53 protein-coding genes, 1 tRNA gene and 6 pseudogenes (1 of these 60 cut by a window edge) are annotated in these 55,967 nt (G+C 59.2%); 13 read left to right on the plus strand and 47 right to left on the minus strand.

What is annotated here, in order from left to right:
- Nucleotides 1-1,107: pseudogene (locus tag ACZZZP_RS04925) on the minus strand (S8/S53 family peptidase) (it extends 685 nt beyond the left edge of the window).
- Nucleotides 1,108-1,265: 158 nt separating this feature from the next.
- On the opposite strand from ACZZZP_RS04925, the gene ACZZZP_RS04930 reads away from it, so the two are divergent.
- The gene (locus tag ACZZZP_RS04930) at nt 1,266-1,970 is read left to right on the plus strand and encodes a substrate-binding periplasmic protein (RefSeq protein ID WP_463536309.1); all 705 of its coding nucleotides are present in this window, start codon (nt 1,266-1,268) and stop codon (nt 1,968-1,970) included.
- Between the two features lie 109 nt (nt 1,971-2,079).
- Nucleotides 2,080-3,216 carry a PQQ-dependent sugar dehydrogenase gene (locus tag ACZZZP_RS04935; RefSeq protein WP_463381989.1) on the plus strand — a complete coding sequence of 379 codons (1,137 nt, stop codon included), beginning with the start codon at nt 2,080-2,082 and terminating at the stop codon, nt 3,214-3,216.
- A 6-nt stretch (nt 3,217-3,222) separates the two neighbouring features.
- On the opposite strand, the gene ACZZZP_RS04940 is transcribed toward ACZZZP_RS04935, so the two are convergent.
- The 6 genes and pseudogenes from ACZZZP_RS04940 to ACZZZP_RS04965 all read right to left on the minus strand — a co-directional run bounded on the left by ACZZZP_RS04940 (nt 3,223) and on the right by ACZZZP_RS04965 (nt 6,543).
- Complete coding sequence (locus ACZZZP_RS04940) at nt 3,223-4,296, minus strand: sulfatase-like hydrolase/transferase (protein ID WP_463536310.1); 1,074 nt, start codon at nt 4,294-4,296, stop codon at nt 3,223-3,225.
- Nucleotides 4,296-4,994 (minus strand): sulfatase-like hydrolase/transferase, encoded by a 699-nt coding sequence (locus tag ACZZZP_RS04945; protein WP_463536311.1) that lies wholly within the window; start codon nt 4,992-4,994, stop codon nt 4,296-4,298. The genes ACZZZP_RS04940 and ACZZZP_RS04945 overlap by 1 nt, the downstream gene beginning before the upstream one ends.
- A complete protein-coding gene (locus ACZZZP_RS04950; protein WP_463536312.1) occupies nt 4,991-5,470 on the minus strand; it encodes a hypothetical protein in 480 nt (159 codons plus the stop codon). Before ACZZZP_RS04950 ends, ACZZZP_RS04945 begins: the two co-directional genes overlap by 4 nt.
- 291 nt (nt 5,471-5,761) lie before the next feature.
- Nucleotides 5,762-5,952 (minus strand): annotated as a pseudogene (locus ACZZZP_RS04955) (hypothetical protein).
- 132 nt (nt 5,953-6,084) lie between these two features.
- Nucleotides 6,085-6,356: pseudogene (locus ACZZZP_RS04960) on the minus strand (VF530 family protein).
- A 13-nt stretch (nt 6,357-6,369) separates the two neighbouring features.
- Nucleotides 6,370-6,543: a hypothetical protein gene (locus ACZZZP_RS04965; protein ID WP_463536993.1), complete on the minus strand. Its 174-nt coding sequence runs from the start codon at nt 6,541-6,543 to the stop codon at nt 6,370-6,372.
- Here ACZZZP_RS04965 and ACZZZP_RS04970 point away from each other — a divergent pair.
- Together ACZZZP_RS04970 and ACZZZP_RS04975 are read left to right on the plus strand one after the other, a co-directional pair.
- Nucleotides 6,497-7,338, plus strand: a pseudogene (locus ACZZZP_RS04970) (CvfB family protein). The gene ACZZZP_RS04965 and the pseudogene ACZZZP_RS04970 overlap by 47 nt on opposite strands.
- A gap of 47 nt (nt 7,339-7,385) precedes the next feature.
- Nucleotides 7,386-7,461 (plus strand) — tRNA-Thr (locus ACZZZP_RS04975).
- 190 nt (nt 7,462-7,651) lie between these two features.
- Here ACZZZP_RS04975 and ACZZZP_RS04980 read toward each other — a convergent pair.
- Both ACZZZP_RS04980 and ACZZZP_RS04985 read right to left on the minus strand, forming a co-directional pair.
- The gene (locus tag ACZZZP_RS04980; RefSeq protein WP_463381992.1) at nt 7,652-7,789 is read right to left on the minus strand and encodes a hypothetical protein; all 138 of its coding nucleotides are present in this window, start codon (nt 7,787-7,789) and stop codon (nt 7,652-7,654) included.
- Nucleotides 7,786-8,010, minus strand: coding sequence for a hypothetical protein (locus ACZZZP_RS04985; protein WP_463381993.1), 225 nt, complete (start codon nt 8,008-8,010; stop codon nt 7,786-7,788). The genes ACZZZP_RS04980 and ACZZZP_RS04985 overlap by 4 nt, the downstream gene beginning before the upstream one ends.
- 300 nt (nt 8,011-8,310) lie before the next feature.
- On the opposite strand from ACZZZP_RS04985, the gene ACZZZP_RS04990 reads away from it, so the two are divergent.
- The 4 genes from ACZZZP_RS04990 to ACZZZP_RS05005 all read left to right on the plus strand — a co-directional run bounded on the left by ACZZZP_RS04990 (nt 8,311) and on the right by ACZZZP_RS05005 (nt 10,283).
- Entirely contained in the window at nt 8,311-8,745 is a 435-nt protein-coding gene (locus tag ACZZZP_RS04990; protein ID WP_463536313.1) for a hypothetical protein, read from the plus strand.
- Nucleotides 8,746-8,903: 158 nt separating this feature from the next.
- Nucleotides 8,904-9,323 (plus strand): hypothetical protein, encoded by a 420-nt coding sequence (locus ACZZZP_RS04995; protein WP_463536314.1) that lies wholly within the window; start codon nt 8,904-8,906, stop codon nt 9,321-9,323.
- Between the two features lie 28 nt (nt 9,324-9,351).
- A complete protein-coding gene (locus ACZZZP_RS05000) occupies nt 9,352-9,756 on the plus strand; it encodes a hypothetical protein (protein ID WP_463536315.1) in 405 nt (134 codons plus the stop codon).
- 230 nt (nt 9,757-9,986) lie between these two features.
- Nucleotides 9,987-10,283 carry a hypothetical protein gene (locus ACZZZP_RS05005; protein WP_463536316.1) on the plus strand — a complete coding sequence of 99 codons (297 nt, stop codon included), beginning with the start codon at nt 9,987-9,989 and terminating at the stop codon, nt 10,281-10,283.
- Nucleotides 10,284-10,610: 327 nt separating this feature from the next.
- On the opposite strand, the gene ACZZZP_RS05010 is transcribed toward ACZZZP_RS05005, so the two are convergent.
- The 3 genes and pseudogenes from ACZZZP_RS05010 to ACZZZP_RS05020 all read right to left on the minus strand — a co-directional run bounded on the left by ACZZZP_RS05010 (nt 10,611) and on the right by ACZZZP_RS05020 (nt 13,417).
- Nucleotides 10,611-10,919, minus strand: a complete 309-nt coding sequence (locus ACZZZP_RS05010) for a hypothetical protein (protein WP_463536317.1) — start codon at nt 10,917-10,919, stop codon at nt 10,611-10,613.
- A 337-nt stretch (nt 10,920-11,256) separates the two neighbouring features.
- Nucleotides 11,257-11,825 (minus strand): annotated as a pseudogene (locus tag ACZZZP_RS05015) (tyrosine-type recombinase/integrase).
- A gap of 1,520 nt (nt 11,826-13,345) precedes the next feature.
- Complete coding sequence (locus ACZZZP_RS05020; protein ID WP_463384653.1) at nt 13,346-13,417, minus strand: hypothetical protein; 72 nt, start codon at nt 13,415-13,417, stop codon at nt 13,346-13,348.
- Nucleotides 13,418-14,216: 799 nt separating this feature from the next.
- On the opposite strand from ACZZZP_RS05020, the gene ACZZZP_RS05025 reads away from it, so the two are divergent.
- Nucleotides 14,217-15,050, plus strand: coding sequence for a DNA/RNA non-specific endonuclease (locus ACZZZP_RS05025; RefSeq protein ID WP_463536318.1), 834 nt, complete (start codon nt 14,217-14,219; stop codon nt 15,048-15,050).
- A gap of 9 nt (nt 15,051-15,059) precedes the next feature.
- Here ACZZZP_RS05025 and ACZZZP_RS05030 read toward each other — a convergent pair whose 3' ends face one another.
- From ACZZZP_RS05030 to ACZZZP_RS05085, 12 genes are all read right to left on the minus strand, one after another.
- The gene (locus tag ACZZZP_RS05030; RefSeq protein WP_463381999.1) at nt 15,060-15,305 is read right to left on the minus strand and encodes a DUF1654 domain-containing protein; all 246 of its coding nucleotides are present in this window, start codon (nt 15,303-15,305) and stop codon (nt 15,060-15,062) included.
- Between the two features lie 122 nt (nt 15,306-15,427).
- Entirely contained in the window at nt 15,428-15,691 is a 264-nt protein-coding gene (locus ACZZZP_RS05035) for a nitroreductase family protein (protein ID WP_463536319.1), read from the minus strand.
- On the minus strand, nt 15,600-16,073 hold the full coding sequence (locus ACZZZP_RS05040) for a nitroreductase family protein (protein ID WP_463536320.1): 474 nt from the start codon (nt 16,071-16,073) through the stop codon (nt 15,600-15,602). The genes ACZZZP_RS05035 and ACZZZP_RS05040 overlap by 92 nt, the downstream gene beginning before the upstream one ends.
- A 326-nt stretch (nt 16,074-16,399) precedes the next feature.
- A complete protein-coding gene (locus tag ACZZZP_RS05045; RefSeq protein WP_463536321.1) occupies nt 16,400-16,675 on the minus strand; it encodes a hypothetical protein in 276 nt (91 codons plus the stop codon).
- Nucleotides 16,620-16,814 (minus strand): hypothetical protein, encoded by a 195-nt coding sequence (locus tag ACZZZP_RS05050; protein WP_463536322.1) that lies wholly within the window; start codon nt 16,812-16,814, stop codon nt 16,620-16,622. Before ACZZZP_RS05050 ends, ACZZZP_RS05045 begins: the two co-directional genes overlap by 56 nt.
- 135 nt (nt 16,815-16,949) lie before the next feature.
- Nucleotides 16,950-18,539, minus strand: a complete 1,590-nt coding sequence (locus tag ACZZZP_RS05055; RefSeq protein ID WP_463536936.1) for a malate:quinone oxidoreductase — start codon at nt 18,537-18,539, stop codon at nt 16,950-16,952.
- 157 nt (nt 18,540-18,696) lie between these two features.
- Nucleotides 18,697-19,515, minus strand: a complete 819-nt coding sequence (locus ACZZZP_RS05060) for an MFS transporter (RefSeq protein WP_463536323.1) — start codon at nt 19,513-19,515, stop codon at nt 18,697-18,699.
- 56 nt (nt 19,516-19,571) lie between these two features.
- Nucleotides 19,572-20,144 (minus strand): MFS transporter, encoded by a 573-nt coding sequence (locus ACZZZP_RS05065; protein ID WP_463536324.1) that lies wholly within the window; start codon nt 20,142-20,144, stop codon nt 19,572-19,574.
- Nucleotides 20,145-20,563: 419 nt separating this feature from the next.
- Nucleotides 20,564-21,715 (minus strand): acyl-CoA dehydrogenase family protein, encoded by a 1,152-nt coding sequence (locus ACZZZP_RS05070; protein WP_463382003.1) that lies wholly within the window; start codon nt 21,713-21,715, stop codon nt 20,564-20,566.
- 30 nt (nt 21,716-21,745) lie between these two features.
- A complete protein-coding gene (gene mmsB, locus ACZZZP_RS05075) occupies nt 21,746-22,636 on the minus strand; it encodes a 3-hydroxyisobutyrate dehydrogenase (protein ID WP_463382004.1) in 891 nt (296 codons plus the stop codon).
- A 45-nt stretch (nt 22,637-22,681) separates the two neighbouring features.
- Nucleotides 22,682-24,196 carry a CoA-acylating methylmalonate-semialdehyde dehydrogenase gene (locus ACZZZP_RS05080; RefSeq protein WP_463536325.1) on the minus strand — a complete coding sequence of 505 codons (1,515 nt, stop codon included), beginning with the start codon at nt 24,194-24,196 and terminating at the stop codon, nt 22,682-22,684.
- A 348-nt stretch (nt 24,197-24,544) separates the two neighbouring features.
- On the minus strand, nt 24,545-25,441 hold the full coding sequence (locus ACZZZP_RS05085) for a LysR family transcriptional regulator (protein ID WP_122492610.1): 897 nt from the start codon (nt 25,439-25,441) through the stop codon (nt 24,545-24,547).
- A 148-nt stretch (nt 25,442-25,589) separates the two neighbouring features.
- Here ACZZZP_RS05085 and ACZZZP_RS05090 point away from each other — a divergent pair.
- The 3 genes and pseudogenes from ACZZZP_RS05090 to ACZZZP_RS05100 all read left to right on the plus strand — a co-directional run bounded on the left by ACZZZP_RS05090 (nt 25,590) and on the right by ACZZZP_RS05100 (nt 28,173).
- Nucleotides 25,590-26,289 (plus strand): annotated as a pseudogene (locus ACZZZP_RS05090) (CoA transferase subunit A).
- Between the two features lie 34 nt (nt 26,290-26,323).
- Nucleotides 26,324-26,980, plus strand: coding sequence for a CoA transferase subunit B (locus ACZZZP_RS05095; protein ID WP_463382007.1), 657 nt, complete (start codon nt 26,324-26,326; stop codon nt 26,978-26,980).
- 11 nt (nt 26,981-26,991) lie between these two features.
- Nucleotides 26,992-28,173: an acetyl-CoA C-acetyltransferase gene (locus ACZZZP_RS05100; RefSeq protein ID WP_463382008.1), complete on the plus strand. Its 1,182-nt coding sequence runs from the start codon at nt 26,992-26,994 to the stop codon at nt 28,171-28,173.
- 48 nt (nt 28,174-28,221) lie between these two features.
- On the opposite strand, the gene ACZZZP_RS05105 is transcribed toward ACZZZP_RS05100, so the two are convergent.
- The gene (locus tag ACZZZP_RS05105) at nt 28,222-28,866 is read right to left on the minus strand and encodes an HAD-IA family hydrolase (RefSeq protein WP_463382009.1); all 645 of its coding nucleotides are present in this window, start codon (nt 28,864-28,866) and stop codon (nt 28,222-28,224) included.
- A gap of 214 nt (nt 28,867-29,080) precedes the next feature.
- Between ACZZZP_RS05105 and ACZZZP_RS05110 the strand changes: the two genes are divergently transcribed.
- A complete protein-coding gene (locus ACZZZP_RS05110; protein WP_463382010.1) occupies nt 29,081-30,433 on the plus strand; it encodes an O-antigen ligase family protein in 1,353 nt (450 codons plus the stop codon).
- A 7-nt stretch (nt 30,434-30,440) separates the two neighbouring features.
- On the opposite strand, the gene ACZZZP_RS05115 is transcribed toward ACZZZP_RS05110, so the two are convergent.
- From ACZZZP_RS05115 to rfaH, 22 genes are all read right to left on the minus strand, one after another.
- Nucleotides 30,441-30,800, minus strand: coding sequence for a VanZ family protein (locus ACZZZP_RS05115; protein WP_122492603.1), 360 nt, complete (start codon nt 30,798-30,800; stop codon nt 30,441-30,443).
- 9 nt (nt 30,801-30,809) lie between these two features.
- A complete protein-coding gene (locus tag ACZZZP_RS05120; protein ID WP_463382011.1) occupies nt 30,810-32,057 on the minus strand; it encodes an acyltransferase family protein in 1,248 nt (415 codons plus the stop codon).
- Nucleotides 32,054-34,096: an acyltransferase family protein gene (locus ACZZZP_RS05125; protein WP_463382012.1), complete on the minus strand. Its 2,043-nt coding sequence runs from the start codon at nt 34,094-34,096 to the stop codon at nt 32,054-32,056. Before ACZZZP_RS05125 ends, ACZZZP_RS05120 begins: the two co-directional genes overlap by 4 nt.
- A gap of 101 nt (nt 34,097-34,197) precedes the next feature.
- The gene (gene galU / locus ACZZZP_RS05130; RefSeq protein ID WP_463382013.1) at nt 34,198-35,031 is read right to left on the minus strand and encodes a UTP--glucose-1-phosphate uridylyltransferase GalU; all 834 of its coding nucleotides are present in this window, start codon (nt 35,029-35,031) and stop codon (nt 34,198-34,200) included.
- A 110-nt stretch (nt 35,032-35,141) separates the two neighbouring features.
- On the minus strand, nt 35,142-36,164 hold the full coding sequence (gene galE, locus ACZZZP_RS05135) for a UDP-glucose 4-epimerase GalE (protein WP_463382014.1): 1,023 nt from the start codon (nt 36,162-36,164) through the stop codon (nt 35,142-35,144).
- An 18-nt stretch (nt 36,165-36,182) separates the two neighbouring features.
- Nucleotides 36,183-37,202, minus strand: a complete 1,020-nt coding sequence (locus ACZZZP_RS05140; protein WP_463382015.1) for an NAD-dependent epimerase/dehydratase family protein — start codon at nt 37,200-37,202, stop codon at nt 36,183-36,185.
- 96 nt (nt 37,203-37,298) lie between these two features.
- Complete coding sequence (locus tag ACZZZP_RS05145; protein ID WP_463536326.1) at nt 37,299-38,708, minus strand: mannose-1-phosphate guanylyltransferase/mannose-6-phosphate isomerase; 1,410 nt, start codon at nt 38,706-38,708, stop codon at nt 37,299-37,301.
- Between the two features lie 20 nt (nt 38,709-38,728).
- Nucleotides 38,729-39,883 (minus strand): glycosyltransferase, encoded by a 1,155-nt coding sequence (locus ACZZZP_RS05150; RefSeq protein WP_463382016.1) that lies wholly within the window; start codon nt 39,881-39,883, stop codon nt 38,729-38,731.
- Nucleotides 39,880-40,941, minus strand: a complete 1,062-nt coding sequence (locus ACZZZP_RS05155) for a glycosyltransferase family 4 protein (protein ID WP_463382017.1) — start codon at nt 40,939-40,941, stop codon at nt 39,880-39,882. The genes ACZZZP_RS05150 and ACZZZP_RS05155 overlap by 4 nt, the downstream gene beginning before the upstream one ends.
- Before the next feature lie 59 nt (nt 40,942-41,000).
- The gene (locus ACZZZP_RS05160; protein WP_463382018.1) at nt 41,001-42,020 is read right to left on the minus strand and encodes a polysaccharide pyruvyl transferase family protein; all 1,020 of its coding nucleotides are present in this window, start codon (nt 42,018-42,020) and stop codon (nt 41,001-41,003) included.
- 61 nt (nt 42,021-42,081) lie between these two features.
- Nucleotides 42,082-43,230, minus strand: a complete 1,149-nt coding sequence (locus ACZZZP_RS05165; protein ID WP_163016499.1) for a glycosyltransferase family 4 protein — start codon at nt 43,228-43,230, stop codon at nt 42,082-42,084.
- A 199-nt stretch (nt 43,231-43,429) separates the two neighbouring features.
- Nucleotides 43,430-44,353, minus strand: coding sequence for a glycosyltransferase family 2 protein (locus ACZZZP_RS05170; RefSeq protein ID WP_122492593.1), 924 nt, complete (start codon nt 44,351-44,353; stop codon nt 43,430-43,432).
- Between the two features lie 11 nt (nt 44,354-44,364).
- On the minus strand, nt 44,365-45,630 hold the full coding sequence (locus ACZZZP_RS05175) for an oligosaccharide flippase family protein (RefSeq protein WP_463382019.1): 1,266 nt from the start codon (nt 45,628-45,630) through the stop codon (nt 44,365-44,367).
- Entirely contained in the window at nt 45,624-47,087 is a 1,464-nt protein-coding gene (locus tag ACZZZP_RS05180; protein ID WP_463536327.1) for a hypothetical protein, read from the minus strand. Before ACZZZP_RS05180 ends, ACZZZP_RS05175 begins: the two co-directional genes overlap by 7 nt.
- Before the next feature lie 97 nt (nt 47,088-47,184).
- Nucleotides 47,185-48,579, minus strand: a complete 1,395-nt coding sequence (locus ACZZZP_RS05185) for an undecaprenyl-phosphate glucose phosphotransferase (protein WP_122492590.1) — start codon at nt 48,577-48,579, stop codon at nt 47,185-47,187.
- Nucleotides 48,580-49,359 carry a hypothetical protein gene (locus tag ACZZZP_RS05190; protein WP_463382021.1) on the minus strand — a complete coding sequence of 260 codons (780 nt, stop codon included), beginning with the start codon at nt 49,357-49,359 and terminating at the stop codon, nt 48,580-48,582.
- Nucleotides 49,356-50,102: a tyrosine-protein phosphatase gene (locus ACZZZP_RS05195; RefSeq protein ID WP_463382022.1), complete on the minus strand. Its 747-nt coding sequence runs from the start codon at nt 50,100-50,102 to the stop codon at nt 49,356-49,358. Before ACZZZP_RS05195 ends, ACZZZP_RS05190 begins: the two co-directional genes overlap by 4 nt.
- 153 nt (nt 50,103-50,255) lie before the next feature.
- Complete coding sequence (locus ACZZZP_RS05200) at nt 50,256-52,526, minus strand: GumC family protein (protein ID WP_463536328.1); 2,271 nt, start codon at nt 52,524-52,526, stop codon at nt 50,256-50,258.
- Entirely contained in the window at nt 52,526-52,957 is a 432-nt protein-coding gene (locus tag ACZZZP_RS05205; protein ID WP_463536329.1) for a polysaccharide biosynthesis/export family protein, read from the minus strand. Before ACZZZP_RS05205 ends, ACZZZP_RS05200 begins: the two co-directional genes overlap by 1 nt.
- 126 nt (nt 52,958-53,083) lie before the next feature.
- Complete coding sequence (locus ACZZZP_RS05210) at nt 53,084-54,244, minus strand: outer membrane beta-barrel protein (protein WP_463382024.1); 1,161 nt, start codon at nt 54,242-54,244, stop codon at nt 53,084-53,086.
- Nucleotides 54,245-54,357: 113 nt separating this feature from the next.
- Nucleotides 54,358-54,558 carry a hypothetical protein gene (locus ACZZZP_RS05215; RefSeq protein ID WP_463382025.1) on the minus strand — a complete coding sequence of 67 codons (201 nt, stop codon included), beginning with the start codon at nt 54,556-54,558 and terminating at the stop codon, nt 54,358-54,360.
- Nucleotides 54,559-54,694: 136 nt separating this feature from the next.
- Nucleotides 54,695-55,270, minus strand: coding sequence for a transcription/translation regulatory transformer protein RfaH (gene rfaH, locus ACZZZP_RS05220; RefSeq protein ID WP_463536330.1), 576 nt, complete (start codon nt 55,268-55,270; stop codon nt 54,695-54,697).
- Between the last annotated feature and the right edge of the window lie 697 nt (nt 55,271-55,967).

Consider the following 55,967-nt stretch of genomic DNA (forward strand, 5'->3'; position numbering starts at 1 on the left):
GCTCCAATTCAGCACGCGCACGCCGTCTTCCACCAGGTTCACCGAGGCGGCGATGTTGGCGGTAATGCCTGCGTCGGAGTTGCGCTCCACAATCACTTCAAAGCCCGGCCCGGCGCCGTCGAGCCCGCGCAGAAAGCCGGTGTTGCCGCCCTTGTCCCAGCGCGCAGCGAGAATGCCGGTCACGGTGGTGCCGTGGCCATCGGGCTTGCTGGCGTCGCGGGCGTACACGCGGGTGTGCGGCTTGCCGTCGTCACGAGTCGCCGCGCCGAGGTAATCCGCAAAGTCGGCAGTATCGAAGTCGACATTGCGTTCGATGATGCCGATGCGGACGGGTGCCACCGGCATCGGTTTGTTCTTGGATGGAATGCGCCGCTGGTAGTAATTCACCGCGTCTAGAAAACGGTTGGCGGCCCACTCATCACCGCTCGGTTTTTCTTCAGGCGCTTGTTTGCCGGCGGCGAGGTCGTCGGCCAGGTTTTCGTTTTCGCCTTCTTCGGCAGCGGACTCCTCGATCACCACCGCGTCGACGCTGACTTCCGTGCCGAGACGCAAAATCAAGGCATCGCGCTCCATCAGGTTTTTCGCCGGCAAACGGAGCTGGTAGGTATTGAGCGGTGGGATGGCGCCGACCACTTCTGCACCGTATTTTTTGGCCAATTCCCGGGCCATGCTCAGGCCGTCGGTGTCTTCCTCGATGATCAGGCTGACTAGGTTGATGTACGTGGTCAGGCCATCCATGTTCTTCGTCACTTCGTCTTTCTTGGCGGCGACCACGTGGCTTCGGTTCAGCGACAGCCACACCGGATTACTCGCTTGGCCCTGCTGCTCCAGCCACACCGGCGCGCTTTTGTAGCGTTCGCCGCTCAGTTGCACTTGCACGTGCTGCCCGTCGCGTTGCACCACGCTTTCGGGCAGCGCCTCGCCGCCGAACATGACGTGCACAGCGCCGGTTTGCAGCCCCTGGGCATTCAGGCAGAACTGCTGAGCATCGCTCAACACATCGCCACAGCGTTGCAGATGCACCAGGCGCAGCGGGTCGGCGGCGTTAGCGGGCAGGGCGGTGACGAGCAGCGACAGGGTCAAACCAGCGAGGGGAAGGGCGCGCATCGATAGGGTTCCATGGCAGATCGAAGTAGGGCTGTGAGTCGCCCTGGCGGCATTGGTTCAGGCCACGTTATGCCAGGCAACGCGGGCTGGGCGCGCTATGCTTGAGCAACACGCCGACAAACCCGGGAGGTCGCATGTTTTGCCGACTGTGGGCCTTGGTGTCGCTCGTGATTATGGCGGTGGCCGCGCACGCGGAGCCGCTGCGTGTTGGCTTTGGGTTGAACAAGCCGCCGTATGTGTTCGAGGTCGAACGCCGCGGCTTGGAGTACGAAGTGGTGGAAGCGGCGTTGCGCCGCGCCGGCTATGAAATGCAGCCTTACTTTGCGCCCATGGAACGCCTGCATTTGATGCTGGCCCACGGCGAGCTGGACTGCATAACCACCACCAATGAACTGAGCGGCGTGGCGGCGTACTACTCCGATACCTACATTTATTACCACAACACGGCGGTGGCGCTGAGTTCGCGCAAGGTGCAGTTGCACAGCATTAATGACCTGCGCGGTTATTCGGTCAGTGCCTTTCAGCGGGCGCGCTTTCTGCTCGGCCCCGAGTACGCCGCCGCCATGAAAGACCATCCCAATTACCGTGAGGAATCGCAGCAGGTCACGCGTAATCGGTTGCTCTATAGCGGCCGTATCGACGTAATTATTGGCGACCTCAAGGTGATTCGTTACTTCAACCGCGACGTGCTCGGCCAGGTGGACATCACCCAGCCGCTGACGTGGTACGAGCTATTCCCGCCCACCGCTTACAAGGCAGGTTTCCGTTTGCAGCGCCAACGCGATGCCTTCAATCACGGGTTGGCCACCATACGCCGCACGGGTGAATACGAGGAGATTGAGCGCAAATATGCGGACTATTGAGGTCTGCGGAGGCCCTCGGCTGTAGTTTCCGTTGCAATTGCAAACAGCTGCGCCGGCGTTTTTTTTGCCAGTCTTTTGCCCACTCGATTTCAAGCCTGGAGAACGGACGATGCTGTTCAAAGCGTTAGCAGTGGTGGGGTTGTCGGTGTTGGGCGGTGCAGCGCAAGCCGAAGAAGATTTTCAGCAGAGCAGCGAACGCGGCACCGTGCAGGTGCAATACCTACTCAACGATTTGCGCCATCCCTGGGGCATGGCGTTTTTGCCCGATGGCCAGTTGCTAATCACCGAGCGGTCTGGACAGTTGCGCTTGGTGGCAGCCGATTTCACCGGTTCATCGCAGGTTAGCGGTGTGCCCCAGGTTTATAGCCGTGGGCAGGGGGGATTGCTGGATGTTGCCCTGTCACCCAGCTTCGCGGATGACCGTTGGGTTTACCTGGCCTACGCCGAAGAGGGCGACGACAACCTGGGCGGCACCGCCGTGGGGCGGGGTAAATTGGCTGCCGACGGTAAAAGCCTGGAAGGCTTTGAGGTGATTTTTCGCCAAGCGCCGAAGCTGTCTACCGGTAACCACTACGGCGCGCGCTTGGTGTTCGATGGCGAAGGTCATTTGTTCGTAACCCTTGGCGAAAATTACCAGCGCACGGCGGCTCAGGACCTCGACAAGCTGCAAGGCAAAGTGGTGCGCCTGAACCTGGATGGCAGCATTCCGGCCGACAACCCGTTTGTAGGTAAGCCAGGCGCGCGTGGGGAAATTTGGTCCTACGGCCACCGCAACGCTCAGGGCGCGGCGCTCAATCCCTGGACTGACGCACTGTGGCTGCACGAGCACGGCCCGCGCGGCGGCGATGAAATCAATATTCCCCAGCCCGGCAAAAACTATGGCTGGCCCCTGGCAACCCATGGCATCGATTACACCCTGCTGCCGATTCGCGAGGCCAAGGGCAAAACCGCGCCGGGCACCGAGCCGCCCCAGCATGTCTGGGAAAAATCGCCGGCCGTGAGCGGCATGGCGTTTTACAACGCCGAGCGTTTTGCCGGCTGGCAGCACAATCTGTTTATTGGCGCGCTAGCCGACCAGTCACTGATTCGCCTGGAGCTGAAAGGCAATGACGTGGTGCACGAAGAGCGTTTGCTGAAAGACAAACTCGGCCGCATTCGCGACGTGCGCCAGGGGCCGGACGGCTTCTTGTATGTGCTGACCGATGCCGACACGGGCAGTCTGGTGCGCATCGGCTTGGTGGAGTAACCCGCGTTACAGGTCGACGGGCTCGTCGAGCGCCTCTTCAGGCGCGCTGCTGTCGGCCTGGGCGCTTTCCTCGGTTTTCTCCAAATCGAGCATGTCGGCGGCGAGCAACGGTTCGGTCACCACACTGAAGTCGGTAATTTCGATGGCGCCTTGGCCTTCGCCCAGCAGGTGAAAGGAGAAGGCCTTGCGGGTTTCGAGGTTGTCGAAGCCGAAGCTCAGGTTTAGCGTTTGCCCAGCCTTGAGCGCCGGCAGCTCGGGAATCAGCCCGGCCACATCGCGATCGAATTCCTTGGTTTTGAGCAGCAGCTTGGCGCCTTGCTTGGCCATGCGCACCGCGCGAATGGTGACGTTTACCCGCGTGCGGGTGCCTTGCGGCAGTTCCAGATATTGGGCGCCGATCAGGTTGTCGGCCCAGTCGTCCTTGGCCTCGGCCTTCAGGCGAATTCGTTCGTTATTGGCGAACTGGTATTGCTGGCCGATCTGGCCGTTGCTCAGCGACTGATCCAGCAGGCCCGCGCGCTCGCTGACCAGCCGCGCCTGTTTGCCGCCCACACGGCCCAGGTAGCGGGCCTGGTCAGCGATAAAGCCTTCACTGGCGTAGCGCCGACAAATTTGCTGAAAGTCGCATTCGGTAAACGTGCCTTTGCCGTCGTGCTGGCGCAGCAAGCCGTTGGTGTACGACAGAATCTCGCGCCCGGTGCTGTAGTCGCGAAACAGCGAACGGCCGGTGAGGTTTGGCGGCACCTGAAAGTCGAAGTAATCGAGCACCGAGGCGGTGAGGTCGACGTGCCCGTACACGCCCTGTTTCAGCCGTGGCAACTGGCTTTGTTCGAGGGCGAGAATAAGATTGAAGCCCCACGCCGAGGCAAGCCGGACGTCCTCGATGCCGTGAGACTCGTCTGAGGTAACGATCACCAGGGTGTCCTTGAGCACGCCCTGTTTTTCCAGCGCGGCGAGGAAGTCGGCGACGGCATCGTCCAGGTAACCGATGGCGGCTTGTTTGGCGCTGGGGTAGCGGTCCAGGTAATCCTGCGGCGCCGAGTAGGGCTGGTGAGTGCCAACGGTGAGCAGCGTGAGCATCAAGGTTTTTTCGACTGGCGAAGCTCGGCCACCTGTTTCAGCGCGCCTTCGAAATACGCCTTGTCGTCCATGCCCCAGGGGAATTCCAGGTACGGCTTGTTCTTGAACCAACTGCGGCCACGCGTTTGCTCGAAGCCCATGTGCGGCATGATTTTTGTCTTTGGCCATAAAGCGCAGGCCGGCGCCTTGCAGAAAGGTGGTGCGCATGCCTTGGTCGCGCAGCTGCGCAGCAGGCATTGCAGGTTACGGGTGCTGCTATTGAGCAGTTCCACGCCTTTGGGCGTGCCGCTGTCGAGCTTGCTGTAGTCGCCGCACAACATCGCGTACAGGCCGCGAATGGTCTGGTGGCTGTGTAGAACATAGTCGGGCGTGTTCATTGCGCGGTCGGCCCACTGGCTCAGACGCGGCATCAAATCCTCTTGATAACTGCTGTGCAACGCCTGGCGATTGGTGGCGAGGTACGCGCCGGGGATGCCTTCGAGCGTCACGATCAGCACGTTTTTCGCCTGGCCTTTGCCGGCGAACAGCTTGGTGCCCTTGAGATCGAGCTGGCTGAGGCCGGCGATGTCGGGCTTGGTTTCGGGGTCGTCGTTATCCAGCCAGGCTTCCAGGCGCATCTGGCCACTGTTGAACCCTTCGGCCAGCAGTTTGTGCGGCAGGTTGAATTGCTTCCACTGCACCGCCTCACTGGGCGTCACATATTGACCGCCGGCGTGCAGCGCCGCGAAAGCGAGGGGCAGGGCGTAGCTATAAAAGGGCAGACGGCGGGCGTTCTTTTGCCGACGGATAAGCAGATTCGCAAAAGGCCTAGCGCCAGACCAATGCCGAGCAAGGGATAGGTAAGGCCGCCGCCTTGGGTGGAGTGGCCGACGAACTGTGGGTCGGTGAGGTATTGCAGATCGCTGACCTCCGGCATGCGGCCGACGGCGCCCACCAGTTCAGCGGTGCTCAGGGTAAAGACGCTCCACACCAGCAATACCGGCAGCGCCAGCCACAATGGCCGGTTGTGCAGCAACACGATCAGCAGCGAACCAATGGCCAGGTCCGACAAATAGCCGAAACCGTTCGACCAGCCAAGGCAATAGCGCGCCAGCAGTGGCACAGCAAGCAGAAGGAAACCGCGAGCGAGAAATGTGTAAGCGGGGTGCTGCAGCCAGGGGCTGGAAATGCGCACAGGAGCTCCTGAGATAAGGCAGAGAGAATCCAAGCCAGTCGGCAAAGCAACTAAGAAACTAGAGCGAGAGCGGCGACCGCGTTGTCACGATTCTGAAACATCTCTATGCGTGAGGCCAGAAGCTTGTTCTGCAGCGGCGGGGCGAATGTGTGAGCAGTGGTGTAGCGGGGCGAAAAACGAGAAGGGGTCAGACGGACAGCGAGGGGAGCGGGGCGGGTACTACAGCTGTTCGAGCGCTTTCATTCAAGAATGACAAACAAAGCGCCAAGAACAGCAGCAATAGCGAAAGACTTATTTTTTACCGAGGGTGATATGGCGCGACGGGGCGAACACTGCCACCGCTAACACCTTTTGGAATTTCCTGAATCTGGCCACCAGCTTTCAGGAATGCCGTCACTGCATCGTCGATCGAGCTGTGAGTTTCCAACGGCAGGAGGGGCTTTTTTCTTCATTTCGGATGCTTTAACGCGCATGGCGGCCATTTAACCTGTCAACAGTAATTTGGCCAGGCATTGTACACAAAATGAGCGGCCCTGGCCCGGCTAAATAACGCTGAATTCTCGTTCGGGTGAATTTCCGGCGCGCCGTTGAATTAACTTAAGCCCTTTAAATCCTTAAAAACGGCCGGTATCGAGGGCGGCTCTGGCGAAGCACCGTCGGTCAGGTGCAGCCGCGTGCCGCACGTACAGCGCTTCTACTTTTTCGCGTGCCCACGGGGTTTTACGAAGAAATTTCAGACTCGACTTCACGCTGGGTTCGCTCTGAAAACAGCGAATGGCGATCCAGCTCGCCGAGCTTTTCCCCATCCGTAATGCGCCGCCAACGCCGTCACGATGGCTTCCAGGGTGACGCCGTGAAGCGCGTTGTGCTGTTTTTCGCTGGTCATGGGCCGCTCGTTATCAAAAGGGAAAATGCCGCCGGCCAGGGGCGAGCATCGGCGGCGGATTATCCGGCAATGGCGCCTGGCCGTCACTGTTGGCGGCGTGCTTCGGGTGAATGCCGGCCACGCAACGAGGGCAGTTGCACATGGCTTTGATCGGACGTTTCAACAGTTTGCAGGTGGTTAAACACACCAACTTCGGCCTCTACCTGGACGGCGGCGCCGACGGCGAGATTCTGCTGCCCAACCGCTACATTCCCAAAGACACGCCGACCGAAGTGGAAGACTGGCTGAACGTCTTCATCTATCTGGACAGCGACGACAAACTCATCGCCACCAACGAAAAGCCGAAAGTGCAGGTCGGCGAATTCGCCAGTTTGAAGGTGAAAAAGAGGTCAACAGTATTGGCATCTTCCTGGACTGGGGCTTATCCAAAGACCTGCTGCTGCCGTACTCCGAAGAAAAACGCACACTGCAAGCCGGCGACTATTGTGTGGTGCACGTCTACCTCGACAAACACACCCGCCGCATCACCGCCACCGCCCGCCTGGACCGTTACCTCGACAACACGCCCGCCGCCTACAAGGTTGGCCAGGCCGTTGATTTGTTGGTGGCTGAATCCACCGACATGGGCTTCAAAGCCATCATCAACAACCAGCACTGGGGCCTGATTCATAAGAACGAAGTGTTCAAGTTTTTGCGCGCTGGCAAGCAGGAACAGGGCTTTATCAAAGAAATTCGCCCCGACGGCAAAATCAGCCTGAGCCTGCAACCGGTCGGCAAAGAAGCCGCAGTTGGGCTGCATGAGCAGATCCTCAACAAACTGCGCGAAAGTGGCGGCGTGCTGGCAGTAAGCGACAAGAGCGCACCAGAAACCATCGCCGGGCTGTTTGGCGTCAGCAAAGGCAACTTCAAAAAAGCCATCGGCGCGTTGTACAAACAGGGCGAGTTGGTTATTCACGCCGACCGCATCGAACTGCCCAAATAACGCCTCGCCCCGATTCTCGGGGCTGTTCTAGAATTCCTCACGTGTACGCCGTTGTAGCTCAGTCGGTAGAGCATCTGATTCGTAATCAGGAGGTCGGGGGTTCGATTCCTCTCAACGGCACCAGTATTTCCGGGGCATCGTCACCCCGGAAAACCGGCAAAACGTACTAAAGCACGTACTAAAGTCACTCCGCTGATGGGTCCACCATCGGCTTGCTGTGGGTCATAAACGTCCATCATCGATTCGGACCTGTGGCCAGAGGCGTCCTGTTTTTCAGCTCTCGTACCAGGTGTGTCGGTGATGCCGCGACGTTTCAGATGGCGGGCTTTGGCCGGTACTCCGGTGGTGGTGCTTCTTGAATCGTTCCACCGCCAGCGAGGAACTGAGCTACGGCGTCCGCCAACTGCGCAGAAGCCTCGCCTTTAATCTGGATGGCTGCCTGGTCCATCATGCGCAGAGCTCCCCGCGCTCCGTCTGGTCAGCCAGGGTGAGTGCTTCGCTGTAGGTATTGAAGGTGTCGATCACGTGCCCGGTTTCGAGGTCGCGCACTTCGTAGATACCGCCTTGGGCGTAAACCTGGGCAGGGCGTGCCGGGAGCTGGTGCTTTTGTGCGTTGCGCCGGCGGGCGTTCAGCAGGCTGTTGAGGTCGGCGATGCGATCAAACAGATTCATAGGTTGTGCTCGCTTGGATGGGTGGGGACGCGTTTGAGCCAACCGCGGTGGTCGGCCAACTGAACCACCTGGTTGACGCCGATGGCGCCCCAGGCAGGGGAAGCGCGCAGGCCATCCAGCCCCAGTCGATGGAGTCGGGAAGCTTTGCAGCCACCAGGAACAGCGTGGCGATGGTGTAGAGGCTGAGGAACCATCCCGCAGTCGTCGTGCTTGTCCTCCGGATTGCGTGCATAGGTCGCCACCCTGTCCGGAAGAGTCTTCCGCAAGGTCCAACCGGTAAGGTGGCGGCGTATGTAGGCGATGGGTAAGCTGGCGGGAGAATCAGAAGGAGCGGCAGATGAAACGGATTTTGACCCTTGGCGCGGCATTGCTACCCATCGCGGCTTTTCTGGCTGGGTGTGTAGCTGGTCAAAAGGGGTCGGCGGATTTTCAGGTGTCGAGGATCCCGCAGAATTATCAGCCGCGGTAGATCGATATGTTGCCGCATTCGATGCGGATCCTCAGCTCACTGAGGACAGGTATACCTATCTGGTTTTGGTTGCTCACGGTTGCCTCTCGCAGAACGATCTAGACCCCGAGGAATATTGGACGGCGAATGATTTCCCAGAGCGTGAAGCCGTCCAGAGCTGCGCTAATCATCAGGCGGAGGTCATAGCTAGGGATGTCCTAACGATTGAATCCGTGGGTAAGAAAACTCCTCCGAATATGGCAAAGCGCTTGTTGATCGTTCGCTGAATTTTGCGATGAGTTACAGCGATAAGGCCAAGGCCTACGACCCCACCGCGCTTCTCGCTTGGGCAAGTCTGCAAGGGAAAATAGCGCGCTACGAAAATGAGAACCGCGACCCGTCGGCCGTGCCTCGGTAGGGGCAACCCTTCCCATTGGAGCAGTAAATGAAACGGATTTTGACGATTGCGCTAATTGCAGCTTCTACTGCTGCATCTCTTTTGGGGTGCTCGGCGCCGGCCCCCGAACAGTCGGCTGTTGATCGAGTCGCAGGCAGTCCGCAATTTCGAGAAGACATACACACTAGCATTGGGCTCCTTTTCATTGGCTGCGAAGGCAAGCTGCAAATAAATCCCGCGCTCGTTGATGAGAATCTGGCGAAGTTATTGAAGTGCGAACGGGACCAATTCGACGCTATTAGTGTCGAGGCCAATAGCCGTATTGATGAAGGGCTGCTAAAACTAGAGGAAATGTCATCGTTTGCTATCAGTGCTTCTGTCCAGTTTGCGCAGAATCACAATGACAAAGCCGCTGCGCTCACGCCAGAAGCGCTAATCGCTATTCGTAAAAGATACCGACGAAAATAAATGGCCAGTTTTGCCTGATCGAGAAACGGTGGATCCAGTCGTCAGCGCTGCCGCAGCACCAATTTCGGCTGAAGAAGATCGTCTCGATGCCTTATTGAGCGGGGATCCTAAGTACATGGAGGACGATTTTACTGCCTTGGCTTTGGTGTCCTATGGTTGCATGGAAAAGCATCACGTAGACGCAGAAAAGAATTGGCACTCAATTGATTTTCCCGAACTTACAGCCGTAAAAGAGTGCACTGATTTCCAAGCTGACCTTATTGCTCAGGAGGTTCTCACTGTTACCTCTGTTTCGAAAACACCGCGCGAGTATGGAAAAGAGCTTGTGGAGCGGGCGCTGAATTTCGCTCTAACTAACCGGTACAAAGCAAAGTCTTCCGACCCTGCCGCACTTCTTGCCTGGGCAAGGACAGAAGGCAAGATAGCCCTATAAAAAATACACAAACAGCGCCGAGGCGTCCCTTCCTCGGTAGCTGCCATAACTCGTTAGTTTCTTCGCTGTAAATGGCGGCGTATGAAGGCGATTGGGTAAGCTGGTGAAAAGCCATAAGGAGAGATGAATGAAACGGATTTTACGGATCGCCCTGCCTGCGGCTTGCGCCCTTATTGCTTCAAGGCTGCACGACAGATGCCGAGGGTTCAGCTTCTCCTGCGGCATTGGAAATGTCGAAAATTGCAAAGACCCAGCAGTACCGTGAAGATATCCAGACTAGCAGTTGGCTTGTGTTCGTAGGCTGCCAAGGAAAGCTGCAAATTCCTTCAGAGCTCGCCCAGGAGAAGTTCGATCTGATCTCAGAGTGTGCCTCTGCCGAAACCAGCCGCATCGCTCTTGAAGTCCGTAGTCGTCTTCAGGAAGGGCTATTGAAGCCAGAGGAAGCCTCATCGTTTGCACTTAGCGCAGCGTGCCGCTTTGCTCAGAACTATAGCGAACGGGCTGCCGCGCTTACCCTGAGCAGTTAATTCAATCAGTCCGCACCGAAACTCTTAGCCGCTGGCCAGTCAGGCCCAACAAGCAAGAACCCTGATTGCCGAGCTTTTACACTACTGCTGCAGTATTGGTGCGTTCACTATCAGCCAATCACTGCAGTTCATGACAGGCAGAAGTCGGCTAGAAGCGGCCATTAAAAACGCATAACCATCGCCCTATAGCTTTCCCTCGACAATGGCAGTTTTACTACCTAGGCCTGGACGCGTCGCGCCAGTTCACGCTTATATCCCGACACTCAATCAGCCATCGTCCATTCACCCATTCAATCTCGTGGATAACTCGCCCAGCATCAGAAATCCTCACTCGTCATACAGCCAGTCGCCCTGGTGCGCGGCGTCGTTGCGCATTTCATAGCTATGAACGTCCAGATATTGAATCTCTAGATGCCCATCATGGAATGCGCCTAGGAGCACAGCTTTGATTTGAAGTGTTCTCTGCTCGTTGCGCAGTCCCTCGCTCAACTCGGTGATAACTACACCTTCGAGCCAACTGTCGTGTGGACAATGGTGGTGTTGCGGGTCGTAATGCCAGGTTGCCGTGGCAAAGGCATAGGCGCTGGGGGGAAAGTGGTCTTTGTGCTGATAGAGGTAGCACTCGTAGGCCTCCACTGTCGCTTCTCTTCAGAAAGGCTGGTGTTGAGTAGGTCCTTTTTCAGGATGTACATGGCGAGGCTTGCTGGGCTTCAAATGAATGTCGGGCACAGATACTAGCGCCAAGTGACGTTCGCGCGCAGTTGCTAGCAAAAAGCCTTGTCCGTGCCCCATTCTGACGAATTGAGGAGACCTTTTAGAGCATCGGCTTCTACCGAAAATGTACCGTGACAGGATCAAAAACATCGTGCCTCACCCGCGATATTCTGACGTTAAGTGTTTGCGGGAACAGGCGTGGGAGGGTCAGCTTCTGGCCGGTTAGCGACGGTCTGACTTCGACCGTCGCAATAGAAGGTCAGACCTCAGTCTGCTCCGCCATTTCCAGAGCGTCATCGACCTCAATCCCAAGATATCGAATGGTGCTCTCCAGCTTCGTATGGCCTAGCAGAAGTGAACCGCCCGTAGGTTCTTCGTCCTGCGATAGATCAGCGATGCCTTCGTACGTCTCATTGTGTGAGTGCCATACATGGCTGGATCGAGGCCAATGCCTTTTACCCAGCTTTTGACGATACGAGCGTATTGACGAGTGGATAGATGGTCTGAGGTATGCAGCCTGCTCGGGAAAAGGCAGTCCTGGCTACGGAGATGGGCTTGATGTATCCAGGCCGCGAGCAGACCGTGTTTGCTCAGTAATCTCGAACTGAACTGGTCGCCTCGTTTTCTGCTGCATAACCATTGCTCGTGATGACACATGCTCGCCATGAGCAACGTCGCACACACGGAGCTTGGTTAAGTCGCAGGCTCGAAGCTTGCTGTCGATCGCCAGATCGAACAGAGCCAGATCGGGTTCGTTCTGCAATTTGAAGTCTTACTCGGATGGCCCAGATATCCCTCGGCCGGAGCGGGGTTTTTCTGCCCGACCAACTTTCCTTTGTTCTAGGGCTTACGGCTGTTGGTAGCGATGATGTTCATGGAAAGTCCTCCACGTGTGGAAGGACAAGGATGGTTAGCCAGTGCGGTCGTCGCTAACCTGCCGATAGCAGGCTTTTGGAGTGGCTATGAGCCTTCCTTATCTCTAGCGTGCAGTTGGGTGGCGTTGGTTTTGTGAGTTGCAAGTAATGGGTTGGAGCAGGCAAGCTTGTCTCTCAAGGTTGAGTTTGTCGTGATTGCTATTTTTTATCGTCAGCAGTAACTTCAACAGAGCTAGACGCCTCGCAGAAAAGGACTTATTGCCATGGTGTATAACGTTCCAATACCCCCACGCCAAGAACCAAGCCCGCGTTTTATAGCGGTTTTCTGCGTTGCCTCCAGAATCTTATCCGCCAAATTCGCGAAAGCGTTATCACACCATGTGGTGTCTATTTATAGTTAGTTTAAATTCAAAATAAGAGAGTAAATTTCATGTGCAAAATAACAACACTGCTATTTTTTATATTTATAAGCGGTTGCGCCACTTCACCATCAAGATTGAAGCCGGCGAATGATACAAGCGTGTATGTGTTGCCGAAAACCACAACCATTACCGCAATAAAAGGTTTAGCGAATGTAAAATGGCTTGAGGGCCTTGCAGGTGGCGAATACCGCGCCGAATATGAAGATTCTGAAGGTGTATATTATCCGGGGCCCTATAGGACTGCGTAATCTTACTTATGGGTGATTTGGCAGATACATCTCATCAAAAAGCGGAAAGCTGCCATCGCATGAAGAAAAAATATCAAAGCAACCTTTTTATCAGGGCGAAGACGGCGGAATATGGATTCCTCGAAATGGGATAAATAAACAACCAAAACTCTATTTTTATTTCCAGCCTGCATCAATAGCTAGCAATAGCGAACAGGGCGGCGTTCTTGTTTCTGCAATTATTGAATCCGATAGAAATAAAATAAATTTTGGGCCGGATGTAAGCGATATCAATATACTTAAAGTTTTTGCAACAAACAAAAACTAACAAGTCGATGAAGTCGCTCATTCCATTCGCTGGGACGAGCTAAAGCTCGCCCCTTAGCTTAATCGTTATACACAAGGAGCCAACGCATGGATTGGCCTGAGCTACCGGTTTTTTATTTTTTCTTGTGCGCGAAAGAGTGGTTAAAGATAAGGCCGCTAAAATTGTTTCTCAACTAAAGGCAAGAGGTTTACCGATATCGATGAGTAAAAATTCAGGGCGCCTAGCGATGTGAGCGAGTAGTCCCTGATGGCTCAGAAGCTCGGCAACATAGGGCCTGATCTCACCGGAAGTATCGATCAGACAGAGTTCGCTCTCCGACGTAATTTCACCCGAGGGCGGTACTTGGTCCCCGACTTTCTGAAGTAGTCATGGCGCTTGGATTGTTGTGACCTGGCTCCGAAATTGCGCTGCTGAGAAACCTACCAGGACACGTCAGATCGAATGACGTCGAAAAGCAAGATCAACGTTTTTACGTAGGTTCCCTGAAGGACAGACGTTAGCAGTAAACCCCGTACTCTATTCTCTCCAGATAGTCCAAAACGGCCTCTAAACCATTTGGACTCAACACGACATCAATTGGTTTTTGGCGGTTTAAGCCCTTCGGCCAACAGGAGTTCCTGTAAAGTTTCGGGCGGCAGTACCTGATGCAGGCCGCCAAGGTAGGTATCTACGATTTGCATGGTAGTGGCTCCCCCAATAGTAAAAGTACAAGGATTTGATAAGTACCTTCAGAACCGGCGTGACTCAAGAAAAAGCTCCACACAGTTGATTGCCTAGATCACATCAGACCCCAACCAAACTGCACATGTATGGAAAAGGGGACGGATTTATTTTTCTACTGTAAACGTCCGCTTTTTTGATTTCTGCCGTCGGTGGCCGGCAGCTATTGGCCGATACCAGCCATACAGAGAGTATCGTATTAGATAGGGGGGGCCGTCGAAAGTAGCGTACTTTTACTAAGCAACCCCAACGCAGTAACTGGCCGGGGCGCTGAGTTTGACGTACAAAAACTGGCCGAATAAGCCTGATTTGCCTAAGTTGCCTACCTGATTCGTAATCAGGAGGTCGGGGGTTCGATTCCTCTCAACGGCACCATCTCGAAGAAAAGCGTCGTGCAGCCGCGCGGCGCTTTTCTCGTAACCGGCAATTCGCAGATTCACACCCCTTCGTTCCGATGCGCGCCTGGACGCAGGCAAAAGAGCGCGCATCAATCATGAATGCTTTGGCTATCTGGCTGATTCAAAAGATATTTATAAAATATCTCGGCGGGGCGAGCACAGCGCACGCGTGTGATAACTGCCGCCAGCTTCATGATAATGGCCGCGTTCGCGCTCGCAATTAGGCTGGCGCGTTGTCGATGAGATGCCTTGCAATGCGTACAACCGTGCGGTTTAAGTTTTTTATTTTTCGGCCTCCTACCTTTCTTTTCAGCCTGCTCGTCGTTTTCTGGTCTTCAACTGCCGGGGCAGAATTCTCCCGAGCCCATCGTCGATCATTGTGCGGTTGGCTGCCCCGCGGGTGGCAGCGCCCTGACCCTCAACAGAGCGGCCTACAGCTTGAACAATAATGGCGAAACCAAGTTCGCCAATTGGGTGGCCTACCGAATTACCAAAGACACGCCCGCCAGCAACCGCCCGCGTAATTGGCGGATCGATCCCGATATCCCGGCGGGCCAGACGCTGGCACCGGAGGACTACACCGGAGCGAGCGCCGCACTGAAAGTGGATCGTGGCCATCAGGCGAACCTGGCCTCGATGGGCGGCGTGGCGGATTGGGAAACGCTGAATTACTTGTCCAACATCACGCCGCAAAAGTCGGACCTCAACCAAGGCGCGTGGGCAGCGCTGGAGGATCGCGAGCGTAGCCTGAGTAAACAGGCCAACGTCGATGAGGTGCATGTGCTGACCGGCCCGCTCTATGAGCGTTACATCGGCACGCTGCCGGGAACGGCGACGCCACACACTATTCCCAGCGGCTACTGGAAAATCATCTTTGTCGGCAAAACGCCTGAAGCGGGTCTTTACGCCGCCTTCATCATGGAGCAGGACACGCCGCGCGGTGCCAGCTACTGCACCTATCAAACCCGCGTGGATGAAGTAGAAAAGCGCGCAGGTTTAACGGTCTGGAGCCATCTGCCTACTTCGGTGCAGGCGCGCCTGAAATCCAGGCCAGGCCAATTAGCGGCCACGATTGGCTGCTGACCTGGCACTTCAATCGTCCTGCTGCACCACCCAAAACAAATGCACGCCGCCATCGTCGCGGTAGGCGATGGTGACGTTGTCGGTTTCGCCAATTTCAGCCAGCACCTGTGCCCAGTCATCGTCGGATTCGTCCGGCGCTTTATAGAGCAGGGCGGTTTTCGATTTCTGCGCGGCGGGGGAATTGATGATGCGTTGTAAGCGAGTGGCCAGCAGTTCGTACTGGCTCGGCTGGCGAGCGGCGGCAGCTTTCGACATCGTGCGAAACCTCTTGTACTGTTTGGATATACAGTATTCTAATTCGCGGGTTTTTCAGATGTCGAGCGCTGATTTAAGCGTTGTGCAGTGCCAATCAAAACCCACGAAATTGAGCGAATTCGTTAACCGGCGCGCGCTCCGAGCGCAGTTGGTTGACGGTCGCTTCGCGGTCCGGGTAGCCCAGGGCCATGCCGCAATACACCACTTCGTTGTCGGGGGAGTTCGAAATGCCGGTGCAGGCTGTCGCGCGCCATGCCCCAGGCTTCCTGCATGCAGGTGCCCAGGCCGCGCTCTTCAGCCAGTAGCGCCAGCGACTGCATAAACATGCCGACATGCGCCCACTGCCCGTTGCCCATGGCTTTGTCGATAACGAAGAAGAGGCCCACCGGGGCGCCGAAAAATTGGTAGTTGCGCGACATCCACTTCAACCGCGCGCCTTTGTCTTGGCGGGGAATGCCCAGCAGCGCCGTACATGTCTTCACCAATTTTGTAGCGCCGCGCCCGGTAGGGGTCTTGAAGCCCTTCGGGATAAATCGGGTGTTCGCCCACCTCGCCCTTGGGGTTTTTCATAATGGCTTCGACGGCCAAACGCTCCAGCGCGTCTTTTTCCGCGCCCGCTACGGCGATGACTTTCCACGGTTGCAGGTTGCCGCCAGAAGGTGACCAGCGTGCGTCTTCCAGTAAGGCGTGGACGGTGGCGGCATCCACGGGCGTGTCGAGAAAGGCGCGCACCGAGATGCGTTGTTTCAGGGTGTCGGCTACAGACATGAATGGCGTCCTTGAGTGCGGTGCGTAAGCGTTGGACCAGGTTCACTGTTCTAAGGAGTTAACGCGCCGAACGCAATCCACCCGGCTGCCGTTAAACCGCCAGTGACTAAGCGGTTTTAACCGATGCAGGGTCCCCCAAGCCTGCTCCGCCGCCGCTATCTGTGGGAGCGGCTTTAGCCGCGATGGCCGTTGCCTCAAATCGCAGACAACAAAAAGCCCGCGTAAGGCGGGCTATTTGCAGATAGGGGCTGGGCCTTCAGCTGCCTCGAGTATTGCGCAGCAATTGTGAAGATTTCGTGAAGGATTCCAACAAGCCCGTCTAGGCGTTACGCCGGCTGTTCTTCGTCGCGAATCAGCACGCACAAACGGCCGCTTTCATCTTCTACGGCGTCATACACGTAATACATCACCACTTCGCCCAAGCCGGGCAGCGCCGCGACGTAGTCGCCGATCTCGGCGCTGAAGTGCGCTTTGCTGCCAGGTTTGGCTTCGCTTTCGATGTAGGCGTTGAAGAACAGACCGGGGTCGGCATCGCCAAAGAAGTCTTCATGGGCTTCTGCATCCCACTCGGCCGGCGCGGTGAACTGGCCGGCGAACAGCACCTTTGCCGTCGCCCAGATCTTCTTCTTCAGCTTCCGGGTCGCTTTCGTCGAGACGGTACACCGTGCAGCTCAGCGCGTCGGCGTGGCCCAGAATGAAGGCGCGGGCGGCCATACGTTTGTCGGTATCCATTACAGGCATGGGTGTCTCCAGTAGGGGCGGCGATGTGCCTGCGAGCGGGCAGTGTGCCGTTCAACCGGTGGCCTCGCAAGCGCAAGCGTTGCACCGCAAGGCCATGCGCCAGCCAGGGCAGCCGGCGCGTGGCAGGGCGTGCGCTTAGAGCGCGTCGACCATCGGGTCGCTGTCGGGCTGCACCTGCACGAACGGCAGTTGCAGACGTTCGCTGCTCCAGGCGCGCGTGGCGTTGGTCAGCTCAAGGTCGTTGTTCAGCTTCTTGCCGTACGAGGGAATGATCTCCTTCAGCTTGGCCTGCCACTCGGGCGTTTTGACCTTGTCTTTGAAGGTTTTTTCCAGCACCGACAGCATGATCGGCGCGGCAGTGGAGGCGCCAGGAGAGGCGCCGAGCAGGGCGGCGATGCTGCCGTCTGCCGAGCTGACCACTTCGGTGCCGAACTGCAATACGCCACCCAACTGCGGGTCTTTTTTGATGATTTGCACGCGCTGGCCGGCGTGCACCAGCTCCCAGTCGGCGTCTTTGGCTTCGGGGAAATACTCGCGCAAGGCGGCCATGCGGTCGTCCTGGCTGAGCATCAGTTGGCCGACCAGGTAGGTGGTCAGCGAGGTGGTATCCAACCCGGCGTTGGCCATGGGCATCAAATTGTTCCAAGTCATGGCGCTGAACATGTCCCACAGCGAGCCGTTGATGAGGAACTTGGTCGAGAACGTGGCGAACGGGCCGAACAGCAGCGCTTTCTGACCATCGATCACACGGGTGTCCAAGTGCGGAACAGACATCGGCGGCGAGCCCACCGAGGCTTTGCCGTACACCTTGGCTTGGTGCTGAGCGACGATTTCCGGGTTCTTGGTGACCAGGAATTCGCCGCCGACCGGGAAGCCCGCGTAACCGTCTGCCTCGGCGATACCGGATTTTTGCAGCAGCTTCAGCGCGCCGCCTCCGGCACCGATAAACACGAATTTGGCTTTGACGCTTTTCAGTTGTTCAGCGTTGCCGAGGTCGGCGACCACCACGGTCCAGGTGCCGTCGTCGTTGCGCACAATGTCGCGCACTTCATGTTGCAGGTGCAGCGCCACGCCAGGCCGATTGGTCAGCGAGCCGAACAGCTGGCGGGTGATTTCGCCGAAGTTGACGTCGGTGCCAATCGGCATACGCGTGGCCGCTAACTTCTGGCCTTCAGCGCGGCCGTCCATGACCAGCGGAATCCACTGTTTGATCTGCGCCGGGTCTTCGGAATATTCCATGCCGCGAAACAGCGAGCTGTGCTGCAAGGCCGCGTGACGTTTGTGCAGGTAGGCGACATTTTCGTCACCCCATACGAAGCTCATGTGCGGCACGTTACTGATAAATGTCTTGGGATTGTTGAGCACTTTTTGCTCAACCTGATACGCCCAGAACTGCTTGGAGATTTCGAACGACTCGTTGATCGCCACCGCTTTGCTGATGTCGATGCTGCCGTCGGCGACTTCAGGCGTGTAGTTCAGCTCGCAGAAGGCCGAGTGGCCGGTGCCTGCGTTGTTCCAGGGGTTCGAGCTTTCCTCGGCGACTTGGCCCATGCGCTCGTAAATGTCGATGCTCCAGCTCGGCTCCAGTTCGTTCAGGTAAGTGCCCAGGCTGGCGCTCATGATGCCGCCACCAATCAGCAGCACATCGACAGTTTTTTCGGGTTCGGGGGTTTTTGCGCAGCCAACAACGAGCAGGCAGACGAGGGTTAACAACAGCTTTTTCATCAGTTTGACCATTTCCAGTTTGCTATCCAGACGGCATACAGCAAGACCGGGGCCAGGTGCGGCAGAGCGCCGCAGCACGGGGCTTTCGGGGCGAAAGTGGGGAAAAGGCTGAATGGAATGTGGCCGGATTCCGCCAGCAGCGGGCGGATTGTCGCCGTCAGGTATCGGCTTCTACCTTGTGCCGCAGGGGCTTGTCGGCCATGCACAGGGCAATCAACAACGGGATGGCGGCGATGGCGGCGTCCAGCAGCAACAAGTCGCGGAACGCAGTGCGCAGGAGCGAGCTATCCACCTGACCGAGGCTGGCGCTGATGTGCTCAGGGTCGACGCTGGGCAGCAGATGCCAGAGCAGGCTCGACAGCAGCGTGACACCCAGCGCACCGCCAAGGCCGCGAAACATCCCGCACGCAGCCGTTACCACGCCAAGATGGCTGAGCGGCGCCGCGCTTTGTACGGCCACCATCGAGGTGGGAAATTGCAGGCCCAGCGCCACGCCGCAGCACATCAATAGCGGAAGGCTGAGCACATCCAGTTCGGGCGGCAGGAACGCCAAGGCCACCAGCGCGGCGGGCAACAGCAGGTTGCCGGCGAGAATCAGTGGCTTGTAGCGACCGAGCAACGAACTCATGCGCCCACCAATAAACGCCCCCAGCGGCGCGCCGATGGCGATGGCCATCAGTTGCGTGGCGCCGGTGCTGGCCCCGCCCTGCGCGTGAGCATGCAGGGGAAACAACACGGCCAACGCCACCGCCTGGAAGTTGGCAAAAAACAGCAAACACCAGCCCGCCCGCACCGGGCCGATACGGAACAACTCCATAGGAATAACCGGCTCGCTGGCGCGCCGCTCTTGCAGCACGAACAGCAGCAAGCCAACCAGTGCGATCCCCAGGCCGGCCGCGTTTTCCAGGGTCAGCCACTGGCGCTCCTGGCCGAGGCGAGTGATCAACAGCAACAGGCTACCCAGGCCGATCAACAAGAGCAGGCCACCGAGATAGTCGAGCCGGGCTTTGCGGCGTTTCTCCGCTAAGCCGGCTAGGCGCTTTGGCTCAGCCAGATGGCCAGCAGGCCAACTGGCAGGTTGACCCAAAACACCCAGCGCCACGACAGTTGCTGGCTCAGCAGGCCGCCTAGCGGTGGGCCGATCAGGCTGGCCAGGGCGAACATGCCGCTGAACCACGCTTGGTAGCGGCCGCGTTCGGCCGGGGCGATGAGGTCGCCAATCAGCGCCTGAATGGTGGCGATCATGCCGCCGGCGCCAATGCCCTGCAGCGCCCGAGCGCCGACCAGTTGCCACATGTCTTGCGACAGCGCGCAGAGCACCGAGGCGAATACGAACAGGCTGATGGAAATCAGCAGCAAACGGCGGCGGCCGAACAGGTCGCCGAGCTTGCCGAAGAACGGTGTCGAAATGGTCATGGCTAGCATGTAGGCCGACACCACCCACGCCAGCACTTCGCTGCCCGGCAACTGTGACCCGATTTCCGGCAACGCCACGGCAACGATGGTTTGGTCCAGCGCGGAGAGAAAAATGCCAAGCAGCAGGCCTAAGAGGATTTTGCGCAGTTGCGCCGGGCTGAGCGGAACGGAAGTAGAAGCGGCAGTCACAACAGGCCCTTAACGGCTGGAAGCTGAGGCGGGGTTTGGAGCGGAACAGGATCGGCAGCAGGAACCTCGCCAGGTTCTGTAGGTGTTCGCCTGCAAGACCGGGGGAAACAGCATTTTTGTGGAGTTTCCCTACAGGTTGCAAGGGCGCTTCTGATTTTTTAGCGAGGGTCGCTCGGTGCCTAATTACCGCCGGCGACACGCTTCGCCAAACCTGTGTTCACAGTGAGTTGCAAAGCAGTACGTAAAGTCACGATAGCGGTAGTCAGTAAGTAGTCTCAGTTTCTTTTTTAAGTCATTACGTAGCTTCAGCCTACGCAACGAGTAACAAAGGAATGTCAGCATGGATGCCATGGAACGTTCAGCGTTCACTCAGCCGCCGCGCAATGGGCGGCTTTTTTTGCCTGTGAATTGGCTCTGCTTTACAAGGCGTAGTGAGCTAACTCACGGGCAATCAGCAGCCGCTGGATTTCGCTTGACCCCTCGTAAATCTGCGTAATGCGCGCATCGCGGTAGTAGCGCTCGACGGGATAATCCTCCAAATAGCCATAGCCGCCATGAATCTGAATGGCATCAGAGCACACCCGCTCGGCCATCTCCGAGGCAAACAATTTCGCTTGCGAGGCTTCGGACAAGCACGGATGCCCGGCCGTCTTCAGCCGTGCCGCGTGGAGAATCAGCAAGCGGCTGGCGTTGAGTTGGGTGTGCATGTCGGCCAGTTTGTTGGCGATGCTCTGGTGCTCAATGATCGGCTGACCAAACTGCACGCGTTCACGGGCGTAAACCAGCGCTGCCTCGAAGGCAGCACGCGCGATGCCCAGCGCTTGAGCGGCGATGCCGATGCGGCCGCCCTCCAGATTGGACAGCGCGATGGCCAGGCCTTTGCCGCGCTGGCCGAGCAGGTTGGCCTGCGGGATGACGCAGTTACTGAGGGTGACGGCGCAGGTGTCCGAAGCCTTGATGCCCATTTTCTTTTCGCTGCGATCCACCACAAAGCCCGGGTTGTCGGTGGGCACCAGGAAGGCCGAAAGGCCCTTCTTGCCCAGCTCCGGATCGGTTACGGCGAACACAATGGCGAGCTTGGCACGCTTGCCGTTGCTGACAAATTGCTTGGCGCCGTTAAGCACCCACTGGTCGTCTTTCAGCTCGGCACGGGTGCGCAGGTTGTTGGCCTCGGAGCCGGCGTGGGGCTCGGTCAGGCAGAAGCAGCCAATCGCCTCGCCGCTCGCCAGGGCCGGCAGCCAGGCTTGTTTTTGCGCCTCGCTGCCGTAGTTGAGCACCGGGCCACAGCCCACGGAGTTGTGCACGCTCATCAGCGTGCCGGTGGCGCCGTCGGCGGCGGAAATTTCCTCGACGGCCAGGGCGTACGCCACGTAGTCGGTAAACGAGCCGCCCCAGGCGTCGGGCACCACCATGCCAAGCAAGCCCAGCTCGCCCATTTTTTCGACCACGGCGTCGTCAATCCACCCGGCTTCGGCCCAGGCTTGGGAATGTGGGGCGATTTCGCTGCGGGCGAAGTCGCGCGCCATGTCGCGGATCATGCGTTGTTCGTCGCTCAGTTCCAGGTCGTGCATGCAATGTTCTCTGTCAAAAAAGGTGAGGGCTCAGGCTTTGCCGCTGTAGAGCTTGATGATTGCGGAGAAATCCAGATCGCCATGGCCTTGGGCACTGAAGCTTTGATACAGCTGCTGCGCCAGGGCGCCGAGCAACACCGGTTGTTGCGCCTGTTTGGCCGCTTCGGTGGCCAGGCCGAGGTCTTTGAGCATCAGGTCGGTGCCGAAACCGCCGCTGTAACCGCGCGCGGCCGGGGCGGTTTCCAGCACGCCGGGGAAGGGGTTGTAGGTGTCCGAACTCCAGCAGCGGCCGCTGGATGTGTTGATCACGCCGGCGAGCACCTTGGCGTCCATGCCCAGTGCTACGCCGAGGTTCATTGCCTCAGCGACGCCAATCATGGAAATGCCCAGCAGCATGTTGTTCGCCACTTTGGCCACCTGGCCATTCCCCGCGTCGCCGCAGTGCACGATGTTTTTGCCCATGGCCGCGAGCACCGGTTGCGCCTGGTCAAAATCGCTGGCGCTGCCGCCGACCATAAAGGTCAACGTGCCCGCCGCCGCGCCACCCGTGCCGCCAGAAACCGGTGCATCGAGCATCGGATTGCCTTGCTTGCTGGCGGCAGCAGCCACCTCGCGCGCCGTCATCGGGTCGATGGTTGAACTGTCGATCAGGCGCACGCCGTTGCCGACATGGGCGAGCAAACCGTCGTCGCCCAGGTACACGGCTTTCACATGGCGGGCGGCGGGGAGCATGGTGATGATCAGCTCGACGTCGCTGCGGGCAATCTCAGTGGGCGAGCCCAGCGCTTGCGCACCGGCCTCGGTGAGGCGCTGGACGGAAGCCGGCACCAGGTCGAACACCTGCAGCGAATGGCCAGCCTTTAGCAGGTTCAAGGCCATGGGCCCGCCCATATTGCCTAGGCCGATAAAACCGATATTCATAAACGTCCCTCTTATTGGATTTGTAGGACTGGCTCTACGCCACGGTTACTTCAAGGTGATGGTGGTGTTGACCGCGCCCACGTCCTCTTCATCGAACCAGCGTTGGGTCACGGTTTTGGTTTGCGTATAGAACTGCACGACTTGCTTGCCATAAGGGCCGAGGTCGCCGAGTTTGGAAGCGCGCGAACCGGAGAACGAGAAGATGGGCACCGGCACCGGGATCGGTACGTTGATGCCCACCTGGCCAACGTCGATCTCCTCCTGGAAATGCCGAGCCGCCGCGCCGGAGCGGGTGAAGATGGCCGTGCCGTTGCCATTGGGGTTGGCATTGATCAGGGCGATGGCCTCATCGAGCGTCGCGGCATTCATCACGCAAAGCACCGGGCCGAAAATTTCCTCACGGTAAATTCGCATGGTCGGCGATACGTCGCTGAACAGCGTCGGCGCGATGAAATTGCCGCGCTCATAGCCGGCGACCGTGGGGTTGCGACCATCCAAGGCCAGCGTGGCGCCTTCCTCAACGCCCGCAGCAATCAGGCCATGAATACGTTCCAGCGCGGTACACGACACCACCGGGCCGAGGTCGGCGCCGGCTTCGGTACCGGCGTTGAGCTTCAGGGTTTTGCTGCGCTCCACCAACTCGGGCAGCCAGGTTTGCGCTTCGCCGACCAGAATCACCGTCGACAGCGCCATACAGCGTTGCCCGGCCGCGCCAAACGCCGCGCCCACCAGGTTCTTCAGCGTCTGCTGGCGGTTGGCATCGGGCATGACGATGGCGTGGTTTTTGGCGCCCATCATGCATTGCGCGCGTTTACCGTTTTGCGTGGCGCGGTTGTACACGTGGATGCCGACTTGGGTGGAACCGACGAACGACACCGCCTTGATGTCCGGGTGATCGCACAGCCGATTCACTACGTCGGCACCGCCATGCACCACATTCAGCACGCCCGGCGGCACACCGGCCTGCATCGCCAATTCGGCCAGGCGCATGGTCACCATCGGGTCTTGCTCGGACGGTTTGAGCACGAAGGTGTTGCCGGTGGCGATGGCCATGGGAAACATCCACAGCGGAATCATCGCCGGGAAGTTGAACGGCGTGATGCCGGCGCATACGCCCAAGGGTTGCAGCAGCGTGTAGGTGTCAACGCCGCCAGCCACGTTATTGGCCAGCTCGCCGAGCTGCAGGTTGCCGATGCCGGCCGCGTGCTCGACCACTTCCAAACCACGGAACACATCACCTTCGGCGTCCGCCAGGGTTTTGCCCTGCTCGGCGGTGAGCATCGCCGCCAGCTCGGCCATGTGTTCGCGAATAAGGTGCTGGTACTTCAGAAAAACCCGCGCGCGGGCACCGATTGGGGTTTTGCGCCAGGTTTTGAAGGCCTCGGCGGCGGCGCTGATAGCGGCGTCCACCTCGGCCTGAGTGGCGAAGGGCACGCGCGCCAGCACCTGTTGCGTGGCCGGGTTGATGATGTCGCGCCACTGGGCGCTGGTGGAGTCGATCAGCTCACCGCCAATCAACAGTTTTACGGTGGGGACGGCAGTCGTTTCGGTCGTTTGCATTGTTGTTATCAACCTTATTTTGGCAAAGCGAGCCCTGAGCTTAGCAGTGAGCTTTTGTCCGATACAGGCCACTCGATTCCGCAGTCCTAGGAATGCTCCTACAGTCATTGAACGCCGCTTCTACAGAGTGTTTTCTGTTCCTCTGTGATCCTCGCCCGACATTTTTCCTGGCGAGTTTTTCATCATGCATCCATCCGACGTAAACCCTTCCTCTCCTTTCCAGCGGGCCGCCCGAAGCATTGGCTTCGCTGTTATCACCCTTGTGGCGCTGGCCGCCACCCAACCTGAATTTCCGGTTCGCGTATACGACTGGTTTTTGTCCCTCGAACGCTTCCTCCTGACCGTGTCCTAATGCCCCGCAGCTTTCGGCTTGGCCGCCAATAACGTGTCGTATAACGCCTGAGCGGCCACCGATAATTCGTGATCTTCCTTCCGTAAAATCCCAATAGCTCGCTCGATAATTGGCTCACGCAATGTGAGACAACGCGCTCCCAGCTCACGCATCTGCTCCACGCACAGCGCCGGCACGGCACTTACCCCCAAGCCATTGGCAACCATGCGGCCGACCGTCGCCAACTGATGACTCTCGAATGCCACCGGCAGCTTCAGGCCACGCGGGCGCAAGTGATCTTCCAGCATAAATCGCACGGTAGACGGGCGTTGCAGCGTGACGAAGGGATATTCCAGCAGCGTCGTCCACTCCACTTCTTGCCGCTCGGCCAATGGCGAATCGGCGGCCACCACGGCGACGAAACGGTCCAGATACAACGGCGTGAAGTGCAAGCTGACATCGGCCTGCGGCTCGAAGGCGATGCCCAATTCCACCTGCCGGTCGCGAACCATTTCGATCACTTGCTCATTGATAACGTCGTTCACCGTCACATTCACCTTCGGGTGCCGCGCGCGAAATTCCACCAGTAACGGCGGCAGCAAATTCCCGGCAAACGAGGGCATGGCCGCCAAGGTGACGCGACCTTGTTGCAGGGTGAAGCGTTGGCGCAATTGGTCTTCGGCGTTCTCCCAATCAGCCAGCAGACGCCGCGCCAGTGGCAGCAACGCCTCGCCTTCGGGCGTCAGGCTGACGTTGCGAGTTGTGCGACTAAACAACCTGCCGCCCAACCCTTCTTCCAATCCTTTAATGGTCAGGCTCAGGGCCGATTGCGACAGATGAAGGCGCTCGCCGGCTTGGGCGAAACTCAGGCTCTGCGCCACAGCGAGAAAGGCGCGCAATTGTTTGACGGTCATGGCGGGCTCGATAAAAGGGCGACAGTTATTGTGCTGTTTTATCAATCAATCCATTTTAAAAATCAACTTAACAAATATATCCGTCCGCTCAACACTCATGCCTCCGGCCCGGCAGAGGCCTTCACGAACAACAAGAGAGGCGTCGCCCATGGCTGGTTTCGATAAACGTGTGGGTTCTTACGAAGAGGCCCTGGCTGGGCTGAAGGACGGAATGACGGTGCTCGCAGGCGGCTTTGGCCTGTGTGGCATTCCCGAGAACCTGATTGCCGAGATCAAGCGCAAAGGCGTGCGCGACCTCACCGTGGTGTCCAACAACTGCGGCGTTGATGGCTTCGGCTTGGGCGTGCTGCTGGAAGACCGGCAGATCCGCAAGATGATCGCCTCGTACGTAGGCGAAAACGCCTTGTTCGAGCAGCAACTGCTCAGCGGCGAGCTGGAAGTAGAACTCACCCCACAAGGCACCCTGGCGGAAAAAGATGCGCGCTGGCGGCGCTGGCATTCCAGCGTTTTTCACGGCCACGGGCGTCGGCACACCGATTGCCGAAGGCAAGGAAACCCGCGATTTCAACGGCCGCGCTTACCTGATGGAAACCGCCATCACCGGCGATTTCGCCATCGTCAAAGGCTGGAAAGCCGACTGGTTCGGCAACGTCGTGTACCGCCACACCGCGCAGAACTTCAACCCGCTGGCAGCCACTGCCGGGAAGATTACCGTGGTGGAAGTGGAGGAAATCGTCGCCCCCGGCGAGCTCGACCCCACGCAGATTCACACCCCCGGCATCTACGTGGATCGCCTGATCTGCGGGCGCTTCGAGAAGCGCATTGAACAACGCACCGTGCGTGCCTGAACCGTCCCCATCCTTTTTGCAGAGAACAATAACTATGGCGCTTACCCGCGAACAAATGGCCCAGCGTGTCGCCCGCGAATTGCACGACGGCTTCTACGTCAACCTCGGCATCGGCATCCCCACGCTCGTTGCCAACTACGTGCCGCACGGCATGGAAGTGATGCTGCAATCGGAAAACGGTCTGCTCGGCATGGGCGCGTTCCCGACTGCTGACGAAATTGACGCCGACATGATCAACGCCGGCAAACAAACCGTGACCGCCCGCACCGGCGCGTCGATTTTTTCCTCGGCCGAATCGTTCGCGATGATTCGCGGTGGCCATATCGACCTGACCGTGCTCGGCGCATTTGAAGTGGACGTGCAAGGCAACATCGCCTCGTGGATGGTGCCCGGCAAGCTTGTAAAAGGCATGGGCGGGGCGATGGATCTGGTCGCCGGCGCGGAGAACATCATCGTCACCATGACCCACGCCTCCAAAGACGGCGAGTCTAAATTGCTAGCCCGCTGCACCTTGCCGCTGACCGGCGCAGGCTGCATCAAGCGCGTGCTCACCGACCTGGCCTACCTGGAAATCGACAACGGCGCCTTCATCTTGAAAGAGCGCGCGCCGGGCGTAAGCGTTGAAGAAATCAAAGCAAAAACGGCAGGTGAGTTGGTGATTCCCGACCACGTGCCGGAAATGCAGTTTTGAGGAGTGATGCCATGCAAGACGTCGTAATCGTAGCCGCCACCCGTACCGCCGTCGGCAGTTTCCAAGGCTCGCTGGCGAACATTCCCGCCGTTGATTTGGGCGCTGCCGTAATCCGCGCGCTGCTGGAAAAAACCGGCCTGGATGGCGCCGAAGTGGACGAAGTAATCCTCGGCCAGGTGCTCACCGCAGGCGCTGGACAAAACCCAGCGCGCCAAGCCGCGATCAAGGCGGGTTTGCCCGTCGCCGTTCCGGCTCTGACGCTCAACAAAGTCTGCGGCTCGGGGCTGAAGGCTCTGCACCTCGGCGCGCAGGCCATCCGCTGTGGCGATGCCGACGTGATCATCGCCGGTGGCCAGGAAAACATGAGCCTGGCGCCGTACGTAATGCCGGGCGCCCGCACCGGTTTGCGCATGGGCCACGCGCAGATTAAGGACACCATGATCACCGACGGCTTGTGGGACGCCTTCAACGACTACCACATGGGCATCACTGCTGAAAACTTGGTAGATAAATACGAAATCACTCGCGAAGCGCAGGACGCCTTCGCCGCCGGCTCGCAACAGAAAGCCGTGGCCGCGATTGAAGGCGGGCGCTTCAACGACGAAATTACGCCGATCCTGATCCCGCAGCGCAAAGGCGACCCGGTGGCGTTCGCGACCGACGAACAACCCCGCGCCGGCACCACCGCCGAAGCGCTGGGCAAACTCAAACCCGCTTTCAAAAAAGACGGCACCGTGACCGCGGGCAATGCCTCAAGCCTTAACGACGGCGCGGCCGCCGTAATCCTGATGAGTGCCGACAAAGCCAAAGCACTCGGCCTGCCGGTGCTGGCGAAAATCGCCGCCTACGCCAACGCCGGTGTCGACCCGGCGATCATGGGCATCGCCCCGGTTTCGGCCACCAAACGCTGCCTGGAAAAAGCCGGCTGGACGCTGGACCAACTCGACTTGATCGAAGCCAACGAAGCCTTCGCCGCGCAGGCGTTGTCGGTCGGCAAAGAGCTAGGCTGGGATGCGAGCAAGGTCAACGTCAACGGCGGCGCCATCGCCATCGGCCACCCCATCGGCGCATCAGGCTGCCGCGTGCTGGTGACCTTGCTGCACGAAATGATCAAACGTGACGCCAAGAAAGGCTTGGCCACGTTGTGCATTGGTGGTGGGCAGGGCGTAGCGCTGGCACTGGAACGGCCTTGAACGGGTGGGGGTGGCTAATCGGAATACCGCCTAGCCGCCCCCACACACTCACGACAACCGCTTCACCAACCGCTCCAACTCAACAAAATCCCGCACCCCATAAAAATTCGCCGCCCCGGCGAATTCACTGAAATCCGTGTCCCCATACCCTGCCACCTGCGCCCCAGCGCTAATCCCGGCCTGTACGCCTGGCACGCTGTCGTCCACCAACAAACACCTCTCCACCGGCACGCCAATCAGGTTCGCCGCGTGTTCGATCAAGCGTGGCGAAGGCTTCCACGCATTCACGTCATAGGCGCTGACAATCCGCGCGCCAAAAACCTCGAGTAAACCCACCGCCGCCAGGTTGGTTTCGATCTTTTCCCGCGGCCCGTTCGAGGCCACGCAAATGGGCAGCGTGGTGCCGCGTACAAACGCCCCGGCGCCGGGCATTTCTTCGACGTGGTCGCGCAGCAGCGGCAAGCTGCGGCGGCGAAACTCCTGGTCCAGGTGGTGGCCGTTCAGGGCGGGGTACAACGCGATCATTTCGCTGATGAACTGGGCGAAGGGAATGCCGCGAAAGCGCGTGAGCACCTGGTCGGCGGGCATGTGGATGCTTTGCTCTGCAAGCAACTCATGAAGCAGGCGGGCGGCGAGGCGCTCGCTGTCCACCAAGGTGCCATCGCAGTCGAAGATAAGGCCGGCAATCGTCACGTGTGAGGGTCGCTCGCAAAAGAGGCTAGGGCTGTTGTGACCACAGCAGGCCGGCAGGGTTTTAACCACAGCCGTCATTCGTCAGCGCGACGCTCTGGCGCGGGATTTTGCGTTTCGCCGGGCTCCGTCGAGGTGATAGCATTTGGCCCTGTTTGCGGTGCCGTTGCGGTCCACGAGCGCTATTCGACTCACTCTTTTTGCAAGGACGCCCGGCATGGCCGCTCCCTCGAAACGTCTGGAACGTCTGCTGATCAGCGGCGCTTTGTTGCTGCTGTTGTGGTTGCCCTTGCCGATCGGCAGCAACCGCGATTGGTCCATGGGCCTGCTGGTGCTGCTCTGCTGCATTCTGGGCGCCGGTTGGGCGCTGAATGCCTGGCGCCGCAACCGTGACATGGGCCCCACGCTACGCCCGGCGCTGCCGATGCTTGGCTTGTTGCTGCTCAGCCAAGTGTGGGTGCTGGTGCAGTGGCTCACCGGCATGACCGTCGACGCTGCCGCCACCTTCCAATACCTGATGCTCGGCATCGCCTACAGCCTGCTGTTTTTGCTGGTGGTGGATTTGTTTCGCACGCGCAAACGCCTGAGCCTGCTGCTCGCCGTGTTGGTGATAAGCGGCACGTTCCAGGCGTTCTTTGGTGTGGTGATGACCCTGTCGGGGGTCGAAGATTTGCTCGTTGGCGCGAAAACCCATTACCTGGGCGACGCCACCGGCACCTTCGTTAACCGCAACCATTTTGCCGGGTATCTGGAGTTAACCCTGGCGGCGGGCATTGGCCTGTTGCTGGCGCTGCGCGATGAGCGCCCATTTCGCTGGGTCAATGTGCTGGAGATGCTGCTGGGCCCCAAGGGGCGCCTGCGCTTGGCGCTGGTGCTGATGACCATTGCGCTGGTGATGAGCCATTCGCGCATGGGCAACGGAGCGTTTTTCACCAGTCTGCTGCTGGTGGGGGGGACATTCCTGCTAACGGACAAAACCCATCGGCTGCGCAATGGGCTGATTCTCGCGAGCCTGCTGGTGATCGACGTGCTGATCGTCAGCCAATACTTCGGCCTCGATAAACTCGTGGACCGCATCGCCTCAACGCAATTGCAAGCGGTGGTGGTCGATGGCCAAACCATTCAGGCCGCCAATGAATTGCGCGGCACCGTCTACGAACAAGCGCTGCCGCTGGCCAAAGAGCACTGGCTGACCGGCCACGGCGCCGGCACGTTTGAGGTGCTGTTCGGTAAATATGCGGGGCCGGAAATCACCCTGCACTTCGACCACGCGCACAACGATTACCTGCAATTCATCATTGAATACGGCCTGCTCGGCAGTCTGCCGTTGCTGATCTTTGTGCTGCTGGGCCTGTACCACGCGCAACGGGCCATGTGGCGCGGCGAATCCACCTACCGGGCCGGCGTGGGCTTTGGCGCGAGCCTGGGAATCGTGGCGTTGCTGATCCACTCGCTGGTGGATTTCAACCTGCAAATTCCCGCCAATGCCGCCACCTATGTGGTGATCTGCGCCATCGGTGTCATCGCCAACAACCACTACCGCGAGCGCCGCGCGCGCGATCGCGGCTAACGCGGCTTTAGCCCCGCGCTGTCTGACGCTGCACGATCTGCCGTTTCAGTTGCAGCGCGATGGCCAAGCCGATAAGCACGCCCACCACGTTCGCGGCCATGTCGGCAAGTGACGGATCGCGCAGCGGCAGCAGGCCTTGGGTTAGCTCGATCATCAGGGCGAACAGCAGGCAATACAGCACGGTCCAGAACGCGTGCGTGGCGGGGAAGGCCAGGCGGGCGCTGCATACCAGCACGGCGAAGGCGCTGAGGTGGTGGAGCAAGTCCTGATACTCGAAGGCTTGCGGCACCGGATCGCTGCGCAGTCCGGTGTAGAGAATCACCGCCAGGGTGGCGAAGAAAACAATCATGCTGATGACACGGCCCATAACGAATTCCTAGCTCGGTTGTTCGCTGTTCGCGCTGGAAGCGACGGCGAGGTTGTTGTTTTTTTGGTTGTCTTTTTTCGCCTCGGTCTTCGCCGCAGAGCGCAGCAGGGCGTTGCGCAGGAAGCGTTGGGCGGGGGTTTCAAAGTAGCGGAAGCTGAGCAGGCACAGCGGAATCAGCACGGCGAAAAACACCAGCATCGACATTTCGCCGTAGAAGAACGTCGGGCTTACGCCGTTCTGGGTCAGCACGGTGAAGAACACCAACTGCAACGGGAAATGCAGCAGGTACGAGGAGTAGGTGAGGTTGCCGACCATGGCCAGGCGTTTGCCAAGGTAGCCGCGTTTGGTTTCCATCAGCGCCAGGGTAAAGATGCTCAGCGGGAACAGCACGGCCACGACAATGGCGCGGGTGGCGCCGTGTACGGCTTTGTCGAGCAAGCCGGCGAATTTTTCCGGCAGCACGCTTTGCGCAATGTTCTGCACCAGGGGCCAGAACCACGGGTGATACACCTCCACCACAGTGAACAGCCACAGCACGGCGCTGGCGCCCACGGCCCAGGGCAGCACACGCAGCAGCCAACCGCGCTCGCACACGTAGCGGTATAGCCGGAAAATCAGCCCGCCCAGAAAGAACGAGAAAATACCGCGCCCGACAATGGGCTCCGCCACCATCACCACGGCGCCCAAAGCCAGCATCGCCACGTGAGCCCACAGGCGTTGGCGGAACATCAGGCAGACAACGAAGAACACCAGGTACATCAGCACTTCAACCGACACCGACCAGATCGGGCCGTTGAAGGACGGGCCTTTTTCCAGGCCCCAGCTGGAGGCCATGAACAGGTTCAGTACGGCGTGGTACAGGTCGTTGAAGGGCACCACAAAGTAGTCGCCGGTGCGCGCCATCACCCACTGCTGGGCCAGCAGCACAAACAGGAAGGTGGCGATGTGCAGGGGATAAAGCCGCGAAAACCGCAGCACGAAAAACTCCCAACCGCCGACCGTTCGCTCGGCAATTTCCCGCGCGTACAGCCAGAAGAAAATGAAGCCCGACAGCGAGAAGAAGAAGTCCACCGCCAGCCAGCCGGTTTGGTAGAACAGGAAGAACACGTTGTAGAACGGTTGCTGTTCCATCTCGTACGGCACAAAGGTGCTGCCCTGGAAGAAGAAATGCTGCCAGTGCCAGAACACCACGGCCAGTGCTGCCACGCCGCGAATGAAGTCCAGGGAATAGAAGCGCCGGGGGCTGGAGTAAATCATGGTGTGGTCTCTACGGGAGGCGTGCTGTGGGCCGTGGCGTCAGTGGTGAGAAACATGTGTTGGAACAATGGGCGCAAGCGGTCGCTGCCGTACTCGCTGAGGTGGTCGTCGTCGAAATACAGCGGGTGCCCATCGGCATCGCCATAGCACTTACCGTCGCGGCACAGGTAGGGCAGGGGATCGAGAATGTTCACGCCGCAACGCGCCGCCGCCAGGTCCTGGGTTTCCCAGGTGAAGGCGTTGCGCTGGCGGTATTCGTCCATGGAAATCCACACCCGCTCTTGCTTGCCGCGCATGGCCGCGCGGCCCATGGTTTTCGGCACGTCGCGCTTGAGCTCGGGAATCGGTCGCAGCATGTACACCGGCCGCTGCTTGGCGAACGCGCAGGCGGTGTCGATGATGCCCTCGCGCATGGCCTGCAGGTATTCAGGGCTGCGCGAGGGGAACGGTTTGTCGAAATACAGCTCCGGCACCGGCACTTCGCGGGTGCGGTCAGGCTCATTCGGGCCGAGCAAGTAGTACGAGGTGCGGTTGATGATCAGCATCGGCACCTGGGCTTGCGCTGCATTTACTTCCTGACTTTTGCGCGCGTTGAAGCTGCCGCATCGGTAGGTGATCTGGCCGACCGCTTTGATGTTGGCGATGGTCGGGCAGTTGCTCATGGTCCAGTCGAGAACATGTTCGTCAGGGCTGGGAAGCGCGCGCTCGACGCCGCGGATCATGGCGCCGGCGTGGCTGTCACCCACCACAATCGCGCCGAGCTTGGGGCCGCCGTAAGTGCATTCCGGCACCGCGCTGAATTCGTTCTGCATGCACTCACCCAGGCGCGGGTTTTTGTTGTCCGACTCGGCGAACAGCGCATCGACCTGCGCCGGCAGCCGGCCAGGAATGCCGTGCTGCAGCAAAATTACCCCGCCCGGCACCATCACCAGTAGCGTGACGGCAATGATCACCAGCGCACCGATGCGCTGGCGCATCACGTTCAGGCTGAACTGCGCCGGGCGCTCGATAAACCGGTACGACAACCCGCCAAACACCAGCGTCAGCAGCAAGCCAACGACAATCGCTAGCGGCGAATCCTGCAGTTCCAGATAAACCAGACCCACCACCAGCGGCCAGTGCCACAGGTACAGGGAATAGGAGCTGTCGCCCAGCCACTGCGCGACGCGAGTGCCGGTCCATATAGAGTCCTGGCGCGCGGCAAACAAAATGAGCATGGTCGCGAACACCGGAATGGTTGCGCGCCAGCCCGGCCATTGGCTGTTGCTGTCGAACACCACAATGGCGGCAATCAGCACGGCAAAACCGGCCAGCTCTACACCGCGTTGCCGGCCCGCCGACAGTGTGAAGCGTTGGGCGAGCAGGTACACCAATCCACCGGCAAGCATTTCCCAGGCGCGGGTCGGCAGCAGATAGAAAGCGGCAGTGGTCTTGATTGGCGTGGCGGCAATGCACAGCAGCAGCGACAGCAGCAGCACGGCCGACAACGCGATGGCCTGAGCGCGACGGCTGGGGCGCAGCTTCCAGACGATGGCCATGAAAACCGGCAGGATCAGGTAGAACTGCCACTCCACCGACAGCGACCAGGTGTGCAGCAACAGCTTGTCGTGGGAGGCCGCGTCGAAATAACCGTCTTCGCGCCAAAACATGACGTTGGACAAAAAGCCCAGCGCACTGATGGCGTGTTTGCCCAGCTGCTTGTATTCCACCGCCGGCAGCACGAACCAGCCCACCACCATCAGCACCAGACACAGCACCAACAGCGCGGGAAGAATGCGCCGCGCCCGCGACAGGTAGAACGCGATGATGGAGAAGCGTCGGGAGTCAACGACGCCGCTCGCTGCGGCCGCCGAATTGGCCTCGAGACCACGAAGAATGATGCCCGTCATCAGGAAGCCGGAGATCACGAAAAACACGTCCACGCCCACGAAACCGCCGGAAAAACCGGTCACGCCGAAGTGGAATAAAACTACCGCTACAACGGCCCACGCGCGCAGGCCGTTTATGTCCTTACGGAACTTATTATTGGAATTTCTCATGCGCTTGCCTGCGTTGGGACGGTTAACTGCAAGGGAGCGAGTCCCTAAAACCTGACACCCGAAAGGCTGTGGGCCACGCCTATGGCGCGGCCCTGTTCGTGCTACTTGCCTTTGAGATACAGCTCTTCAAAACAGAAATTGGTCGCTTCCACGTAGCCTTCAGCACTGCCGCAGTCGAAGCGTTGGCCCTTGAACTTGTACGCCAGCACGCAACCGGATTTGGCTTGTTTCAGCAGGGCGTCGGTGATCTGGATTTCGCCGTTCTTGCCCGGCTCGGTGTCGGCGATCAGGCCGAAAATGTCCGGCGTCAGAATGTAGCGGCCGATGATTGCCAGGTTTGACGGCGCATCTTCGGGCTTGGGTTTTTCCACCATGCTGTGCACGCGGTAGAGGTCGTCGCGGATCAGCTCGCCGGCAATGACGCCGTACTTGTGGGTCTGGTCGGCCGGTACTTCCTGAATCGCCACGATGGAGCAGCGGAACTGGTTGTACAGCTTGATCATCTGCGTGAGCACGCCATCGCCGTCGAGGTTGATGCACAGGTCATCGGCCAGCACCACGGCAAACGCCTCGTCGCCAATCAGCGGCTGACCACAGAGAATCGCGTGGCCCAGGCCATTCATGGCCACTTGGCGGGTATAGGAAAAGGTGCAGCCATCGATCAGCTCGCGGGTGCCGGCCAGGAAGTGTTCCTTGTCGGTGCCGCGAATCTGATGCTCCAGCTCGTAGCTGATGTCGAAATGGTCTTCCAGCGAGCGCTTGCCGCGACCGGTGACGATGGCCATGTGTTGCAGGCCCGCATCGCGGGCTTCCTCAACGCCGTATTGAATCAGCGGCTTGTTGACGATGGGCAGCATTTCTTTGGGCATGGCCTTGGTGGCCGGAAGAAAACGGGTGCCGTAACCGGCGGCGGGAAATAGACATTTACGGATCATAAGAAGCTCCTGAAGGATCACAAAACCCTTGTGGGAGCGGCTTCAGTCGCGATGCTTTTCGATCAGGCGCATCGCGGCTGAAGCCGCTCCTACATTTCCGGTGTGGCGTATTACTTGGCGTAGCCCTGTGGGTTGGCAGACTGCCAACGCCAGGTGTCGCTCATCATCTGGTCGAGGCCGCGCTCGGCTTTCCAGCCCAGCTCGCTGGCCGCTTTGGCGGGGTCGGCCCAGCATTCGGCGATGTCGCCAGGGCGACGCGGCACGATTTGGTAAGGCACCGCCTGGCCGCTAGCCGCTTCAAATGCCTTGAGCATTTCAAGCACGCTGTAGCCTTGGCCCGTGCCCAGGTTCCAGACCTTCACGCCGCTGTCGCCAGCGATGGTTTGCAAGGCCTTCAGGTGTCCGTCGGCGAGGTCTTCGACGTGGATGTAATCACGCACGCCGGTGCCGTCGACGGTGGGGTAGTCATTGCCAAACACCGACAACTGCTTGAGTTTGCCGATGGCAACCTGGCTGATGTACGGCAGCAAATTGTTGGGAATGCCGTTGGGGTCTTCGCCGATCAGGCCGCTGCTGTGAGCGCCCACCGGGTTGAAGTAACGCAGCAAGGCGATGCTCCAGCGCGGCTCGGAGCGGGCCAGGTCTTGCAGCAGCTCTTCGACCATCAGCTTCGAGCGCCCGTAAGGGTTGGTCGGTACGCCGGTGGGGAAGTCTTCGCGAATCGGCATTTGCGTCGGTTCGCCGTACACCGTGGCGGACGAGCTGAACACCAGCCGGTAAACGCCGGCCGCCGCCATGGCCTGACACAGCGTGACGCTGCCGGCGACGTTGTTCTCGTAGTAGTCCAACGGCTTGGCCACGCTTTCGCCGACCGCTTTCAGGCCGGCGAAGTGCAGCAGGGCGCTGATGGAGCGCGAGGCGAACACTTCATCCAGCAACACCCGATCACGGATGTCGCCTTGAATGAATTCGGCCTGCTTGCCGCAGATTTTTTCCACCCGGTGCAACGACTCCGGGGAGCTGTTGCACAGGTTGTCCAACACCACCACCTGATACCCCGCTTCCAGCAGGGCTAAGGTGGTGTGCGAGCCGATATAACCGGCGCCGCCGGTGACCAGAATGGTTTCGCTCATGGGGCATCCCGCCTGTTGTTAGCGCCACTCATCCGGGCAGCTGGTTTTCCAGTCAGCGAAGGCGGTGGCCAGGCTGTACTGGTAGGGGTAGCCGTTTTCTACAAGGAAATGCGGCAGTACGTTGTTGGAACGCACCAGCTTGCGGATGCGTACCGGGCTGAACGGGTGCTTGATGCCCAGCGGCCGGGCGATGGCGTCAATGCTGTACGCCACGCCGAGCAGCAGCGGGTAAGGCACGGCGGGCACTTTGCGTTCGATGGCGGCGACGCTGCACACGGTTTCCACGTATTCGGAAATCGACGGGCCGGGGTTCATGGTCATGTTGAACAGCGAGAAATGCCCGCCTTGTTCTTTCTGACGTTCCAGTACCCAGAGCATCGCGGCGCACAGCTCTTTCACATAGGTGCCGGCTTTACGCGTGGTGCGGTTGCCCATGTAAAAGAAGTAACGCTTGATCACGGCCTTGACCAGACGCGAGACGTTGCCGCCTTCGCCCGGCCCAAACACCACGCCCGGACGCACGATCACCAGGTGGCGGTTGGCCTTGTCGGCCGCCAGCCAGGTCTGGTGAATCTTCTCGGCGGCCAGTTTCGAGCCGCCGTAAGCAGTGGCCGGAACGGGCAGGGTGCGTTCGTCTTTCTGGTCTTCGCTTGGGCCGTACGGCGAAATCGAGCTGGTGAAAATCAGGTCGTTGCAGCCCACCTGTTCGGCCCAGGCGGTGACGTGTTCAGCGCCCAGCAGGTTGGTTTCGTAGTACTCGTAATCTTCGTGGCCGGGCTCTCTGTGCACGGCGGCGAAGTTGGCGATCAGGGCGACGGTTTCTTCCGGCTTCCAACTGATGGGCTGGCGTACGTCGCCATTGATCTCAACGATCTCAGGGCTTTCATGCACCAGGCGAGCACGGTAGGGGAATGGCTTCTGGGTGACCTGCTCTTTGTCGAACAGGTAGACCTTGTCGTAACCACCTTTGGCAAGCAGTTGTTTGGCGAAGAACACGCCAATAAAACCCGAGCCACCAAAAATCACGGCGCAGTTCATCTGTTCCATCCTTCAATTCATGTATGCGGGAAGCAACTTGCGGGAGGCGCATCGCCGGTGCAGGGCACCGGCGTGGCTACGGGCAACCTGAAGGGATCAGGCGCGACCGTATTTGTCTTCGAACCGCACGATGTCGTCTTCGCCCAGATACGGACCGGACTGCACTTCGATCAGTTCAAGGGGAATTACACCGGGGTTCTCCAGGGCGTGAACCTGGCCAATCGGAATGTAGGTCGACTGGTTTTCAGTGACCAGGAAGGTGGTGTCGCCATTGGTAACTTTGGCGGTGCCGCTCACCACAATCCAGTGCTCGGCGCGGTGGTGGTGCATCTGCACCGAGAGCTTGGCGCCCGGCTTCACGGTGATGCGTTTGACCTGGTAGCGATGGCCGTCGTCGATGGAGTCGTACACACCCCACGGGCGATAAACCTCGCGGTGGTTGACGTGTTCGTTGCGGCCGCTCTCTTTGAGTTGCTCAACGATTTTCTTCACGTCTTGCACATTGTTTTTGTGCGCCACCATGATCGCGTCTTTGGTTTCGACGATCACCAGGTCTTCCACGCCCACCAGGGTCACCAGACGGCTGCTGGCATGCACATAGGTGTTGGTGCTGTTGTGGTGCAGCACGTCGCCTTTGAGCACGTTGCCGTGTGTGTCTTTCTCGCTGACATCCCACAGCGCCGACCACGAACCGATGTCGCTCCAGCCCGCATCCAATGGCACGACCACGGCGTCGGCGGTTTTTTCCATGACCGCGTAGTCGATGGAGTCATCGGGGCACAGGGCGAATTCGGCTGCGTCCACGCGGGTGAAGTGCAGGTCCAGCTGGCCGCCGGCCAGGGATTTTTTGCAGGCTTCGAGAATTTCCGGTTGGAAGCGCTCGAGCTCTTGCAGGTAGCGGCTGGCGCGGAACAGGAACATGCCGCTGTTCCACAGGAAGTCGCCGCTCTTGAGGTAATCGGTGGCGGTAGCCAGGTCCGGTTTTTCCACGAACTGGCTGACGGCAAAACCGCCGTCGCCGGTGGCGGCGCCTTTCTCGATATAGCCGTAACCGGTTTCCGGGTGATCCGGCACGATGCCGAAGGTCACCAACTTGCCGGCTTCGGCCAGCGGCATGGCGGTGCGCACGGCGGCGTGGAAGGCGTCGACGTTTTTGATCAGGTGATCAGCTGCCAGAACCAGCAGCAGCGGGTCTTGACCGTCGCTCACCGCTTGCAGCGCGGCCAGGGCAATGGCCGGCGCCGTGTTGCGGCCGACCGGTTCGAGCAGAATGTTGGATTTTTCCATGTCCAGCTGACGCAGTTGCTCAGCGGCGAGGAAGCGATGCTGCTCGTTGCAGATCAAGCGGGGCAGGGCGATATCCAGCCCCTTGAGCCGCGAGATGGTGGCTTGCAGCATCGACAGCTGGGCGTCGGCCAGTTGCAGGAATTGTTTGGGGTTCAGTTGGCGCGACAGTGGCCACAGACGTGAGCCGGAACCGCCAGCCATGATGATAGGTAGAAGCATGGTAGACCTCCTTGTTGCGTTTATTCAGTAAGGGCTGGACGCGCAGTGGTGGTAAGGGTGCGTTGTACGGCGGGGCCGGAGCCCAGCAACGCGTCATCGACGAACGCTTGGATGCGCTGCTTGAAAATGCTCTTGTCGAAGGTGGCCGCGTGTTCATGCAGGGTCGCCGGGTCGAAGGTGACCGCGCCGCTTTCTACCTGCTGAATCGCTTGAATCAGAGACTCGACGGTCTGCTCCGGGAACAGAATGCCGGTCTTGCCGTGGATAACCGTTTCCAGGGCGCCACCTTTACCGTAGGCGATAACCGGGGCGCCTGCAGCCATGGCTTCCACCGGCACAATGCCGAAGTCTTCCATGCCGGGGAACACCAGACCGCGGCAGCGTTGCAGCAGGTCTTTGATTTCCGCGAAGGGCTGGCGGCCCATCAGTTTCACGTTGGGTTTGGCGATGGTTTTCAGGCGCTCGAACAGCTCACCTTCGCCCACAACCACCAACGGCAAACCGAGCTGGTTGAAGGCTTCCACGGCCAGGTCGGCACGCTTGTAGGCGACCAGTTGGCCGAGGCACAGGTAGAAGTCGCCACGGGCTTCGTTCGGGCTGAATTCAGTGGTGTTTACCGGCGGGTAAATCACCTCGGCATCGCGGCGGTAAAACTTGCGAATGCGCTGGGCCACAAAGTTGGAGTTGGCGATGAACTGGTCAACGCGGTCCGCCGACAAGCGATCCCACACACGCAGCCAGTGCGACACGAACGGGAACAGCGTACGAATCAAACGACCGGCGCCCGACAGGTACTCGTGGTACATGTCCCACACATAGCGCATCGGCGAATGGCAGTAGCAGATGTGCACGGCGTCAGGGCGCGTGACCACGCCTTTGGCCGGGCCGGATTCACTGCTCAGAATCAGGTCGTATGCCGACAGATCGAGCTGCTCCAGGGCCATCGGCATAAACGGCAGGTATTTCTGGTAGTGCTTCTTCGCACCGGGCAGGCGCGAAATAAACGTGGTGTTGATGGTGCCGGTGAAGGTGCTGGGCAAGGCTTTGCGCACAACGTCTTCGTTGCACACATGGATAAACAGGTCCGCGTGCGGGAACAACTCCACGAGCGCCGAACACACGGCTTCGCCGCCACGATTGCTGAGCCACCAGTAATGGATGATTGCGACTTTCATTGGAACTCCCGTATCACCTGTAGAAGGCGTGAGGCCGAGGCTGCCCAGCTGTAGCGCTGGATATTGGCGCGGCCCTTCTCGCGAAGGGACTGAGCCAGCTGCGGACTGGAAATAAGCACGTCCATTTGTTTGGCAATGTCGTTGACGTCATAAGGCGAGCAGTACAGCGCCGAGTCGCCGCACACTTCCGGCAGGCTCGCAGCATTGGCCGCAATCACTGGGCAGTCGCAGGCTTGCGCTTCCAGCGGTGGCAGGCCGAAGCCCTCATAGAACGAGGGGTACACAAAGGCAGTTGCACCGCTGTACAAGCGCACCAGCTCCTCATCCGTAACGCGGCCGAGCAGCTTGATGCGGCTGTCGGTTTCGATCTTTTTCACCAACCCGGGGTCAGCGAAATTCTTGTTCAGTGAGCCGACGATGTAGAGCTTATGGCTGCTCTGTTTCAGCACGCTGAACGCATCGACCAGGCCGTGGAAATTCTTCTGCGTGTTGAGTGATGACACCGCCAGCAAATACGGCTCGGCCACGTCGTGCGGCTGCGGGCTGAATTCGCCGGAAACAGCGTTGGGCACCACCACCACGCGTTCGGGCGCGATGTTGTAGACCGCGCAGATTTCCTGCTTGGAAAACTCGCTGACCGTCAGCACCTTTTTCGAGGTTCTGATGGTGCGTGGCGTGGCCAGCTGATACGCCGTACGGAACTTCCACGAGAAATTTTCCGGGAAGCGCTCGAAGGCGATGTCATGCAACGTCGAGAGTTTGTTGCTGTACAGCAAGGGCGCGGTGTTGGCCAAATTGACCAACAGCGGCGAGCCCTGGCTGCGCAAAAACTTCGGCAGGTCGAGCTGCTCCCAGGCGTGCCCGGTGCGGTTGCCGACCAACTCGACGCCCAGTGCTTGAGCGGCTTCGTGTTGAACGATATTGCGGGGTGCAACGAAGCGGATTTCCGGCATCTGCTCGCGCAATTGCAAGCTGACTTCCAGGGAATACCGTTGCACGCCGGTCATGGCTTGCGTGAGGAATCGCGCATTTACGTAGATCAAACTGGAACGCCCCATTTAATGCGCGAAAGGTCGAGGTTGTGTGAGAGCGAAAAGGCCATAACTGGTTCAGTCTTTTATAGCGTTGCGACTGAATTTTCGGCGCGGTTCGACAGGTTGCTGGTGATTTGCGCCAGACCGTCGCGTGAAGTCGCCGTGAGGTTTTCCTTGCGCGCCGAGGTGTAGCCAAAAAACTCGGCGAAATACTGCAGCTTCTTGCTCGAGGCTTCGGTGTAGTAAACCGTGGCGCCATTGAGCGAGGCGAGGATCAGCCCGTGCAGCCGCGCGGTGATTACCCAGCTGGCTTCGCGGTAAGCCGGCAGCAGCCCGGAACTCAAATCGCTGATCGGCAGAATGTCGATGGGCACGTCGATTTTGCCGTCCAGGTACGCTTTGATTTCCCGGCAGGCCTGCAGGTCGAAGTCGTCACGAATATCGTGGGACACCAACGTCACGCGTTTGAGGCCTTGGTGCTTGAGGGAGTTGAGCACCTGCAGAATTTCGTCGTGGTCGACGCTGCGGTTTTCGCTTTTATCTACAGCCGGCGCCACCATGCAGATGCCGGTGGCGGGCAAGCTTTCAATCGGGCCGCCGATAAAGGCCATGTCGCCGCCCAGGTGAATTTTGCCCGTGCTGGCTGGCGCCAGATCGCGCAGCACCTGTTCGGATACCGGGTCGCGCACATAGGCCACCGTGGCCAGACGCAACATAGCGCGGTACAGCTTGGCCCGCAGCGAATGCTGCACCTTGCTGACACCCACGCCGGCGATCACCACGCGATGGCCAAACAGGCGGCTGAGAAAAAACGCTAGCGTGATGAAGCCCAGCCAGAACGTCGACACCTGCTCGCGCACCATGTGTCCGCCGCCGAAAATCAGGTGGGCACGCATGCACAGCAGCAGCGCTTTGATCGGTTGGTTGCGGATGGGCACGATGTCGATGCCCAGCTTGGCAAAGTCGTCGCGCAGCTCAACGTGCGCTTCTTCCCATGGGCAAACCACAACCTTGTGGCCCTTGCTTTGAAAGTGTTTGGCTTCGCGCAGGGCAATCAGCGCGTCGCCGAGGTTGATCAAATGACCGGAAAAAATAATCACCATATACGTGTATCGCTCTGCAAAGGGAGGTGACCTGAGGCTCGATAAAAAAGGAAAAACGCGATCAGTTTTTCTTCTCCGTGAGGAAGTCACTCATCCGTTGCGCCGAGTTGGCCCAGGTGAAAATCTCACCGTTGGCGCTCTGTCGTTCTTCGACCGACACGTGAGGCATTTCCAGCAATGCCTTTTCGATTTCGCCCAGCACCGGATTGACCACTTCGCCTTGACCGTCGGCCGCCTCTTTCAGTTCGGGAATATCGGAGACGATGACCGGCGTACCCACGGCGCGCGCTTCGAGCACCGGCATACCGAACCCTTCATACAGCGACGGCATGACCAACACGTCGGCGAGGGCAAACACAGCGGGCATCAACTCGTCCGGCACGTAGCCGGGAAGCACGATGCCAAGCGAGGTGTGGTCCTCGATTTTTTGCGCGAGTTCTTTGTTCTGCCAGCCCTTGGCGCCGACCAAAACCAACTTGTGTTCTGCCAGCGCGCCGCTCTGTTTCAGCTTGACGAACGCTTCGACCAACATGCCGATGTTCTTGCGCGGCTCCAGCGTCGAGACGGCCAGCACGTAAGGCGGAACAATGCCCAAGGCTTGCAGCGCGGGGAGGGCGTGTTCGCGGTCGGCGGCGTTGATGGGGTGGAAGTCGGCCCGCACGCCCGGGTGAATCACCAGGTCAGCGGCGCGACCTACCCATTTCAACAAACGATCCGAAGTGCCCTGCGAGTTGGTGAAAATCGCATCGGCGCTGCGCACATCGCGGTCGAACCAGAGCATGTGCGACAGGCGCGTGGCCCACTCCATGGTCTTGGGCACCAGGCGGTGGTTGAGGTCGTGCACGGTCACCACCGTACGGCGTGCCACGTGGGTGCCGGGGTGAATGGTGCGCCCGGCCCAGAACACGTCGAGGTTGTCGCGGCGGGCCATTTGCGCGCCGCGCGTTTTCAACCACAGAAACGAAGGAAGCTTGCGCGCCAGCGGGTGGCTTTCCTGTCGAATCACCCAGCGCTCGGAAGGCACTGCCACCTTGTCCGCAGGAAGCCGGGTGTACACAAAAAACAGCGCGTTGGGCAGCAGGCGATCGAGCTCTTTGCAGAGATTGAACACATATTGACCGACACCGGACAGCGGTTTGCGCAACGCATCCCCGTCTATCCCTATTTTGCTCGCAGGTTGTGGCAGGTACGTCACTGCTGCGGTCGCCATGTAAATCTCCTTGTATTCCCACACACCGACCGACATCACATGCCGGCCAGTACTGCTTACCGATACCGAAAATAAGACCCGTGCTTGTGACGCAGGCCTTGCGTAGACCGCCAGCTAAACGCAGCGCAAAGGAGCCCCGATGCATGTCGATACGCAACGGGCTGACGCGTGGTTTTTTGTTGTTATACGCGCGCGCTGGTTACTGCTTTAAGTCCAGAACGTGCAGAGGATTGAGCTTGCCGGTGATCAGATCGCTGAAGGCGCGAAAGTTCCCACGTAGACGGCCCGGGAAGTCTTTTATGCGAACCATGAACAGGGTTTTCGCAATGTTTGCGAGCAGGTTCTTGGACATGAGTTTGGCAGCGGTACGCCAGGTCATGGTGCCCTTGCGAGCGAGGAAAATCGGGTTGGCGATTTGCGAGTAACCAAAGCGCACGCCGCTGGTACGGCCAGAGCTGACGCCCAGGTGCACACCGCGGCAGCTTGGCTCCAACACCACGCGACCGTACTGGCGGGTGCGGCTGGAGTAGTCGAAGTCTTCCTGCCAGCCGTACATGGGCAGGTTTTCATCGAAGCGCAGAGTCGTGGCCACGGTGCCCAGGTAGGCCATGTTGCAGCCGTACAGGCCGCTGAGGTCTTTCTGTTTCGAGGAGCTCGACCAGTGATTTTCAGCCGGCTTCTGGCCGCTGATGTAGGCGGCGGCATCGGCTTCGGATACACCGAATTCGCTGTTCACGCCGTCGGCCAATACGTTGCCGGTAACGCCCATGATCTGGCGATCCAGCAGCATGGCTTTGCCAGCGCTTTCCAGCCAGTTAGGCGCTGGGCGGAAGTCGTCGTCGTAGAAGGTGACGAACCATTCACTGCCAGGTAGATCGGCTACCAGGGGCGCGAGTGCATCGAGCCCGGCGTTGCGTTGAATCGTGAGGCCAGCGCGCGACAGCAAAATGCTGCCTTGGCCGCTGGTGACCAGGGGATGAGCTTCCAATCCTTCAACGTCTTTAGCTTCACTGCCCACTAACACCACATGCGCTGGTTTCTCGGTCTGACGCTCGAGGTAGTCGAGCAGAACGTAAGTCTCTTTGGCGCGCCCTTTCGTGGCGATTACGACGAATGCCTTCATTGGAAAATCCATCATTTTTTAACGTTGAAGATACGAGCCAGAATGCCCATTTTCCAGCAGTAGTAAGTCAGGCTGATCAGCACAATCGACTCACCTACGAGACGGGCCACAGCCATGCCCATCCCCCCAAAATGCATACCGAGCGGCACCGCGATCAACAGGCTGATCGCCGCACCGGCCAGCACCACTTTTGCCAACACGCTTTCCTTGTGCTGCGGGATCAGCACATAGCTGGCGAGTACCAGATTGCAGCCACTGATGGGGAAGAGCACAGCCATCAGTTGCAGCACCGGCACGCTGTTTTCAAAACCAGGACCGAAGATGATCGGCACCACCCACGGACCCAGTAACAGGCTGCATCCCAGACCGGCCATGCCGATGCCGAGAATCAGCAGAAACGCTTTTCGAATTAGCGCGTGAGCGCCGTTGACGTCCTTGACGAACAGGGCGGTGATCTTCGGCACGAAGATCTGCCCGGCCGGGCCCATCACGCTCAAGCCCACGGCAATCAGCCGCTCGGCCGCGCCGAACGAGCCGACCTCGGCCGAGGTGGACAAAATACTCAGCAAGTACGTCGACGACGCCACTAGCAGCGCTGAGGTGCCGGTGTACAAGAACACCGTGCTCGACTGGCGAATCAGCTGCACGCCTTGCTTGATCCCAAAGGTGGCGCCGGTCATTTCCTTGCGCACTTGCCAGTAGGCAAAGCCCGAGGCCACAACCCCGGAGCAGAGCAGCGAGAGCAGCACCAAGCCGCTGTCGTCTTCGTCGCGCACCAAGGCGAAAATCAATACCAGGCTGACCGCGAACCCGAGCACTTCCAGTTTCACCGCTGCCCGTGGACGATGGCTGCCGACGAAATACCAGCCCAGGTTGAACGCCGACACGATGCCCAGGGTGACGGCTGCTGCACCCGCAATCGGATGCGCTGCCAGTACCGGCGAAAGCATGATTGCAGCGGCGCCGCCAAGAATCGCGGCGACCGTGAGCAGCAGGCGGGCGCTGAGGTGATGGCCCATCAACACGCCGAAGCGGTCGGGCGTGGCCGTGGCCATTTCGCGCATGCCGATGGTGGCAAAACCCCACTCGACAAAACGCCAGGCAATGGTCATTAACGACATTGCCGCCAGCACCACGCCATAACCTTCCACGCCCAGCACGCGACCGTAGAACGGGATCAGCAACAGCAAGTAGAGGTAACGCAGGGTGTAAGCCAAATACACAAAGAAAAAATCAGCGCGGGACTTGTTAGCGCTCGCGTCCTTGGACTTCACCATCGTGGTAACTCACCCGCCTGAGGATTGCCGGTCAAAGGCCGCCACGGGCCTTGCCCAAATGCCGGGGTCGGCACGGGTTGTTTGCGCGAACCGAGCGCCACTGCCAAGGCCGTGGCATACAGAAATGCGTTGTAGTTGTTGAAGTCTGGCGTGGTGCCGATCAACAGACTCACGATGAATGTTGGGATGTAGGCATAACGCACACCGTTGAGAATCGACTGGCTGTTAACCGCCTCGGGGCCGGCCGGAATCTTGCGGCGCATGGATTGCCACACGAACGCGAAGTACAGGAAACCGCCAATCAAGCCGCTATTGCTGAACACCGCCGCGGCGAAGTTCGAGGTGCGGGTGGCGCCGATACCAACGCCGACGCCCCAGGTGTCCCACAGCGCTTGCCAGCCAACGGCGGTCCACATGCTGCGTTCTTCATAGGAGCTGGTCTTGGATTTGTTCAAGACCATTTCGTTGACCTTTTCCACGATCGGGTCGAGCAGGGCAGGGGCGAACAGCACGACCAGGCCCACCAGGATGATCGCACTCCACACCGTCCAGAATTCCACGCCCAAGCCTTTGCCCGGATTGCGTGAGCTTTTGCGTACCGTCCATTCCAGGGCGGCAGCGAGAAAGAACACCACCAGGCCGACATACGCCGCCGAGGAGGTCGACAGCCAGATCATGCCGATCAGGCCGATGATCAACATCGGCGCACCGGTCTCGCGCAGCCAGCGGTCGCGAATACCGTGGCGGAAGAAATAAATCAGACCCAGGAAGGTGATGCACAGGAAGCCATACGCCGACGCTTCAGGCATCAGCCCCACCACGCGTTTGCCGCCGAGAATTTCCACTTCGGTCATCAGGGCATAGGTGGCGGTACGAAACGGCGCCAGCACCGCGTCGAGCGGCACGAACTGGCTGGCGAAGTCGAGCAACCCGGTGAACAGCGCCAGGGCACCACCCAGGCAGATCGCCTTGAGCGCTTGCTGGCGAATGTTCGCGTCGCGCATCAAGCGGGTGAAGGCGAATACCGCAAATACCGAGATGGTCAGGTAGGCCATCTGCGAGAAGTTTTGCGTGGAAGGACGCAGCGGTTCGCCGAAGGTCGACAGCTCCAGGCGCACCGGAATGATGGTGACTTCGTTCATAAACAGGCGCGGCATAAACACCGTGACGAACAGCGCCACCACCCAATACAGAAACAGCAGCAATAGGCGTTTAGGCGTCAGCGCCGCGCTGACGAAAAATTCCACGCCCGGACGGCTGCACAGGGTGCGCGCCACAATCAGCAACACCACGATGGGCGTTGGCGTCAGGGTCAGGCCGCCGGTGAGGGCAGAGGGAATGACGGCAAAGGCGCCAAAAGAGAACGAGCCGAAAAAAAGGTACAGCAGAGCATGGGGCTTGCCGAACAGGCTGAGGAGTACGAAACCCCAGAATAAGGCGATTGGAATGGCTTCCATGGTTCGGATCGGTGCTCTGACAGTTAAGTGAAAGGGTGACGAATAAAAAGTGCGGCGGCCCAAAAAAAGCCCCGTGGCAAGCACGGGGCTGATCGGCTTAGTAAATGTTTTTCGACAACAGGGTGAACGGCGTTTTGATCAGGATTTTCACGTCCAGCCACAGCGACCATTGGTTGATGTAGTTGAGGTCCTGGTTAACCCGCTGCTGCATCTTGTCGATGGTCTCGGTTTCGCCACGGTGACCGGTGATCTGCGCCAGACCGGTGATGCCCGGTTTGATGCGGTGACGGGCCATGTACGCGCGAATCTTGTCGGTGTAGTAGATGTTGTGGGTAACGGCGTGTGGACGTGGCCCCACCAGCGCCATTTCACCAAACACCACGTTGAACAATTGCGGCAGTTCGTCCAGCGAGGTACGGCGAATGAAACGGCCAACCGGGGTAATGCGGTCGTCGTTGCGCGTGGCTTGTTTCACCACGGTCTCCGGTGCGTGAACCCGCATCGAGCGGAATTTCCACACCTTGATCACTTCACCGTTCCAGCCGTGGCGTTCCTGCTTGAACAGGATCGGGCCAGGGGAGGAGCGGCGCACCGCGATGGCGATACCAATCAAAACCGGGCTCAGCAGCAGCAGGGCGATGGCCGCGAGGGTGCGCTCCATGGCTTCCTTGGCGAACAGGGCCGCCGGGTGCGAGCTGATCGGGCTTTCGTTGAGGTAGATGGCCGGCATGTGTTCGATTTCGGAGATCGACTGGTTAAGCAACAACATCGAGCCGAAGTCGGGAATCCACACCACGTCCACGCTCATGTCGAGCAGGTCGATGTAGATGTTCTCGATGTGCTGCACTTCGCCCAGCGGCACGGCGATGTAAACGCGGCGGATGTTCTCGCGCTCGATCACATCACGCAGTTCGTTGAGGTTGCCCAGAATCGGCAGGTCGCAGTTGTCGTCGGCCTTGCTCTTTTCCGTAGCGATCATGCCAATCAACGGCACGCGGCTTGGGTGGCTGAGTTTTTCGGCGAGGTCTTTGGCCAGCGTACCGGTGCCGACGATGACCGAACGACGATCCTTGCGCAGTTTGCGCGAGTGCAGACGGGTGATCATGCGCAGTGGGATATAGCTGAGCACCTGGACAGTGAAGCCAAGAATCGCCCAGCTGAATACCACTTCACGCGAGTACACGCCGGTGGTCTGAGTAGCAAACGCGATGGTCATCAACGCGCCCAGCAACAAGCACCAGCCGGCCAGCAAACGGCCCATGCCCGACAGCAGGCGATGGCGTTTGTGGTAGACCTGCAAAGCGGCATAGCAGGGCACCGAGCCGAGAATGGTGAGAATGCCGAGAACCCGGTATTCACTCGGAATCGAGCCGAATTTCATCACCACCAAAGCGGTGAGAACCAGGTTGGCAAGGAACATGGCAGTGACCCATTGACCCCAAAAGGTCAGGCCACGACGATTCGCCATGAGGTTGCTGTGTTGGGAAGTCATTTATTGGTTACCTCCACGCGTGCAGTAGTTTCGGGCCCCGTTGCTATCGCCAACGCTCGTGCAGAGCGTTTGTTCCAGGCCGTTGGCCTGGGCGATGGCGAACAGGGAGTTCGCAGCTTGTTTCGTGCTATCCATGGCTTGGCGTGCAGAAGTGACAGCATCGACGCGTTGTTGGTGATTCAGCAGTGGCCACGCGCGTAGGCCAATGCTTGCAAGTTCCAACTGAACATCGGGCCGAGACGGGCCCCACTCGTTTGCTTGCTTGAGTGCCTGGGCGAATTCGTTGTCGACTTCCCCCAGGGCGTATTTGCTTTGGGCCAGGTGCGCCCAGGTGGTCGGCCAGGTCGGCCGTGCCCGCGCCGAGTGGCGATAGGCAGCAGCCGACAACAGGCGCGATTCGTGAGCGCTGTCGGCGCCAACGGGTTGATCGAAGGCGCGCCAGCTGTACACCTGGCCCAGTTGTTCGAGGTATGTGCCGCTGGCCACCGGGTACCAGGCATTGGCCAATTGCGCGGCGCGCAGGGTCTGCTGCCACTTGGCTTGAGCCGGGACCTGGCCGCTGGCTTGCCAGCGGTGCAGGGTGGTTTCGGTGCGGTAGCTGGCCAAACCGGCAACGGCCATTTGCGCCGCCGGCACCAAGGCCGCCAACGAACCCACCAGGCACACACCGGTCAGTGCGCGATACAGCGGCGACTGCGGCTTGGGCGGCTGGCGGTTGCCACGGCGCTCGGTGCGAGGCGGCTGTTGCGGCGATGGCTGTTGTAGCGGTGTATCGGTCATGCGGCACTCGCGGCGGCAAAATGGCTTCGGGCAATACGCCACGGGTTGTCGTCTACCAACAGGCGCGCGGCTGATTCGCCGATTAACTCAGCGGCGTGTTCAAGGCCGGGGCGCAGGTCTGGTGGACGGTGTTTCATGTTGTGCGCATCGCTGGCGAGTACGGTGACCTGGCCTTCCAGAAGGAAGCGTTCGGCCAATTCCTGAGCCGGACTACCGAAGTAACCGGCGACTGCCCCAGCGGTGACCTGCAACAGACAGCCTTGGGCCAGAAAGGGTTCGATTCGTTTGTGATTACCAGCGCCCATTAATTCTTTGTTGCGTTCTGGGTGAGCAATCAGCGGTTGAATATTGTTCTTCAGCATCCAGCCGGTGAGCTTTTCAGCCTGGCGCGGAATTTCGCTGTGGGGGAATTCAAGCAGCAGCACCTGACGCCCATTCCACTCGCCAAGGAAGGGCAGTTGGCCCTTCATGGCCAGGGTCAGAAGGTCTGAGTCAAAACGTGCTTCGGCCGCTGCACTCACTTGCAATGGAATACCGGCACGGGCCAACGCCTGGGCGAATTGCGACACCGCACCGCGAATGCTGGCTTTGGTGTTGTGGTAGCGACCCGGATGCAGGTGCGGCGTGCAAACCATGTGGGTGGTTCCGCAGGCGACCGCATGCGCAGCCATTTCCAATGCCTGGTCCATGGTTTCGGCACCGTCATCGATGCCAGGTAATAAATGTGAGTGCAGGTCGATCATGTTGCCTCCGGGCGTAGCTCACGCAGGTCGTGACCCCATTTACAACGGTCACCACCAGGCAGAGAACGGCGGATTTAAAGGGGTGGAACGGTAATCCATGACCGGCGTCGGGCGCCGGTTCGGATTAATGACGAGTGGCCAACAGGGCGCCACTCAAACAGCCGCAGGAGCGCTGCAGGGCAGCGCTGAGGCTTTCGGCGTTTCGCCGTAGTTTTCGTAATAGCTGGCATAGCTGTAGCCGTATTTCGAGGTCTTGCTCAGGTCCACTTGGTTCAGCACCACACCGGTCACCGGCGCGTTGTTTTGTAGCAACTGGCCCATGCCTTTTTGCACCATCGGAATCGAGGTGTGCTCGGCGCGAACCACATAGATCAACGCGTCGCAGGTAGTGGCCAACAGCTTCGAGTCACTCACCGCCATGGTCGGTGGCGAGTCGATGATGATGCGCTGGTAGCGGGTTTTCAGCAGTTCCAGAATGTTGGTCAGACGTGCCGACGACAGCAGCTCTTGCGGATTCGGCGGCACCATGCCGGCAGGCATCATGTCGACGTTGCCCACGGTGCGAATGCATTCATCGAGCTTGGCGGTACCGGCAATCAGGTTGGCCAGGCCCGGTGTGCCGACCGGGAAGTCGAAGTTGCGGGCCATGGTTGGGCGGCGCAAGTCGGCGTCGATCAGCAGCACTTTTTCGATGTGAGCAACCGAGAACGCGAGGTTGCTGGCAATCGAGCTCTTGCCCTCGCCCGGTACGGAGGAGGTGACCAGTACGATTTTGCGCGGGCTGTCGAGGTCGGTAAGTACCAGGCTGGTCCGCAGCGTTCGTATCGACTCGCTGAAGGCCTTGTTCTCGTTCTGCTCGAACAGATGCGCGACCTGATGACGGTTCTTCTTCGGCACCAATGGCACCACACCCAGAACCGGCACGTTGAGTTTGCTTTCGACGTCTTCGGTGCTCTTGAAGCTGTTGTTCATGGCTTCGAACAGCAAGGTCAGACCGATGCCCAACACCGCCGCCAACACCGCTGCAATCGAAACGATCAACGGTTTGCGTGGCTTGCTGGCCTTGGTTGGCACGATGGCGCGGTCAACGATACGGGCGTTGGCCGAGTTCATGTCCGAGGTCGCCGCGGTTTCTTTCAAGCGGGTGAGGAAGGTTTCGTAGAGCGAACGGTTGGTGTCCACTTCACGTTGCAGTTCACGCAGCTTGAACTCCTTGCGGGAGATGTCCTGAATCTGTGCCTTGTTGTTGTTGAACGAGGAGCGCAGCGAGTTCTCGTTGGCCTGGGCCAGTTGGTAGTTGCGCTCGATACCGGCGACCACCAATTGCACCTGCGCTTGCAGGCTGGCAGTGGCGGCAGACAACTCGGAGCGGGCACCGACCATGGCTGGGTGCTTGTCGCCATAACGGCGCGACATTTCCTCAACCTTGGCTTGCGCGCGGGCCACGTCGGCTTTGAATTGCTGAATCAGCGGGTGGCCGAGAACGGCAGGCACGCTGGCCAGACGTTCCAGGTCGCCGGTGGTGCTCATTTTCTGCACCTGACGGTACTGACTTTCGGCCTCGGCGCGAGCGCGGCGGGCATCAATCATGCGGTTGCCGGTCATCGACAGCTCGTTGGCGCTGATGGTGGCCACACCGTCTACGTCAACCAGCCCTTCTTGTTCGCGGTACGCCTGCAGTTTGTCCTCAGCGGTTTTCAACTTGCTGCGCAGTTCTTCCAGGCGCGAGTTCATCCAGTTGGTGGTGGCCAGCGAGGTTTCCAGGCTGGCGTCCAATTGGCTGTCGATAAAGCCTTCGGCCACGGCGTTGGCAATTTTTGCCGCCAGCTCCGGGTTCGGCAGTTCAACACCAATGGCCATCAACTTGCTCTTGCCGAGCAGGGCGGGTTCGATTTCGTCGCGCAGGCGCTGGGTGACGATGTCGAACACTTGCTCTTCAGTCGGGCCGGCGTTCGGATCTTCTTCGGGCAGCAAGCCCGGAATCAGTTCGCCAACGCCGAGCTTGGCCAGAATGGCGCGCGGGGCAAAAGCCGATTCGGCGTGCTGACGCGGGTCGAACATCGGCTCGTCAGTCAGGTTCAGCTTGCGCACCACACGCTCGGCCAAGCCGCGCGATTGCAGGAGCGCCAACTGGGTTTGCAGGTATTCGCTGCCGCTGTCCGAGGGGTCGAGAATTTGCTGGAACGACAACACCGGCGCGTGCTTGTCCTCGATCAGCAGGATCGAGTTGGCGCGGTATTGAGGCGTCAGGTTGAGCACCGCGACCACAGCCAACATGGTGACGATGACAATCAAGGCGAGGATGTTCCACTTGCCCTGCCAGAGGGTTTCGCCGAGTTTTTTCAGGTCGATGACATCTTCGTCTTCGTGGTGATTACGAAACGGCAAGACGCGCTCTGGGGTGATGCGCTGCAGATCATTCATCAGAAAAAACCTTGCTCGATGGTGATGGTGTCGCCAGGAAGAATGGCGGTTTCGAGGGTGGCTTTTTCGCCCTGACGTGTTTCACCGGTGCCGCGCACGATAGTCACGCGCTTGGTCGAAGCGCGCTCCGTCAGGCCGCCGGCAAGGGCAATGGCACGTTGCAGGGTGAGGCCCGGCTGATACGGATAACCGCCAGGCTTTTGCACTTCGCCGCTGATGTAGAACTCACGGTACGTCACGACTGCGACGGTCACCCGTGGGTCTTTCAGATAGCCTTCTTTGAGTTTGTTGGCGATCAGGTCTTCGATCTGGTTAGGCGTCTTGCCGCGTGCGTCGATCTGGCCTACGAACGGGTAGGTGAACGTGCCCGCATCGTTCAGACGGATTTCTTCAAAACTCAGGTCCGGCTCGCCGTAAACCTGAATGCGCACAACGTCACCCGAGGCGAGCTGGTATTGCCCGCCACTTGTTTCGGCTACGGCCAGTTGGCAGAAGACCAGGGTAATCAGCGAGAGAAAAAAGTCTGCGAATCATAGATAGGCTCAAGGTGGTATGGCTCAAAGGCTGCCGGTCAGGCTGACCATGTACACGTTGCGTTTGAAGCTTTGTTCAGCCGCGTCGGAATCGTTGTCGCGGTGGCTATAGCCAACGCCGATATCCAGCCAGCGGCGCATCTTGTAGTTGAGGTTGAAACCGATCACTTGCAGGTCATCGGAGCGGTCCTGACCTTCGTAGTCTTTGGTGCCGAACTCGTACTGCACAGTGGAGGTGATGCGCTCGGTCCAACCATGCGCCCAGGCCAGCGAGGTGCTGGTGTTCTTGATGGCGTCGGAACCGTCGTCACCTTCGTCGAAGGCGCGGCGAGTGGTCAGGCTGAAGGTGGAGTAAGTACGCGGGCTCCAGTCGACGCCGATTTCCCACATAGGGCTGGTCAGGTCGTCGCGGCTGCTGTCATCGAAGTTTTTCTTCTCATAACCCACACGCATCTTGCCGGTGGTTTTCGCCGTGGCTTCCCAGACCCCACCGACCAGTACGGCGTCGTTGGTGCTGTTGCGCGGGCTGTTCTTTTGCACGTAGTCGTAGTCGTAGTGGCGATATTCAACCAACGAGTTGGTCGAGCCGCCGAGGCGGTGGTACCACACGGTGTTGAACGCCGTGGTGTCGCGCTCTTCATCGGCGTTGATGTCGCCGCTGTTGTCGTAACGCAGCTCTTCGTAGTTGGCACCGAAGTCGAGGCGGTTATCGGCGGTTTTGGCGCCGAAGGTGTACAGGCCTCCAACATGCGTGGAGTGGTACTTGTCGTTTTCATCGGCGACGGCGGTGTCACCGGTTTCCTCGATTTTGTCGTACCCGGCTTCCAGCTTCAGGCGATGGCTGGAAGTGAACTCCATGATGCTTTCGAGCAGCACCTTGTGGTCGGTGTTACTGGCATCGGAGGCGTCGTGGTAAATGTCGCTGTCGGCTTCGTAGGTCAGGCGGTACGCGCTGTTGCGGTCTTCAGCCAGCAACTCGAAAGCCGGTTTGATAGTGGTGATCCACGACGATTCTTCGTGATGTTCGAGCTCGCGGAAGTTGTCGTCGTAGCTTTCTTTCATCGTCAGGGTCGGGGTGAACTGCAGGCCGAATACGTCGACACTCTGCGGTTCCAATGCCCAAGCCGAGGCGGGAATTACGGTCGGGGCTGCAAGCGTAATGGCGAGCCGACGGATCGATTTCATGCGAAGTCCTTGCTTGTTCATGCCTGCGGCAGGGCGCGCGTCAGGGGTAAGCGGGTGAGCTGTGCCGCTTCGCTTAGTGCGCGGCGATAGCAAATGGTTTCATCAACATTTGCTCAGCTCGGACTTGCGGTTTTCGCTGTGCTGCCGGTGCCTGCGTTGCCGCCGCTTGGCGCGCCTGTTGCGCCGTCATTGGCGCTGGAATTGGTGTCGTCGGCGGCGATCAAAACTGCGGACGAGCGCACAGTTTCGGCGGCGTTCGCAACGCCAGCAGTCAGGGCGAGCAACAGAAGGGCACAGGCAGAAATGGCACGCATGAAGTAGTCCTTTGTAACGGGCTGGCAAAGGTCGCCAGCGGGATGAAAGTGATCGTTTTTCCACGCTACCGCCCCAAGGTTGCACGTATGGTCCTTGATAACGCGGCTAGCTGATGTGATTAAAACTGCTCGAGCACTACGGGTGGCCGGCCACATCGATGGCCGGTTCAGCTGGAGCATTTAGTACGACGGTTATTGCCGGCCTCTCTACGCGCTCTTGATATGACTCAAGGGCACGCGAACGAGGCTGTTCACGACTCAACAACTGCAACAGGATCATCACGCGTTCCGTGCCATCCATCGCCAGGAAGACTCCTTCCAGCGTGCTCAATGGCCCTTGGATGATTTGCAACTTGTCGCCCGGCTGGAACAGCTGGCTGGGCATTTCCCCCGAACAGCGCGCACGCAAATGCTCAATGACCTGATCGGTCACCGAGGCGGGGCCGTGGTTGAAATTAACGATGCGACTGACTCCGCGCGTGGAGCGCAGCGCAGACCAGTTGTCCTCATGGCTCAACTGGATGAATAGGTAGCCGGGGAACAGTGACTCAAGCACATCCTGGCGCTTGCCACGCAGCACGCGTTGGGTCACCCACTGCGGCCGGAAGGTCACGTAATTCTGCCGAAGCAAATTCTCCTCAGCGCGACTGTCTTGGCGCGCCTTGCATTGCAAGAGGTACCAGGCCGGCTGGGTGGTGCTAAGTCTTTCCATAGACCGTTCACTCCACTTCGCGAGATCAAGCTGGCTGATAAAACTGGAGTCGTGTGTGGAATCACCACGCACTCGAACCAGGCCCTAATTCACACGAAGCACGAAATATGCCATCACACTACGTTCATGGTATCGACACTATGTGTCGCTTTCATGGCGCTCCGGGTTAGCGGAGATTTCTAGCTGATTTCCTTAGGTTTATTTTCTCTCAAAAGTTCAGAAAATATTTACCCTCGGCTAGCGGGGCGCGGAGCATAAGCCGTCTGCACCGACGGTAGCAACCTGCCATCTCGCTGTCTTAAGTCCCTTACACCTCGCGGAATTCGCCATTTTCCGCGTCGGAAATGTCCCTCTGAGCCCGTGCCGCGTCAGCGTTAGACTCGACTTTCGTTGGATTGATTTTTTCGTCTTTGTTCCCGGCATATGACAGCCGGTCGTCCGATCAACGGTCGATTTATGACGGCGAAGTCACCGCTCCAGCCCGCGCGGGCTCAGCCCCCGCTTGAATTCCTGCACCCTTGCTGTGCAGTAAAAGGGTCGGCTGCTACTAAACGATGACAAGACGGACGGTTTGCGACGGCTGGCACGTTTTTAGGCGGCATATCGGCCGGGCGAGGCGTTGATTACGCCGAATTAAGTGCTGGGCGCGGCGCAGGTTGCTGTAGTGCTGTTTGCTCAGCAACAGGGAAGTGCCGTT

This window comes from Pseudomonas sp. AC211 (assembly GCF_979258055.1).

What these genes read in the sequence shown, in the direction of transcription:
- ACZZZP_RS05180 (WP_463536327.1), bottom strand. Translation starts at nt 47,087, where the DNA reads ATGGAAGCCATTCCAATCGCCTTATTCTGGGGTTTCGTACTCCTCAGC.
- rfaH (WP_463536330.1), bottom strand. Translation starts at nt 55,270, where the DNA reads ATGGAAAGACTTAGCACCACCCAGCCGGCCTGGTACCTCTTGCAATGC.
- ACZZZP_RS05040 (WP_463536320.1), bottom strand. Translation starts at nt 16,073, where the DNA reads ATGTCTGTAGCCGACACCCTGAAACAACGCATCTCGGTGCGCGCCTTT.
- ACZZZP_RS04940 (WP_463536310.1), bottom strand. Translation starts at nt 4,296, where the DNA reads ATGCTCACGCTGCTCACCGTTGGCACTCACCAGCCCTACTCGGCGCCG.
- ACZZZP_RS05070 (WP_463382003.1), bottom strand. Translation starts at nt 21,715, where the DNA reads ATGCACGACCTGGAACTGAGCGACGAACAACGCATGATCCGCGACATG.
- ACZZZP_RS04935 (WP_463381989.1), top strand. Translation starts at nt 2,080, where the DNA reads ATGCTGTTCAAAGCGTTAGCAGTGGTGGGGTTGTCGGTGTTGGGCGGT.
- ACZZZP_RS05050 (WP_463536322.1), bottom strand. Translation starts at nt 16,814, where the DNA reads ATGCCTGTAATGGATACCGACAAACGTATGGCCGCCCGCGCCTTCATT.
- ACZZZP_RS05085 (WP_122492610.1), bottom strand. Translation starts at nt 25,441, where the DNA reads ATGACCGTCAAACAATTGCGCGCCTTTCTCGCTGTGGCGCAGAGCCTG.
- ACZZZP_RS05150 (WP_463382016.1), bottom strand. Translation starts at nt 39,883, where the DNA reads ATGAAAGTCGCAATCATCCATTACTGGTGGCTCAGCAATCGTGGCGGC.
- ACZZZP_RS05140 (WP_463382015.1), bottom strand. Translation starts at nt 37,202, where the DNA reads ATGAACTGCGCCGTGATTTTTGGTGGCTCGGGTTTTATTGGCGTGTTC.
- ACZZZP_RS05110 (WP_463382010.1), top strand. Translation starts at nt 29,081, where the DNA reads ATGGCCGCTCCCTCGAAACGTCTGGAACGTCTGCTGATCAGCGGCGCT.
- ACZZZP_RS05100 (WP_463382008.1), top strand. Translation starts at nt 26,992, where the DNA reads ATGCAAGACGTCGTAATCGTAGCCGCCACCCGTACCGCCGTCGGCAGT.
- ACZZZP_RS05210 (WP_463382024.1), bottom strand. Translation starts at nt 54,244, where the DNA reads ATGAAATCGATCCGTCGGCTCGCCATTACGCTTGCAGCCCCGACCGTA.
- ACZZZP_RS05055 (WP_463536936.1), bottom strand. Translation starts at nt 18,539, where the DNA reads ATGAAAAAGCTGTTGTTAACCCTCGTCTGCCTGCTCGTTGTTGGCTGC.
- ACZZZP_RS05185 (WP_122492590.1), bottom strand. Translation starts at nt 48,579, where the DNA reads ATGACTTCCCAACACAGCAACCTCATGGCGAATCGTCGTGGCCTGACC.
- mmsB (WP_463382004.1), bottom strand. Translation starts at nt 22,636, where the DNA reads ATGAATATCGGTTTTATCGGCCTAGGCAATATGGGCGGGCCCATGGCC.
- ACZZZP_RS05160 (WP_463382018.1), bottom strand. Translation starts at nt 42,020, where the DNA reads ATGGTGATTATTTTTTCCGGTCATTTGATCAACCTCGGCGACGCGCTG.
- ACZZZP_RS04995 (WP_463536314.1), top strand. Translation starts at nt 8,904, where the DNA reads ATGAAACGGATTTTGACGATTGCGCTAATTGCAGCTTCTACTGCTGCA.
- ACZZZP_RS05200 (WP_463536328.1), bottom strand. Translation starts at nt 52,526, where the DNA reads ATGAATGATCTGCAGCGCATCACCCCAGAGCGCGTCTTGCCGTTTCGT.
- ACZZZP_RS05165 (WP_163016499.1), bottom strand. Translation starts at nt 43,230, where the DNA reads ATGGCGACCGCAGCAGTGACGTACCTGCCACAACCTGCGAGCAAAATA.
- galE (WP_463382014.1), bottom strand. Translation starts at nt 36,164, where the DNA reads ATGAGCGAAACCATTCTGGTCACCGGCGGCGCCGGTTATATCGGCTCG.
- ACZZZP_RS05170 (WP_122492593.1), bottom strand. Translation starts at nt 44,353, where the DNA reads ATGAAGGCATTCGTCGTAATCGCCACGAAAGGGCGCGCCAAAGAGACT.
- ACZZZP_RS05080 (WP_463536325.1), bottom strand. Translation starts at nt 24,196, where the DNA reads ATGCAAACGACCGAAACGACTGCCGTCCCCACCGTAAAACTGTTGATT.
- ACZZZP_RS05120 (WP_463382011.1), bottom strand. Translation starts at nt 32,057, where the DNA reads ATGATTTACTCCAGCCCCCGGCGCTTCTATTCCCTGGACTTCATTCGC.
- ACZZZP_RS05125 (WP_463382012.1), bottom strand. Translation starts at nt 34,096, where the DNA reads ATGAGAAATTCCAATAATAAGTTCCGTAAGGACATAAACGGCCTGCGC.
- ACZZZP_RS05145 (WP_463536326.1), bottom strand. Translation starts at nt 38,708, where the DNA reads ATGCTTCTACCTATCATCATGGCTGGCGGTTCCGGCTCACGTCTGTGG.
- ACZZZP_RS04980 (WP_463381992.1), bottom strand. Translation starts at nt 7,789, where the DNA reads ATGATGGACCAGGCAGCCATCCAGATTAAAGGCGAGGCTTCTGCGCAG.
- ACZZZP_RS04985 (WP_463381993.1), bottom strand. Translation starts at nt 8,010, where the DNA reads ATGAATCTGTTTGATCGCATCGCCGACCTCAACAGCCTGCTGAACGCC.
- ACZZZP_RS05095 (WP_463382007.1), top strand. Translation starts at nt 26,324, where the DNA reads ATGGCGCTTACCCGCGAACAAATGGCCCAGCGTGTCGCCCGCGAATTG.
- ACZZZP_RS05030 (WP_463381999.1), bottom strand. Translation starts at nt 15,305, where the DNA reads ATGTCGAAAGCTGCCGCCGCTCGCCAGCCGAGCCAGTACGAACTGCTG.
- ACZZZP_RS04990 (WP_463536313.1), top strand. Translation starts at nt 8,311, where the DNA reads ATGGGTAAGCTGGCGGGAGAATCAGAAGGAGCGGCAGATGAAACGGAT.
- ACZZZP_RS05115 (WP_122492603.1), bottom strand. Translation starts at nt 30,800, where the DNA reads ATGGGCCGTGTCATCAGCATGATTGTTTTCTTCGCCACCCTGGCGGTG.
- ACZZZP_RS05215 (WP_463382025.1), bottom strand. Translation starts at nt 54,558, where the DNA reads ATGCGTGCCATTTCTGCCTGTGCCCTTCTGTTGCTCGCCCTGACTGCT.
- galU (WP_463382013.1), bottom strand. Translation starts at nt 35,031, where the DNA reads ATGATCCGTAAATGTCTATTTCCCGCCGCCGGTTACGGCACCCGTTTT.
- ACZZZP_RS05190 (WP_463382021.1), bottom strand. Translation starts at nt 49,359, where the DNA reads ATGACCGATACACCGCTACAACAGCCATCGCCGCAACAGCCGCCTCGC.
- ACZZZP_RS05005 (WP_463536316.1), top strand. Translation starts at nt 9,987, where the DNA reads ATGTCGAAAATTGCAAAGACCCAGCAGTACCGTGAAGATATCCAGACT.
- ACZZZP_RS05195 (WP_463382022.1), bottom strand. Translation starts at nt 50,102, where the DNA reads ATGATCGACCTGCACTCACATTTATTACCTGGCATCGATGACGGTGCC.
- ACZZZP_RS05175 (WP_463382019.1), bottom strand. Translation starts at nt 45,630, where the DNA reads ATGGTGAAGTCCAAGGACGCGAGCGCTAACAAGTCCCGCGCTGATTTT.
- ACZZZP_RS05155 (WP_463382017.1), bottom strand. Translation starts at nt 40,941, where the DNA reads ATGGGGCGTTCCAGTTTGATCTACGTAAATGCGCGATTCCTCACGCAA.